Genomic DNA, 57,671 nt, shown 5'->3' on the forward strand with positions numbered 1-57,671 from the left:
CCACCATCACCTACGACCATGACCTGTGGGGCCGCGTCACCGCACAGACCCAGGCGGGCGCGAGCCTGCACCTGCGCTACGACGTGGCCGGGCGCTTGACCGAGCTCGTCAACGAGAACCATGCGGTCACCCGCTTCGCCTACGACAGCGGGGACCGCCTGGTCCGGGAGACAGGGTTCGATGGGCGCAGCCAAAGATACCGCTACGACGCAGCGGGCCAGCTGATCGAGAAGACCGATGCGCAGGACAGTGGCATGGGCGCACAAAGCCAGGGCACAACAGAAAGCCAGGGCACGGTGCGCAGCCGGTACCACTACGACAGCGCGGGGCGGTTGGTCTACCGTGTGACCGGTAAGCTCGGCAACGTTGGTGCAGCGCAGCCAGCTACACCCGACAAGGGCGCCGACCTGCAGATCCACCACTTCGGCTACAGCGACAGCGGCGAACTCCTGGACACGCAGGGCTGGGAGATGGACTGGTCTGATCAGCCCAATCAGGTTGATGCGCCAGCCGCCCTGATCGCTGCTTGGCTGGAGCTGAGCACTGCGCAGCTCACTGCCGCGCTCCACCAGCAGCGCGATGCCCAGGCGCAGACCAGCAACCCGTTGCTGCAAAGCCTGCAAGTCCACCGGCTGCACCAAACCAGCCGCGTGGACCTGCAGCGCGACGCCCTGAGGCGCCCCACTGGCGAGGTGCAAACGCTGTACGGCAACTCCAGCGGCGAGCCTGTCATTGAATTCGAGCACCGTATCCACCACCGCCTGGGCGCCCTCGGCCAACGCGAGACCAGCGAACTGCAGGGTATCGGCCAGCTCGACTGGCTCAGCTATGGCTCGGGCCACGTGCACGGCGTGCTGCTCAACCAGGTGCCCCTGGTGGCGCTGGAGCGCGACAAGCTGCACCGCGAAGTGGGCCGCACCCTGCACCTGCTGCCGGGTGAGATAGCCAGCACAGCGCTGACACAAACCCGCCAGCTCGATCCCCTGGGACGCCTGCTGCACCAGCGCTGGCAGGGCCTGCCCGGCCAAGGCAGCGCCCCCTCCAGCGCAGCGCCCCTCATCGGTGGCCTGCGGCAACGCCGCTACACCTACGACAGCCTGGGCCAGCTGGTGGGCATCCAGACCCCGACCCACGCAGACGCGTACCAGTACGACGCCCGCCAGCGCCTGACAGGCCAGCGCAGCGCCAGTGCCCAGGGTGAGCAGCAAGCGCGCTGGAGACTGGACCCGGCGGGCAACCGGCTGCCCGAGCAGGCAACCGGCCAGCGCTCACCAGCCAAGAACACAGGCAGCATGGACTGGACCGCCCAGGTCCAGCAGAACCTGCACGATCCACGCTTTAACCTGCTGCAGCCTCAACCCAGCGCGGACAGCCCTGCCGAACAGGACGTGGAGCGCTGGCGGGACAACCGCATCGGCTGGAGCCAGGGCGCAGATGATGAAGGCGCCACCCACTACCGCTACGACGACTGGGGCAACCGGATCGAAGCCCGCCATGGCGACGGCAGCACCACCGCTCTGCGCTACGACGCCCTGCACCAGCTCAGGCAAGTCACACAGATCGACCCGCAAGGACAGGTGCAAAGCAAAACCAGCTATCGCTACGACGCGTTCGGACGCAGAGTGAGCAAGACACACGAAGCGACCGGTCAAGAGAGTCAGGCCACCCACTACGGCTGGGATGGGGACCGGCTGGTGCACACCCAATCCCAAGGCCAGATCCACCACACGGTGTACGAGCCGGGCAGCTTCGTGCCATTGCTGCAGGTACAGCGCAGCCAACAAGGGCACACCAATCCCGTCAAAACACTGCTGGCCCTGGCCGGCAGCGGCGACCCACAAGCGCCAGAACCAGAGCTGCAGCAACGCGACCAGGAGATGCTGCACCAGGCATTGAAGGAGATTCTGCAGCCGGGCTTCCAGCTGTCGGCCTTGCTGCCGCAGGACATGCGAAGCCAAGTACAGGAATCACTGCAGCTCCTCAAGAAAGCACAAACTCAAACCGAGGATGCCCACCCACTGACCATCAGGCACTTCTTGACGGACCACCTGGGCACGCCCATTGCGCTGGTGGACGCGAACGGAGATCAAGCGGGAGACGTAAGCTGGGCCGCCAAGTACAGCGCCTGGGGCGAGATCGAGCAGGAGTACAACCCCCGCTGCATCCATCAACCCATCCGCTTGCAGGGGCAGCAGCTTGATCAGGAGACGGGGTTGCATTACAACCGGTTTAGGTACTACGACCCGGGCTTGGGGCAGTATGTGACTCAAGATCCTATTGGGTTCGGCGGTGGATCTAATGGGTATCTATATGTTGAAGCAACCCCGATGAGCACGGTTGATGCCATGGGGCTTGCTCCCGGTGATCCATATCCTTCGCAAGATGCAGCAGCAAAAGCTGCGATAAATGATGTCAATCCTGCATCAATTAGAAAAAACTCTGAGTTTGGCGGGATGATTTATCAAGACAGCAAAGGCAAATATTCATACACGCGGCCAAAAAGCGGTGGAAAATCTGCTGTAAATCCGGGCGGCCCAGGTTCGTGCCCGCCAAATACTAAAGCAACAGCTTACTACCATACTCATGGCGGCCCTGATCCAAAGTATGACAGCGAAAATTTTTCTACAGCAGATACACGTTATGCAGACAGATATGGCATTGACGGATATGTCGGAACACCGTCTGGAAATTTAAAGCGCTACGATTACAAAACGGGTAGAGACGGAACGATTGGAAAGGTCAAAACAAAATGAATTTAATATTTGGACTGATGCTCTCCACTTCATTGATATTATTTCCTCCATATACGGAAGGACGCGACATGCATAGTTTCAACCCAAAAGAAGGATTTTTGCCAGATGAGGAAACAGCAATCGCTGTGGCAGAAATAATTTTAATTAAAATTTATGGGATCAATCAAATAAAAAAACAAAGACCTCTTTCTGCAAACTTAAAGGGGGACATTTGGGATATTAAAGGATCGCTTAGCCCTCAGGAAGTTGGAGGAACTGCGCATATCAGGATTAAAAAAAATGGAGAAATCATCCAGCTTAGCCACTCGAGGTGAAATACAACCTCCCGAGTCATAAAAATCAATAGCCGTCATCGAAGAAACAGTCAACTCACTGCTTACGGAAACTTGGTACTTGGTCTGCTTACGTTAACGCTCAAGGCACTGCCTGCGCCAAAATTGACCCCGATCAACTCCGGCACCAAGGGCTTCCCCCGCGAGGCGGAGCCCATGCGGCAAAATCACCCCATGGCCGAACGAGTGATCCCCCTGGTGGACCAACGCATCGCCGCTCTGGCGGCGAAGGTGCCGTTGCACGCCTCGGCGCCCACCGGGCTGCTCACCGACACGCTCGGCCGGCCGCTGCGGGACCTGCGCATCAGCGTGACGGACCGCTGCAACTTCCGCTGCAACTACTGCATGCCCAAGGAAGTTTTCGACAAGGACTATCCCTACCTGCCGCACGGCGCCCTGCTCAGCTTTGAAGAGATCACGCGTCTGGCGCGGCTCTTCCTGGCGCATGGCGTGCGCAAGATCCGCCTGACCGGCGGCGAGCCGCTGCTGCGCAAGAACCTCGAAGCCCTGGTGGCGCAACTGGCCGAATTGCGCACCGTGGACGGCTTGCCGCCAGACCTGACGCTCACCACCAACGGGTCGCTGCTCGCGCGCAAGGCCCGGGCCCTGAAGGACGCGGGCCTGAACCGCGTGACCGTGAGCCTCGATGGGTTGGACGATGCGGTGTTCCGCCGCATGAACGATGTGGACTTTCCGGTGGCGGACGTGCTGGCCGGCATCGAGGCGGCGCACGCGGCGGGCCTCTCGCAAATCAAGGTGAATATGGTCGTCAAGCGTGGTACCAACGACCACGAGGTGCTGCCCATGGCGCGCCACTTCCGGGGCACGGGCACCACGCTGCGTTTCATCGAATACATGGACGTGGGAGCCACCAACGGCTGGCGCATGGACGAGGTGCTGCCATCGGCCGAACTGATCGAGCGCCTGCGCGCCGAGCTGCCGCTGGTGCCGCTCGACCACACGTCCCTGGGCGAAACCGCCGAGCGCTGGGGTTACGCCAACGCGGCGGGGGTGCACGATGCGAGCCTGGGCGAGGTCGGCGTGATCAGCAGTGTGACCCAGGCGTTTTGCCACGACTGCAACCGCGCGCGCCTGTCCACCGAAGGCAAGCTCTACCTGTGCCTCTTCGCCACCCAGGGCTACGACCTGCGCACCTTGCTGCGCGGTGGTGCCAGCGACGAGGCCATCGCATCGGCCATCGCCCCCATCTGGCAGCAGCGCACCGACCGCTATTCGGAGCTGCGCAGCAGCCTGCCTACGGACACGGGTGGCGGTGCTCGCCGGGTGGAGATGAGTTACATCGGTGGATGAAGTGAAGCGCCCCCTGAGCCACCTTCGGCGTCTGCCTGCGCTCTCGCTGCGTGCGGCAGGGGGGCGCACCCGGTGGCCTGGCGAAGTCGGTTGCACGGGTGCACTGGCCCGGCCGCGCCCGTTCCCAGATCACGCGAAGCACCCGTCTGAGTTTCTTTGAAGATCACGAATGATTGATACCCAAGACATCACGGGCCTCGTGCTGGCCGGCGGCCGGGGCTCCCGCATGGGCGGGGTCGACAAGGGCCTGCAGAACTTTCGCGGCCTGCCGCTGGCGCTGCACACGCTGATGCGGCTGCAGATGCAGACCGGGTCCACCATGGTCAATGCCAACCGCAACCTGGCCGCGTACGAGGCGTTCGGTGCGCCGGTGTGGCCCGATGTGCTGGCCGACTATGCGGGGCCGCTGGCGGGCTTTCTGACGGGCCTGGAGCGCTGCGAAACACCGTGGCTGCTGACCGTGCCGTGCGACACGCCCCTGTTTCCGCTGGACCTGGCAACCCGCCTGGCCGCTGCCGCCAGCGAGCAGGACGCCGAGATCGCCATGGCCTGCGCGCCCGAGGACGACGGTCAGGGGCGTATCACCGTGCGCCCGCAGCCGGTGTTCTGCCTGCTGCGCGTGGAGCTGCTGGAAAGCCTGGTGGCCTTCACGCAGGCCGGTGGCCGCAAGATCGACGCGTGGACCGGCCAGCACCGCTGTGCCTTGGTGCCGTTCGATCAGGCTGGGGATGACGCGCAAGCGTTCTTCAACGCCAACACCCTGGCCGAGTTGCATGCGCTGGAGGGCACGGCGGGGCGCTGAGTTGCCGCGCCTGCACGCACGGCCCTCCCCTGCTCCGGTTTGCACCCCAACCATCCCCCGCTTTTTGCCCCATGCCCACTCCCCACAGCGCAGGCACCGCAGCGACGTCGATTCCGGTGGCGACTACTGCCGCCCAGCCTGCGGCGGTACGCATCCGCGCACTCACAGCGGCCGACGCCGTGCCCTACAAGGCGGTGCGCGATGAAGCGCTGCGCACGGCACCCGACGCCTTCACCTCGGACTACGCGTCGTCCATCGGCCGCGCGGCCAAGGAATACGCCGGGCGCTTCGGGCCGGTGGCATCGGGCACGTTTTTTCTCGGTGCGTTCGATGCCACCGGCCGGTTGCTCGGCTGCGTGGGCTGCGAGCGCGAGCAGCGGACCCAGCAGCGCCACTGCGCCAGCGTGGTGGGCATGATGGTGGCTCCCGGTGCGCAGCGCCAGGGCATCGGGCGGCAGCTGATTGCAGCCTGCGTGTTGGCTGCGCGCCAGGTCCCCGGCCTCACGCAGTTGGTGCTCACGGTGACCGCGTCGAACACCCATGTGGTGCGGCTGTACGAGCAGGCGGGCTTTCATGCCTGGGGCCTGCTGCCGCGCGCCGTGATCGTCGACAACGTGGCGTACGACAAGCTGCACATGCTGCTTTTGCTGACCTCCGACCCCTTTGCCGCCTGCCGCTCCCGGTGACGCGACATCCTGTGACGATTGCCGCGCGGCATACCCGACTGATTGATTGATTGTTTGTTTGCTGCCCATGAAGACCATTGCCCAGATCGCTGCTGAACTTCAGGGCTACGACCCGCATGCGCTCAAAGCCTCCGATGTGAACGCGTTCCTGGAGCGCCTGGTCGAGCCCGTGCAGGACACCGAGGAGCTGCCGCTTTTCAACGCACTGGGCCGCGTACTGGCCCGCGATGTGGTGTCGCCCATCAGCGTGCCGCCGCACGACAACTCCGCCATGGACGGCTACGCCTTCGCAGGCGCGCAGCTGGTAGCGGGCCAGCCCCTGGCGCTGCGCGTGGTGGGCACGGCGTTGGCGGGCAAGGCGTGGACGGGCAACGTGGCAGCCGGTGAATGCGTGAAGATCATGACCGGCGCGATCATGCCCGCGGGTCTGGACACCGTGGTGCCGCAAGAGTTCACCACCGCGTCTTCCGACACGGCCGGCAGCACAGCGGATGGATGCCAGCGCATCAGCATTGCGGCCGACGTGCTGCGCACCGGCGACAACCGCCGCTTCAAGGGCGAAGACCTGATGCAAGGCGGCGTGGCGCTGGCGCGTGGCGAGCTGCTCACGCCCGCAGCGCTGGGCCTGGTGGCCAGCCTGGGCCTGCCCACGGTGACGGTGTTCCGGCGACTGCGCGTGGCGTACTTCTCCACCGGCGACGAGATCCTGAGCCTGGGCGAGCCGCCCCGCGAAGGCGCGGTGTACGACAGCAACCGCTACACCGTGTTCGGACTGCTCACCCGCCTGGGCGTGGAGGTGATCGACCTGGGCGTGGTGCGCGACGAGCCCGCGCTGCTCGAAGCCGCCTTCCGCCAGGCCGCGGGGCAGGCGGACGCCATCATCACCAGCGGCGGCGTGAGCGTGGGCGAGGCTGACCACACCCGCACCATGATGAAGAAGCTGGGCGACGTGGCCTTCTGGCGCATCGCCATGCGCCCGGGCCGCCCCATGGCGGTGGGCAGCATCAGCAATACGCCGCAGGGCACCCCATTTCAAGAAAAAACAGCCTCCACCGCGCATCCAGCAAGCGCTAACAGCTATAAAAACAATAGCAACGGCAATGCCAGCGCAGGCGCCGTGCTGTTTGGCCTGCCGGGCAACCCGGTGGCGGTGATGGTGACCTTCCTCGCGTTCGTGCGCCCTGCCTTGCTGCGCATGATGGGCAGCACCCGCGCCGCGCCGCCCCTGCTGCGCGCCGTGTGCACCGAGCCCCTGCGCAAGAAGCCCGGCCGCACCGAATACCAGCGCGGCACCGTCACCACCGCCGCCGACGGTACGCTGCAGGTGTGCACCACGGGCAACCAGGGCTCGGGTGTGCTCAGCTCCATGGTGCAGGCCAACGGCTTGATCGTGCTGCACCACGGCCAGGGCAACGTGGCGGTGGGCGACACGGTGGATGTGATGGTCTTTGAAGGCATGATCTGACACAGCCATGGGGACATCGCTGGTGCAGAGCGCGCTCCCTCACCATAACCTGTGTCCCAACTTTTCACTTCACTGGTCGAACCGCCATGCCATACACCGCCACACACCTTGCCCAGCCCCCTGCCCGCGAAGACATCGACAGCCTGACGGGCGCTGCCGTGCTGGAGTTCGGCACGCCCTGGTGCGGCCACTGCCAGCGCGCACAGCCGCTGATCGAGACTGCCTTGAAAGACCGCGCTGACGTCGCCCACGTGAAGGTCGAGGACGGCCCCGGCCAGCGCCTGGGCCGCAGCTTCAGCGTGAAGCTCTGGCCCACGCTGGTGTTCCTGAAGGACGGCAAGGAAGTGGAGCGGCTGGTGCGTCCGCAGGGCCAGCAGGACATTGCGGATGCCCTGCAGGCGGTTGCATCGCCGGCAGCATGATCCGACCTGAGGCGTTGAAAAATCAAGGAAAAACCGTTCACGCTGAGCCTGTCGAAGCGGTTCGCTGGGCTTCGACAAGTTCAGCCCGAACGGTACGGAAAGTTCAGCCCGAACGGTGCGGCATGATGGAATGCTCAGTCCGCACCCATGCACCACCGACCCTGCAACCCCCCCACAGTTCTCACGCCGCGCTGCCTATTCGACCAGGCCGCGGCCAAAAACAAAAGGCCCCGACGGGCCTTTTGTTTTTTCATTCTGATACGTCAGATCCCTGCGGCAAGGCGGCTACTTGCCGACGTAGTCGTGCATGTGCACTGCATGGGCGGGCTCTTCGGTCGCCACCGCCGTGTTGGCGCCCGGCACCGCGCGGCGTGCGAACAGCGTGTACATGGTGGGCACGACAAAGATGGTGAGCAGCGTGCCCAGCGACATGCCGCCCACGATCACCCAGCCGATCTGCATGCGTGTCTCGGCCCCCGCGCCGGTGGCCAGCGCCAGGGGGATGGCGCCCAGCACCATGGCGCCGGTGGTCATCAGGATGGGGCGCAGGCGCTGGGCGGAGGCCTTGACCAGCGCATCGACCATGTCCATGCCCTGCTCGCGCAGCTGGTTGGTGAACTCGACGATCAGGATCCCGTGCTTGGTGATCAGGCCCACCAGCGTGATCAGGCCGATCTGTGAATACACGTTGAGCGAGCCGCCGCTCCACTTGAGTGCCAGTAACGCGCCGATCATCGACAGCGGCACCGACACCATGATCACCAGCGGGTCGATGAAGCTCTCGAACTGCGCCGCCAGCACCAGGAAGATGAACACCAGCGCCAGCAAGAACACCACGCCGAGCGCGCCCTGCGAGCTCTTGAACTCGCGCGAGGTGCCGTTCAGGTCGGTCGTGTAGCCCGCGCGCAGCACCTTGGCGGCGGTGTCGTCCATGAACTTGAGCGCCTCGCCCAGCGAGTAGTCGGGCGACAGGTTGGCGGTGATGGTGGCCGAGCGGCGCTGGCCGAAGTGGTTGAGTTCGCGCGGGCTCACGCTCTCGCGCACCTTGACCAGGCTGGAGAGCGGGATCATCGAATCGTTGCGGCCGCGCACGTAGATGGTGTCGATGTTCTCGGGCGTGGTGCGGCCGCGTGCCTCCGTCTGCACGATCACGTCGTACTGCTCGGCATCGCGCTTGTAGCGCGTCACGGTGCGACCGCCCAGCATGGTCTCAATGGCCTTGGCCACCACGTCCACGCTCACGCCCAGGTCGGCCGCGCGCTCGCGGTTCACTTCGATGCGCAGCTCGGGCTTGTTCAGGCGCAGGTCGATGTCCGGGCCGACGATGCCGGGGTTCTGCGCGATCTCTGCCATGAAGGCGGTGGCCACCTGGTTGAGGTTTTCATAACTGTCGGACGTCTGGATCACATACGTGAGCGGCCGTGCGCGAAAACCCTGGCCCAGCGACGGTGGGGTGATGAGGAACGAGCTCACGCCCGGCAGCGTGCCCACCTTGGGCTGCAGCTCGCGGGCCAGCTCCAGCGTGGTGCGCTTGCGGTTTTCCCAGTCCACCGTGCGGTAGATGACGCTGCCCTGGGCCACCGTCGGATTGCCGATGTTGGCGAAGATGCGGTCGAACTCGGGGTATTGCTGCCCGAGCTTTTCCAGCTCCAGCGCGTAGCGATTGGTGTAGTCGAGCGTGGCGCCGTCCGGCGCAGTGACGTTGACCAGCACCGTGCCGCGGTCCTCCAGCGGCGACAGCTCCTGGCGCATGGTGGGGTACACCAGCACCAGGGCCACGCCGCTCAAGGCCATGATGGCGATCACGATCCAGCGCGCCTGGAAGATCGCGCCGCGAATGCGGCTGCCGCGCCCCGCGCCCTCCTGGCCCGCGCCGCCGCCCCAGCGGGCGGTCACGATCCAGCGCAGCAGGCGGCCGTAAGCGTCGGACAGCGCGGTGAGCCAGCGCTCCATGGAGCGGTCAAACCAGTTCGGCTTGGGGTTGTGCTTGAGCAGCAGCGAACACATCATGGGCGACAGCGTGAGCGCGACGAAGCCCGACACCACCACCGCCCCGGCCAGCGCCAGCGCAAACTCCACGAACAGCCGGCCCGTGCGGCCCGGCGTGAAGGCCAGCGGCGCATACACCGCCACCAGCGTGAGCGTCATGGCCACGATGGCAAAGCCGATCTCGCGCGCCCCCTTGATGGCGGCGGAGAACGGGTCGAGCCCTTCCTCGATGTGCCGGTAGATGTTCTCCAGCATCACGATGGCATCGTCCACCACCAGGCCGATGGCCAGCACCAGCGCCAGCAGCGTGAGGGTGTTGATCGAAAAGCCCGCCAGCGACATCAACGCAAAACTGCCCACCAGGCTCACCGGGATGGTGATGATGGGGATGATGGACGCGCGCAGCGTGCGCAGGAAGACGAAGATCACCAGCGCCACCAGCACCACGGCTTCGATGATGGTGGAGTACACGCTCTTGATGGACCGGTCGATGAAGAGCGAGTTGTCGTTGGCCACATCGATCACGATGTCCGGCGGCAGGTCGGTCTTGAGGACGGGCATCATCGAGCGCACACCCTGGGCCAGCTCCAGCGGGTTGGCCGTGGCCTGGCGGATCACGCCGACCGAGATGGCCTCGCGCCCGTTCAGGCGCACGCGGCTGCGGTCGCTGGCGGCGCCCTCTTCCACCCGTGCCACGTCGCGGATGCGCACCGGAAACCCGTTGACCGTGCGGATCACCACCTCGGCAAACTGCCCAGGCGTGGCCAGGTCGGTCTGCGAGGTGACGCTGAACTCGCGCTGCTGCGACTCGATGCGGCCCGCGGGTAGCTCCAGGTTGTTCTTGCGGATGGCGTCTTCCACATCCTGCGTGGTCAGGCGGTACCCCGCCATGCGTTCGGGGTCGAGCCACACGCGCATGGCGTACTTGCGCTCGCCGTAGATGGGCACGTCGGCCACGCCGGTCACCGTCTGCAGGCGCGGCTTGACGATGCGGTTGACCAGGTCGTTGATCTCCAGCGGGCTGCGCGTGTCGCTGCTGAAGGCCAGCCACATCACGGGCGAGGCGTCGGCCTCAACCTTGGCGATGACGGGTTCGTCCACCGCGTCGGGCAGGCGGTTGCGCACGCGGGCCGTGCGGTCGCGCACTTCGGCGGCGGCGTTGTCGGCATCCTTCTCCAGCCGAAAACGCACGCTGATCTGGCTTTGCTCGGGGCGGCTGATGGAGGTGATCACGTCCACCGCGTCGATGCCGGCGATGGAGTCCTCGAGCGGCTTGGTGACCTGCGACTCGATCACCTCGGCCGAGGCGCCCGCGTAGCGCACGCTGACCGTGACTACGGGCTCGTCGATCTTAGGGTATTCGCGCACCGACAGGCGCGTGAAGCTCACCGCGCCGATCAGCAGCACCAGCAGCGACAGAACGGTGGCAAAGACCGGCCGGCGTATCGATATTTCAGCGAGTTGCATGGCAGTGGGGGCTTCGGTCAGTCGGTCAGTCGGTCACTCGGTCAATCGATCCGGGGGGCGGGGGCGGGGCTCAGGCCGGTGCGCGCGCACCGGAGGGCGCCGCGCGCCCGCCGGGCCCGCCTGCGGCCAGGCAGGGGTTGGTGCCTGGCAGCGGTGCCACCAGCGCAGGGGCCGACGCAGCGGCCACCGGCGCTGCCGGCGCGGCCGCGGGCACGGGGGCCGCAGCCACGGGCGCGCCGCTGGGCGCCCCCGCCACGCCTGGGGCCGGCACATCGGCGGGCACCCCTGCGCTGGCCGCAGCGCCAGCGCCCGATGCCGCCCGTGCGGGCCCGGGCGCCGCGCCACCGGCCGGTTTGCCCAGCTCCACCACGCGCACGGGCGCGCCGTCCTTCTGGATGCGTTGCTGTCCTGCCGAAACGACCAGGTCGCCCGCGCTCAGGCCATCGACCACCTCGACGAAACCAGGCGTACGCGCGCCCAGCTTCACCGGCGTGCGGCGGGCCACGCGGCTGCCGGGCTCCTTGCCTTCGACGATCTTGAACACATAGGGGTTGGTGCCCTCAGGCACCACGGCCTCTTCGGGGATGACGCTCGCATTGGCGCGCTCGGCAAACACGGCGGTCACGCGGGCGAACATGCCGGGGCGCAGCTGCAGGCGGCGGTTGTCGATACAGCCACGCACCGCGATGGAGCGGCCGTCGGCGTCGATCTGGGGGTTGATGGCCTGCACCACGGCGCCGTAGCGCACGCCCGGCAGCGCATCGAAGGAGACCTGCGCGGTCTGGCCGGTGCGCACCTTGCTCTGCAGGCGCTCGGGCAGGCGGAAGTCCACGTACACGGCGTCGAGGTCTTCCACGTTGACGATGTCGGCACCGTCCTTGAGGTAGTCGCCCACGTTCACGCCGCGGATGCCGGCGATGCCGTCAAAGGGCGCCACGATCTTCAGGCGCGATGCGGTGGCCTGCGCCAGCGACAGCTTGGCCTGCGCCACTTCGAGGTTGGCCGCGCTCTCGTCCACCGAGCGCTGGCTGATGAAGCCCTGGGCCACGAGCTCCTGGTTGCGCTTGTGGTTGGCCTGGGCGATGGACATCTCCGCCTGGCTCTGCTGGATCTGGGCGCGGGGCAGCTGGTCGTCGAACTGCACCAGCACCTGGCCGCGCTTGACGCGCTGGCCGTCGCGAAAGTTCAGCTGGGTGATGCGGCCGCTGACCTCGGGGCGCAGCACCACGCTCTGGCGCGACCTGAGGCTCCCCACGGCCTCGGCGTCGTCGCGCAGCGCCATCTGGCGCACGGGCACGGCTTCCACCATGGCCACGCGGCCCGCACCGCCGCCCTGCGCTCCACCACGTGCAGAGCCGGCCGGGGCGCCACTGGCGGCGGCGGGCGCTGCGGGCGCTCCGTCAGTGCGCGGAGCCTGGGCAGGTTTTTGCAGCCACCATGCAGCACCCAGGGCAGCTGCGATGCCGACGACAGCGAAAACGATGGTTCTTTTCTTGGACGCCATGGATCAATGAAACCGGTGGAAGAGCGGAATGCAACCAAAGAATGTATCAGTCCGTGTCAGACACTGCAGTGACTGACGCCTTGACCGAAGGTCAATTCCCCAGTTTTACGCAGGCTTTACACAAAGCGACCACTCACCCCAGGCGCTGCGGCGCAGATCCCGAGGCGCTGTGTTGCTGGAATGCACACCGCGTGCCAGCTTCAATGCCCAAAGGCGCGCGTCAGCCCCTGCCGCGGGCCTGGTCCACGCCCTTGTTGGCCAGGGCATCGGCGCGTTCATTGCCGGGGTCGCCCGAGTGCCCCTTCACCCAGCGCCAGTCGATGCGGTGGCCGCCGGTGCTGACCAGCGCATCCAGGCGCTGCCACAGCTCCACGTTCTTGACGGGCTGCTTGGATGCGGTGCGCCAGCCCTTGGCCTTCCAGCCGTGGATCCACTCCGTGATGCCCTTGCGCACGTATTCGCTGTCCAGGAACAGCGTGACCGCGCAGGGCCGCTTGAGCGCCGTCAGCGCCTCGATCACCGCCATCAGCTCCATGCGGTTGTTGGTGGTGCCCAGCTCGCCACCGAACAGCTCCTTTTCGGTGTCGCCCGCGCGCAGCAGCACGCCCCATCCGCCGGGGCCGGGGTTGCCCTTGCAGGCGCCATCTGTGTATATCACTACCTGATTCAAACCGTATTCCTGTCTTTGTCGTGTTGCTTGAACGATGCCGGGCGCTTGCGGGCCACGGGCTGCGCTGCGGGTGCGGCCGGCGCCGTTGCCGTGTGGGCCCGGTTGGCAATGGGCACGGTGCCGGCGGACCGCTGGCGCTGCGTGCGCCAGGCGGGCTCCAGCAGCCGCATGCCGTGCACCCGCTTGACGGCCACCACGAAGTAAGCCGCCCCGAAGATGGGCCACCACTTCTCCCCCCAGGGGTCCATGAAGCCGAAGCGGTCCAGCCACTGGGTGCTGCGCACTGCAGGACGATAACAGCCAAACTGGGCCGACTCGACCTCGAAGCTGAGCAACCGCAGCCAGTCGCGCAGGCGGCGGTAGCCGATGAACTCGCCCACATCGGGCAGGTACAGGTGGCCCTTGCCCAGGCGCTGGTACAGCCGCGCCCGCCGCTGGCGCAGGCCCCACAGGCTGGCGGGGTTCAGGCCGCTGATGACCACCCGCCCCTCGGGCATCAGCACCCGCTCCACCTCGCGCAGCGTGGCGTGGGGGTCGATGCTCAGCTCCAGGGTGTGGGGCAGCACCAGCAGGTCGAGGCTGTTTTCTGCAAACGGCAGGGCCACGGACTCTGTCAGCAGGTCGATGGCGCGGCGCTCGGGCGGCACAGACCCTCCCGCAGACACCGCATCAGCATCAGCGGCGCCGGCCGAGGGGCCCGACATGGCGCCTGCCGCAAAACCTTCCTGCCCCAGCGCCAACCACTGGTGCGGCATGCGGTTCGCGCGCAGGCCGTCCAGCAGCGGCATGCCGAGCTGCAGGCTGTGGTAGCCGAAGATGTCGGCCACCGCGTCATCGAAGCGCGCCTGCTCCCACGCCAGCAGGTACCGGCCCGGCGGGGAGTCGAACCACCGGTGCAAACCTATAATTTGATCGCTCATGAACTTGCTGCCGCTGCCCGCCTTTACCGACAACTACATCTGGATGCTGCACGACGCGCACCAGGCCATCGTCGTCGACCCCGGGGATTGCGCGCCTGTGTTGCAGGCCCTGCAGCGCCTGGGCGTGCAGTTGCAGGCCATTCTAGTCACGCACCACCATGCCGATCATGTCGGCGGGGTCGATGCGCTGCGCGAGGCCACCGGCGCCGTGGTCTACGGCCCGGCCCGCGAGCGCATCCCCGAGCCGCTGGTGCGGCTGGCGCAGGGCGACACCGTGGATGCGCTGGGCCTGCACTTTGCGGTGATCGATGTGCCCGGCCACACGGCGGGCCACATCGCCTACTACTGCGCGGCGTTCGATGGGGCGCCGCTGCTGTTTTGCGGCGACACCTTGTTTTCGGGCGGATGCGGACGGCTGTTCGAGGGCACGCCGGCCCAGATGCTCGGCTCGCTCGACCAGCTCGCGGCGTTGCCCGGCGATACCCGCGTATGCTGCGCGCACGAATACACACTGTCCAACCTGAAATTTGCGCGCGCCGTGGAACCCGGCAACGCAGCATTGCTCCACTACACCACCCAGTGCGAAGCGCTGCGTGCCGGCCACCAGCCCACGCTGCCCTCGAACATGGCGCTGGAGCGAGACATCAACCCCTTCCTGCGCACACGGCAGCCTGGCGTGGCCCACGCGGCCCAGGCTTTCGATGCGCAGGTCCACCAAGACGACGCCGTAGCGGTACTGGCCGCGCTGCGCCAATGGAAGAACGAGTTCCGATGAAAATTTTGCACATTGCCTGCCTGGCAGCAGCCGTATGGCTCACCGGCTGCGCCACCACGGGCACCACGCAAGACCCCAACGCCACCACCGACGCCAAGGCCACCACCACCGCCAACACCCCGTCGGCCCGCGCCCCGCACACCCCCGTCATCCCCAACGGCCCGCTGCGCCCCATCACAGCAGCCCAGGCCGCCAGCGGCGAGGTCGCATCGCTCTCGGCCCCCGCCGACCTGTGGGACCGCATCCGCCGCGGCTTTGCGATGCCCGACCTGCAGCACGAACTGGTGCAGGACCGCGAGCAGTGGTACGCCACCCGGCCCGACTACATGCAGCGCATGACCGAGCGCTCGAGCAAGTACCTGTTCCACATTGTCGAAGAGCTGGAGCGCCGCGGCATGCCGACCGAACTGGCCCTGCTGCCGTACATCGAAAGCGCCTTCAACCCCCAGGCGGTGTCCAGCGCCAAGGCGGCCGGCATGTGGCAGTTCATGCCCGCCACCGGCAACTATTTCGACCTCAAGCAGAACGCATTCCGTGACGACCGCCGTGACGTGCTGGCCTCGACCCGCGCCGCGCTCGACTACCTGCAAAAGCTGTACGGCATGTTCGGCGACTGGCACCTGGCCCTGGCCGCCTACAACTGGGGCGAAGGCAGCGTGGGCCGCGCCATCGCGCGCAACCAGAAGCTAGGCCTGGGCACCAGCTACACCGACCTCAACATGCCGGCCGAGACCCGCATGTACGTGCCCAAGCTGCAGGCCGTGAAGAACATCGTGGCCCACCCCGAAGCCTTCCGCACCGAGCTGCCGCTCATCGAGAACCACCCGTACTTCCAGACCGTGGACATCACCCACGACATGGACGTGGCGCTCGTGGCGCAGCTGGCCGGCATCCGCGAAGAAGACTTCCGCGCGCTCAACCCCTCGTTCCACCGCCCGGTGATCCTTGCCGCGGGCACGCCGCAGATCCTGCTGCCCTGGGACAACGCCAAAGTCTTCCAGCGCAACCTCGAAGCGCGCCGCGAAGGCCAGTACGCCAGCTGGACCGTCTGGTCCGTACCGTCCAACATGACGGTGGCCGAGGCCGCCCAGCGTGCGGGCATGAGCGAAAACGACCTGCGCAGCCTGAACAGCATCCCGCCCCGCATGCTGATCAAGGCAGGCTCGGCGCTGATGGTGCCGCGCTCGGCGGCCATCCGCCAGGACGTGTCCTCCCACCTGGCCGACAACGGACAGCTGGCCTTTGCCCCTGAGGTGGTCACCCGCAAGACCACCGTGCGCGCCGGCAAGGGTGAAACGGTGGCCAGCATCGCACGCCGCTACAAGCTGGCGGCGTCCAGCGTGGCCGACTGGAACGACGTGCGCGCAAATGCGGCCTTCAAGCTCGGGCAGCAGGTGGTGGTGTATCTGCCCGTGCGGCAGGCGCAGGCCAGCGCACGCAGCAGCGGCAGCACGCGCGCTTCAGCGCACAGCAGTGGCGGCGGCAAGCGGTCGGTGTCGGCACCCTCGCGCAAGGGCGGCACGCCCTCGAAGGTCAAGCGCCGCTGAGCGGCATCGCCACAGCGAGACCGGCGCACAAAGCGGTTCACGCGCTGAAGGCGGCGCTGCGGAAAGCCACGGCAGCGCCGCCGCCGTCCTGCGCTATGCCCCCGTATGGGGCCGCGCTCAGAAGCGCAGGTTGTGCATGCCCAGCAGCCCCAGGATGCCCATGATGATGAGGTACAGCGCCACGATGGTGCTGAGCAGGCGGGGCATCACCAGAATCAGAATGCCGGCGATCAGGGAAACCAGGGGACCGATGCTGAGGCTGAACGTCATGGCGCAATCCTTGAGGAATAAGAGCGAAAGAAGGTGGGATGACACCGGTGCGGCGCTATGGGTTGCAGCACCGGAGAGCCCAGGACTGTAGTGCATCCGTTCGCTGATTTTTCCGTCGCAGGACGCGGTGCCAGGCGGCTGTAGGCATGGCCCGCCAGATGGTTTTGCGGCCCGCCTGGGCACGCCGTCTACACGTTGAATTTCTGGCGCGCCTTGCGCACGAAATCGTTGGTGTAGGTGCGTGACAGGTCGACCTTGAAATCCGCCATTTCGGGGTGGACGCGCGACAGCACGCGCAAGGCCGTGGCCGCCCCGTCGTCCGCCATGAGGCCGTTGGTGGAATAGGTTTCGCGCACCCGGCTGAAGGCCGCCAGATACAGCCCCCGGTCTCCCATGAGGTAGCCCTGCGGCACCGCCCGCACCAGGTCGGCCGGGCCCGCCGTCTGCAGCCACTTGAGCGCGTGCACGATGCCGTTGGCCAGGGCCTGCGCCTGGGGCGCATTCTTCTGGAGGAAGGCCTGCGGCGCATACAGGCAGCTGGCGGGCATGTTGCCGCCCAGCATCTCCTGCGCGGCCTTGAGCGAGCGCAGGTCGCCCGCGATGCGGGTGTCGGCCTTTTGCTCCAGCAAGGTCATGATCGGGTCGGCATGGCACAGGGCGTGCACCTGCCCGGAGCGCAGGGCATTGAGCGCCGCCGTGCCGGACCCCACGGCCACGAAAGACACGTCCTTGGGCGTGAGCCCCGCGCGGCCCAGCAGCAGGCTGGCGGCCAGGTGCGTGGACGAGCCCACCGACGACACGCCGATGCGCCGCCCCTGCAGGTCTCCCAGGTCCTTGAAAGCCGGCATCGACCGCTGCGACACGCCCAGGGCCAGTTGCGGTGCGCGCCCCTGCACCACGAGCGAGCGGTAGGCCTGGCCCCGCGCCTGCTGGCGCAGCGTGTGCTCGAACGCACCAGCGCAGACATCGGCTGCACCGTCCTGCACCGCCTGCACCGCCAGCGCACCGGCGGAAAAGTCCCGCACAGCCACGTCCAGGCCTTCCGCCCGGAAGTAGCCCAGCTGATCTGCCAGCGCCAAGGGCAGGTGGTACAGCACGCCCTGCCCGCCCACGGCGATGGTCACGCGGCCCAGCGGCGTGGCCTCCGCCTGCGCACGCACAGCCGCAGGTGCGAACACCGTGGCCGCCGAAACAGCGGACAGTGCACCGAAGGCGCGGCGGGTGAGCAAAGGACGGTTCATGGAATCAGCAAAAGGACGATTGTTGCACCGCAACAATCGTGCCGCAGAGTGGGCCATCCCGCATTAGGGGGATTCCCAGCGGGGTTTCTACGTAAGAACCTGCCCACCCCTGGGCCGCCTGCGGCGTGCTCCCTCTCTCGCTGCGCGGGAGGGGACTGCACGCAGCGCCTCTGGGGCCTACCGATCCAGGCTACCGATACCCCACGAAGAGAATCGCGATATTCACGATGAGGGCTGCAGCCCACACGGCGCTGCGCACGGTGGGCATGTCCGAGACATACATCAGGATGTAGAACACGCGCAGCATCACGTACAGGAAAGCCAGCATGTCGAGCAGCGTCTGCCCGGCACCCAGCAGGTGCGCGATGATCACCGCGCCGATGAAGAACGGCAGTGTCTCGAAGCTGTTGGCCTGCGCCGCGTTGGCACGGGCCCGCCAGTCGGTCTGGCGCGCCATCCAGGCGCGCGGGTCGTGGTTGTCGAAGCCGCCGTCCTTGCGCGGCTTGCCCCAGCTGCCGCTCTTGGCAAGCCATGAACAGGCCAGCGGCAGCAACGCCGCGATCAGCACGCACCAGTAGGCCACCGTAAACCGTGCGACATGCATGGTGGTATTCATCTTGTATGCCTTTTGGGCCGCTACCGCTTGGTACACAAGCGCTAGCAGCTATTAAATTGTGAGTATTCTACCGGTACGGCATGGGCCCGGCACAGCCGCTCTGCTCAGCGGCGGTCCGACAGCGCATGCGCGATGGTGCCCAGGTCCACATACTCCAGCTCGCTGCCCACGGGCACCCCGCGCGCAAGCCGCGTGACGTGCACGCCGCGGCCCTTGAGGGTCTCGCTGATCACATGCGCCGTGGCTTCGCCCTCGGCGTTGAAATTGGTGGCCAGGATCACCTCCTGTACGCCCTCTTCGGCGGCGCGCTGCAGCAGCTTGTGCAGGCCGATCTCCTTGGGTCCCACGCCATCGAGCGGGCTGAGCCGGCCCATGAGCACAAAGTACAGCCCCTTGAACGCGCCCGTGCGCTCCATCGCGGCCTGGTCCGCGGGCGTCTCCACCACACACAGCCGCGACGCATCGCGCGACGGGTCCAGGCAGGTACTGCAGACCTCCGCCTCGGTGAACGTATGGCAGCGCGCACAGTGGTGTACCGACCCCACGGCATGCTGCAGCGCCTGCGACAACACCTGCGCCCCCTCCCGGTCATGCTGCAGCAGATGGAAAGCCATGCGCTGCGCAGACTTGATCCCGACCCCCGGCAACCGGCGCAGCGCCTGGATCAAAACGTCGAGGGAATCGGTGGTGGACATGGGTTGGGATGAAATTCTGAAAAACTTGGAATGCGTGTGACGCCAAGGACGGCTTCGACAGGCTCAGCCCGAACGGTTGTGTGGAGAAGAGGCTTCACCCCACACAAGCCCGCCACCACAAACAAACAACAAAAAAGTCTCGCTAAAAAACCCGGTATTCACTCCCCGCCGTCACGGCGTAGCTAGCGGGATGAGCTGCCAGGCGGACGGAACGCAGGAACCGGAACGTACTTGAAGCACGTGAGGATTCCGAGCACCGCCCAACGACGCAGATCGCCCGCTCGGTAGCCATCCTCAGAACGGGAACTTCATGCCGGGCGGGAGGCCTGGCATGCCCTGCGTCAGCTTGCCCATCTTCTCCTGCGAAGTCTCTTCCGCCTTGCGCACGGCCGCGTTGAACGCTGCCGCCACCAGGTCTTCCAGCATGTCCTTGTCTTCGGCCAGCAGGCTGGGGTCGATGGTGATGCGCTTGACGTCGTGCTTGCAGGTCATCAGCACCTTCACCAGGCCGGCGCCGGACTCGCCCTCGACTTCGATGAACGCCAGCTCGTCCTGGGCCTTCTTCAGGTTGTCCTGCATCGCCTGGGCTTGCTTCATCAGGCCGGCGAGTTGTCCTTTGTTGAACATGGTGTGTTTCCTTTGCTTTCTTTCTGGTTGATCGATACCCCTGAAGGGGTCTGAATTCGGTATCTGAATTGCACAAACAACATTGTGCTTTGCAACGCCGCCAGCCTCAGTAACTGGCGCTCCAGAGGCCAGTGCACTCGTGGAACTGGCTCCGCCAGGCCACCGAGTGCGTCTCCCTCCCGCGCAGCGAGACAGTGGGAAGGCGCCGAAGGCGACTCAGGGGGAGCTTCATCCTCTACACCGGCTTGATGCTGCCCGGCACGATTTTCGCGCCGTAGTCGCGCACCAGCGACTGCACATAGGGGTCGTTCGCCACGATGTCCTCGGCGCGGCGCTGGCGCTCGGCCGCGGCAGCTGCATTGCGGCGGGCGGGGCTGTCGATGACCACGCCCACCTCCACGCTGATCTGGCTGGCGTGCCCGGCATTCTCCAGCGCGGCGCGCAGGCGCTCGCGGGCGGTGGCCTGGTTGAGCGACTCGCGCTCCACGCGCAGCAGCCAGTGGGCACCGTCGCGCGCCACCAGCTGGGACTGCAGGGCCAGTTCGCGCACCAGGGCACTGATGGCTTCTGCCGCCACCAGCTGCTGCACGGTGGTGTGCCACACGTCGCCCTCTTCGGTGGGTGTGTAGCGCGAGGACACGGGCACCGGGGCCGAATGCGGCGCAGGCTGCAGGCGCGCACCGGGCTCGGGCGCCACGCGCACCGGAATTGCTACGAATTCAGGAGCGCCTTGCGCTGATTCAGCTTGCGGCGGACGGGCCTGGCGATCAAAATTTTGGGCATCGCGCACGGGCAAGGCCATGGCCGTGCCGGAGGCTGCGGGCGCCACCGCGACTGCTGCGCCGCCCGCCTCTTCGTCGGAGCCTGGCCAGGGTGGCGGCTCGGACGACGCATCGTCATCCGACATCGCGGCAGCAGGCGCTGGCGGCACAACGCAAGGAGAAGGCGCGGCGACCACGGCGGCCGCAGCGGGAGGCTGCGCGGCCGATGGCTGGGGCGCGACGGCGGCGGTGTCTGGTGCCGCAGCAGGCACGGGCCGCACCACGGCCGGTGTGGCCTGCATCGCCGAAGCGGGTGCGCCCGCGGCGTGCGGTGCCGGCCCCGCAGAGGCCTGCGCCGGTGCGGGTTCAGCCCGCGTCAGAGTTTTTTTTTCAGCCGATTCGCCGCTGGGCTTGAAGGCCAGGAGGCGCAGCAGCACCATGGTCAACGCGGCGTATTCGTCCGGCGCCAGGCCCAGCTCGCCGCGCCCGTGCAGGCACAGGCTGTACAGCAGCTGGGTTTCGTCGGCGGGCATCAGGCCGGCCAGGCGGGCTGTCTCGACGGCTTCAGGGTCGTTGGCGTCCACGGCAGCGGCCATCTGCGGCACGGCCTGGAACACCGCCATGCGCTGCAGCACGGCGCTCATCTCTTCCAGGGTAGACGCGGCCGACAGGCCATTGAGGCGCAGCGTATCGGAGGTCTCCACCACCGCCCGGCCGTCGGCGTGCGCCAGCGCGTCGATGAGGCGGAACACGTACGAGCGGTCCACCGCGCCCAGCATCTGGCGCACGCCGGCCTCCTGCAACTGGCCGCTGCCGAAGGCGATGGCCTGGTCGGTGAGCGACAGCGCATCGCGCATGGAGCCACGCGCCGCACGCGCCAGCAGGCGCAGGGACTGCGGCTCGGCCGGCACGTTCTCCTGCGCCAGCACGCGGGTCAGGTGGTCCAGCACGGTCTCGGGCGCCATGGGCCGCAGGTTGAACTGCAGGCAGCGCGACAGCACGGTGACCGGCACCTTTTGCGGGTCGGTCGTGGCCAGCACGAACTTGAGGTATTCGGGCGGCTCTTCCAGCGTCTTGAGCATGGCGTTGAACGCCGTGTTCGTGAGCATGTGCACTTCGTCGATCATGAAGACCTTGAAGCGCCCCGCCACCGGCTTGTACACGGCCTGCTCCAGCAGGCTTTGCACCTCGTCCACGCCGCGGTTGGAGGCGGCGTCGAGCTCGGTGTAATCCACGAAGCGGCCGCTGTCGATGTCGGTACACGCCTGGCACACGCCGCAGGGCGTGGCGGTGATGCCGCCATGGCCATCCGTACCCTGGCAGTTGAGCGACTTGGCCAGGATGCGCGACACGGTGGTCTTGCCCACGCCCCGCGTGCCGGTGAACAGGTACGCATGGTGCAGCCGCTGCTGCGTGAGGGCGTTGGTCAACGCCTGCACCACGTGCTCCTGCCCCACCATTTCCGTGAAATTGCGGGGACGGTACTTGCGGGCGAGCACGAGATAGGACATTCGGTCGATTCTACGGGTTGAGCCGGCGGCTTTGCCGGTCCGGGGGCGATGGGATGCCGGGCCGTTCAGGATTGCGGCGGCGCCCCACGGGCCTAGAGTGCAGTGGCTCGCCCCCGGGCGCGTAGCGAAGCCTTGCGGCAGCCAAGGCCATGCACCGTGGACGGAAAGAGGCCGCCGCATCCAGCGTACAATCGTGGGTGACGGGCCTCCCCGCATGGTGAAGCGGCCAACCGGGTCAGGTGGGGAACCAAGCAGCCCTAACTGTGGAGTCAGTGCCGGGGGTAAGGCTCGTCAACTTCTTTTTTATCTTTGCGTGTGCTGCCATCTCGTGCTGCAGCCCATGCGCAAGGATCGCCAGTGCGCAGTACATGCCGCTCTGGCCGTACCCCCATCCACACCACCGCGCCCTCCATGGCTTGCGTATGCCGCTGGCGCCCCGCTGCCCGCTGCGCATAGCGGTGTCAGTGATTTCCCACGCCGTCTTGAGGCATTCGATGCTGAACCTGCACGGGCGATGACAGCACACTTTGTTGCATCGTTTCAGCCTTTCTTCTCATGGGTGCCGCCATGCCAAACCGCAACACAGCGCAGGTGTCTTCCACTCGCCGCCCGTTGGCGACAAAGCTGTTTCTGTTCCGCCCCACCCGTGCGTCGGCGCATGCCACGATGCGCAGTCCCCATACGCCCACCCAAGCGCCCGCCCCTGCGCCCCGAAGGCATGCCTCCCGCAAGGTGGCCGCCTGGGTCACCCCATGCCTGTCGGCCGCGCTGGCGCTGCCGGCGCTGGCCGTGGAGTCCTCAGGGTTCGGCGATGACGCCATGGCGTCGCTGCAAGAGCAGACACGCTCGGCCACCGCGGCGCCAGCGTATGAGGTCAACACCCTGGTCCTGCCCAATCTGGGTGATACCTCCTTCGGCAGCAACAACCCGTCGCAGCGCCCCGGCAGCGCCAGCGGCTTTGCCAACGCCACGCAGCACATCGACGTCACGCGCTGGCTCACGCCGGATGCGCCGCGCAGCGTGGGCTTCTCGCTGGGCCTCACATCGGCCGCGCCGTCGGCCCATTCGCTCGCCAATGCCGGCAACAGCCTCAACGGCGCCGCTGCAGCTCCCTCCAGCCTGGACCTGGGCGTGCGGTGGCGGTCGCGCCTGGCCAGCGGCCGTCACCTGGATGTATCGGCCTGGGCACAGACACCGCAACTGGCGCAGTCGCCCGATGCCATGGGCCTGATCTGGCAACAGCAGCAGCCGGTGTACGGCACGCGGGTGGAGATGCAGTGGGCTTCGTCTCGCACCCGCGGCCTGGTGCCGGAATTCGGCGCCATCGGGGTGCAGCTGCAGGGCGGCTCCCGCCTGGTGCTGCGGGCACGCAAGGGCGGGCCCATGCTGTACTACAGAGCTAAATTCTGACCCCCCTGAAGCTCTGACTCCCCCTGAGACGCTGCGCGTCTTCCCCCTGAGGGGGACGCGTCCAGTGGACCGGCGGAGCCGGATCCACGGTGGCGCGGGCGTTGGTGGAGCGCCAGTTGCGGACGGCAGTAATCTTTATGCGCCTTGCGCCAGCCAGCGCAGGGCGCCTTCGGCGGCCACGCGGCCGCTGGCCATGCTGGCGGTGAGCAGGTAGCCGCCAGTGGGGGCCTCCCAGTCGAGCATTTCGCCAGCGCAGAAGACGCCGGGCACGGCCGTGGCCATGAGGTGGGGGTCGAGCGCCTCGAAGGCCACGCCGCCGGCGGTGCTGATGGCTTCGTCCAGCGGGCGCGTGGCGACCACGGTGATGGGCAGGGCCTTGATGGCGTGGGCCAGGGCCACGGCGTCGTTCACGCCGTCCTTGCCCAGGTGTTCGTACAAGATGCCCGCCTTGATGCCGTCCAGCCCCAGGCGGCTCTTGAGGTGGCTGGACAGCGACCGCGATCCGCGCGGGTGGCGCACTTCGACCAGCACGCGCTCTGGGCTGTGGTCGGGCAGCAGGTCCAGGTGGAAGGTGGCGTGCCCCTGGGCCTGCACTTCGTCGCGCAGCAGGTGCGACACCGCATAGACCAGGCTGCCCTCCACGCCCGTGGCGGTGGCCACGAACTCGCCGCGGCGGCTGAAGGTGCGGCCCTGGCTGTCGGTGAAGTTCAGCTGCACGGTCTTGAAGGGCTGGCCCGCAAAGCGCTCGGCAAAGTGCGGCGTCCACCCCACCACCGGGGCGGGCGTGCGGCCCAGCAGCTCCTGCAGGAATTCGCGGCGGGTCTCGCCGGTGGGCGCGGCCGAGCGCATGACGTCGAAGCCGCAGTTGGACGGCCGCAGCGGCTCCACGGCCACGCCGCGCTCGGCGAGCAAGGGCACCCAGGCGCCGTCGGACCCCAGGCGCGCCCAACTGCCGCCGCCCAGGGCCAGCACCACGGCCCGCGCGCGCACCGTCGATTCAGCAGGCTCACCGCCCGCCGATGGGGCAGCAAAACGCAGCGCACCATCGCCTTTCCAGCCCAGCCAGCGGTGGCGCATGTGGAACTGCACGCCCTGCGCCCGCAGGCGCTGCAGCCAGGCCCGCAGCAGCGGGGCGGCCTTCATGTCGGCCGGAAACACGCGGCCCGAGGTGCCGACGAAAGTCTCCACCCCCAGGCTTTGCGCCCAGGCGCGCAGCGCGGGGCCGTCGAAGCCCTGCAGCAGCTGCGCGACCTGGGGCTGGCGCGCCCCATAGCGCGTAACAAAGGCGTCGTGCGGCTCCGAATGCGTGAGGTTGAGCCCGCCCTTGCCCGCCAGCAGGAACTTGCGGCCCACGGAGGGCATGGCGTCGAACAGATGCACGCCGACGCCGCCCTGCGCCAGCACCTCGGCGGCCATCAGCCCGGCGGGGCCGCCGCCGATCACGGCGACGTCGCAGTGCAGGTCAGCCACCGGGTCGGGCGAAGAAGGCGTGGTTGTTGTCATGAAGGAAACCTTGTGAAGGGGAGCGTGTGGCGGTAGCGGGTAGCGGCGTGACAGGTTCAGAACAGTGAACGCTGCGGCGAATCGGGGTCGGTGCCCGCAGGCGCAGCGGGCGTGGATGTGGGCGCGGGCGCTGCAGGCGGCGCAGCGGGGGCCGGAGTATGCCTGATGCCCTCGCCACTCCCCGCGGGGGCGGCCGGATGGCCTGGACCAGCGGGGGTTGACGGTGCCAACACTGGTGCTGGTGCTGGTGCTGGTGCTGGTGCTGGTGCTGGTGCTGGTGCTGGTGCTGGCGGTGGCGTTGCTGCCTGGGCCAGCCGGGCGGCTGGTGGTGCCTCCACTGCAGGCGCGGCAACCCTTGCAACCTCGGCATGGCCCTCCTGCACCATCACCATTCGCCCGTCGCCGGTGAGGAATGCGGCGCGCACGGGCTCGCCCGGCGTCTGGCGCTGCACCGCGTCGCGGTAGCGGCGCAGCTGGGCCATCAATGCGGGCTGGCGCTCGGGCTCGGCGGCGCTTTTGTAGTCGAGCACCCACCAGCCGGCACGCTCGGCCGGTTGCGTGCAGTGCACCAGGCGGTCCAGGCGCAGGCTCTGGCCGCCGTGGCGCAGCGGGGCCTCGTTGATGGCGGTGTCGACGGCCTCAGGGTCCCACGCCCATGCGCCCTCGCCCGCCAGAATGCGCTGGGCGGTCTGCGCGGCCACCCGGGCTGCGGCGGGGGCGATGTCGAAGTCCTGCGCCAGGCGGGCCACGCGCACGGCGGGCCAGCCGTGGGCACGCAGGTCGGCCAGCGGTGCACCGGCCACGCCCGCCTGCTCCAGCAGCTGGTGCATGGCCTCGCCCAGGCGCGATGCGGGGGTGGACGGTGTCGCCACGCCGTGCTCCAGGTCCACCGCACTGTTGGTGGGTGCATCTGCAGCAGCCACTGCGGGTCTGGCGGGGGGCATGCGCAGGTGCTCGGGCACGGTCGGCAGTTCGGCCAGCGTGAAGCGCGCGGGCGATGCGGCGCCCGGTGCAAGCTCTCCAGCGCCCTCCAGACCTTCGTGCGCACCGCCCGGAGGCACGCCGCCCGGGGCCATGTCCACATCCTCCATCAGGGGCGTGAGGCGGTTCCACCAGCTGCCCGGCGCCGACGCGCTGGGCTGCACCGACGAGATCGCCAGGCAGTGCTTGGCACGTGTCATGGCCACGTAGAGCATGTTCAGCTCTTCACGCTGGCGGGCCTGCTGCTCGGTGGCGAGCACGTCCACCGCACTGGGCGGCGGGCTCGATTCGCTGGCCAGAAAGACGAAGCCCGTGGGTGCCGTCTGCTCGCCCGGCCAGTCCACCAGCACGCCCATGGTCTCGGCCTTTTGCGAGCGCGTGTCGGTGTCCAGCAGCAGCACGCAGCGCGCCTCCAGGCCCTTGGCGCCGTGCACGGTCAGCAGGCGGATCGCCTGGGCATCGGCACGGCCCGGCGCGCGCACGCCGCCGCGCTTCATGGCCCGCACAAACGCATAGGGCGTGAGGTAGCGCCCGCCATCGTGCTGCAGCGCGGCCGACAGCAGCGCGCGCAGGTTGGCCTGCACCGCCAGGCGCTGGGTGGCAGGCGCTGCGGCGGCAAAGCGGGCCAGCACGTCGCCGTGCTGGTAGATGGCGTGCAGCGCGTCGTGCGGCGGCAGGCTGTCCACCCAGGCTTTGTATTGCATCAAAACAGGCCCTACCGCTTGATGGTCGGGCGCCAGCAGCTCTGTTTTTTGTAGCAAATCGAGCCAACTGGTGGCCGCATGCTCCGGCTGGCGGCGCAGCAGGGCCAGCGCCACCAGGGCGTCGTCAGGCAGGCTGAACAGCGGCGAGCGCAGCGCCCGCGCGAGCGACAGGTCGTGCCCGGTGGACACCAGCGCGTCCAGCAGCGCCACGATGTCCTGCACCTCGGGCGCGTCGAACAGGTCGGCTTTTTCGGGCTGCACGCACGGCAGGTGCAGCGCACGCAGGGCGTCCTGCATGGCGGCCAGGCGGTCGCGCTTGCGGGCCAGCACCAGCACTTCGTTCGGCGATGTTCCCTGCGCGATCTGGGCGGCCACCCAGGCGGCGGCCTGGGTGCATTCGCGCATGCGCTGGGTTTCTTCGGCCTCGTGGCGCGGCTCGGTCAGGCTGTCGCGCCAGGCCATGGGGTCGGTGCCGGGGCCATCGTCGGCATCCGCGGGCAGGATGGCCGGCAGGCGCAGCAAGGTGCCCGGGTCGGTCGACTCGGTGGTGTGGTCGCGAAAGCCCGTGGTCTCGTGCTGCGCCTGCGCCGTGCCCATCACGTGGTTGACGGCGGCGATCACGCCCGTGGCGTTGCGGCGGGTGTGGTCGCAGCTGAGCAGGTCGCCCGCCAGGCCGTTGCGCACAAAGGCCTGCGCCGCGATGAACACCTGCGGCTCGGCGCGGCGAAAGCGGTAGATGCTCTGCTTGGGGTCGCCCACGATGAACACGCTCGGGGCCGTGGCGCCGCCGCCCGAGCCCGCGTAGCCCGACAGCCACGCGTGCAGCGCCTGCCACTGCAGCGGGTTGGTGTCCTGGAATTCGTCGACCAGCAGGTGGCGCACGCGCGCGTCCAGCCGCTCCTGCACCCAGCCCGACAGGATGGGGTCGGACAGCATGACCAGCGCGGTGCGCTCCACGTCGTTCATGTCCACCCAGCCGTGCTGGTTCTTCACCGCGGCGAACTCCGCGATGAGCCGCCGCGCCAGGCGTGCCATGCGCTGCTGGTGCTGCCAGGCGGCGTGCTGGCGCCGTGCGACCAGCAGGCGCTGCAGTTCGGGCTCTGCCTCCTGCGCGGCCGGAAACTTCTCCAGGTTCTTGGACAGCCGGTCTTCCTTGGCCACGAACATTGCGCGGCGCAGCTGGTCGAGCCGCTGGTTCAGGTCAGCACACGCCAGCGCGTCGATGATGGCGTCGGCCGCTTTTTGCGGGGTCTTGTTGGCTTCGGCCCCCAGCGCCTTGGCGCGGGCCAGCCAGCGCTGGTGGCAGGCATCGCCCTGCAGCGCATCGGCCGGGTCGGCGCAGCCTGCGAGGTCGGGATACGCGGCCTGGAACGGCGGCACCGAGGCCTCCACCACGCCCACCGCATCGGCCAGGTCGAACTCCACCCGCTTGGACAGCGCGGCCGCCAGGGCCTTGTGCGTTTGCGAGCGGCCGTGCTGCGCCACCACGGCTTCGTAGTCGGCCCGCAGGCCGGGGCTGTCGGCCACGGCCTGCAAGAAGGGGCTCCAGACCTCGCGCACGGCTTCGGCGTCGTCCTCCAGCAGCTCGAAGTGGGCAGGCAGTCCCTGCGACTGCAGCAGCGCCAGCGGCGCCGTGCCCAGCAGCGCCGCGAACCAGCTGTGGAAGGTGCGGATCTGCACCGGCCGCCCGCTGGCCAGCATCTGGCGGTATAGATTTTGTAGCGCCTCGCGCTTGTCCAGTGCGCCTTCCGGGCTGATTCCGCGTGCGATCAGCTCGCGGGTCAGGTCGGGCAGCGGGACATGGGCAAAGGCTTCGAGCCACTCCTGCAGCCGCTGGCGCATCTCGCCCGCGGCCTTCTTGGTGAAGGTGATGGCCAGGATCTCGTGCGGCGCGCAGCCGTCGAGCAGCGCCCGCAGCATGCGGGACACCAGCATCCAGGTCTTGCCCGCGCCCGCGCAGGCTTCCACCGCCACGCTGCGCTGCGGGTCGCAGGCGATGGCGTAAAACGCCTCGCGCGAGACGGGCCGGCCGTTGTGTTCGTATGCGGCGTTCATTTAACGAGCCCCTTTGAAGAGGTTTTTTTGAACGGCGATGAGCAAGCGGACGTTGAAACTGGCGCGGCCAAGGCGTGGAGACACCGAGCAAGGGCCGCCCCGCAGCGAGGGTGTCGTCCCCCTGCCCGCGTAGCGCAGCGAAGCGAGAGCGGGGGGAAGGCGCGCAGCGCCTCAGGGGGGTGCACTCTACTCATTCCAGAAATCCTTGCGGCACAGCCCGCGCGCCGCACAGTATTCGCACACCATGCCCTCACCGAGCGCGGGCAAAGGGTCACCCGCGGCGATGCGCTCGAAGTCGTGCTGTATGCCCTCGACGAGCAGGTCGCGCAGGTGCACCACGTCCTCCTGCTCGTGCATCTGCGTCTCGCCGCGCTCGCCCACGTTCACATAGGCGGCGCGCAGCGTGTCGTGGCTGAGCAGCGCGGCGTAGAACGCGAGCTGGGTGTCCTCGGCGCCAGACTGGATGCGCTTTCGCGTCACGGTGTCGTTCTCGGTCTTGTAGTCGATGACCAGCGTGGCAGGCTCGCCCTGCGCAGCCACCGCAGGGACGGTGTCGACGGCATCGACGGCATCCACGCGGTCGAGCGTGCCGACGAGCTCCAGGCTGCCCAGCGGCTGCGTGGTGCGCAGCTCGGCCTGGCGAAAGCGGGCGCCGGTCTGCTCGTGCTGGGCCAGCCAGCGCAGGTAGCCGTCGCGCACCTGCGGCCAGCCAGCTGCAAAGGGCAGGAAGTCGCCCTCGCCCAGGCGCTGCTCGCGGGTCACTGCCTGGGCCGCCGCGTCCATGCGCGCCACCCGCTCGGGCGGGCTCTGCACCGGGTCGGCCAGCAGGGCTTCGTGAAAGTGCTGCAGCACCGCATGCAGCCAGTTGCCGAAGTCGCGCTTGTCCACGTCGGCGGCCAGTTCATCGGCCTCCTGCAAGCCCAGTTGGCGCAGCGCGAAAAATCGGTACGGGCAGTGCCGCAGGTCTGAATACGCGGTCGACGAGAGGCGCTGCACGGGCAGCCGGTCGCCCTGCGGCTGGGGCCGCTCGGTGGGGGCGGCGTCCACGGTGCGCTGCGTGCGGCTGTCTGCGCCGCCCTGCGCCGCGCCGTCCAGGTGCAGCGCCAGCACCAGCGGGCTGGCCAGCAGGGGCTCGCCACCCTCGTCGCCGGTGCGCCACAGCACGTCCACGGCGGGGGTCTGCAGCGCGTGTTGCCAGGCGGCGCGCTGGGCCATCTCTGCCGATGCCCGCGTGGGCAGGCCCCAGGCTTCGCGTTGCGCCTGCGTCCATTCGCCGGCTGGCTCGGGTGCGGCCTGCAGGCGCTTTTCATCGCAACCGGGCAGCACCAGCGCCGCAAACGGGCGCGCCAGCAGCTGGGGCATGGGCAGCACCACCACCGGCGCATCGCCCATCTGCGCGGGCACGTAGCGGTCGGCCTCCAGCACCTCGTTGGCCCAGCGCGTGAACTCGGCCAGCGTCATGCGGCGGCCCGCGCCGTCGCCCCAGCCGTCGAGCTCCGCCTCCTGCCCGGCCTGCAGGCGCAGGGCCGACAGCACGCGCGCGCCGGCGGCGTCTTCTTCGAGCACGGTCCATTGCCCGGTGTCGACCAGCAGCGTGCGCAGGGCCTGCAGCCACTGGGGCAAGGCACGCGCCGCCCGCAGGCTGTCACGCCAGTCCTGCACCTGCGCCACCACCAGCGCCACGTCGGGCACGCTCGCCCAGTCGTGCCGGGCCACGTGGCCCCACGATGCCATGGCGGATTTGCGCAGTGCGCGCTCCAGGCGGGCCAGCAGCGCGGCATCGGCACGGGGCACGTGCTTGAGCCAGTCCAGCACGGCGTCCGTGGTGGCGTCCCAGGCGCACCCGGTGAGCGCGGCCATCAGGCGCGCGGCAGCCCGCGTGGTCGACAGGGTCCAGCCGTTTTCATCGCGCACCGCCACACCGGCGCTGGCCAGGTGGGCGCCGATGCGGCGGGTGAGCGCGCGGTCGTTGGCGGCCAGCGCTACCGGAATGCGCCCTGCGGCCAGGTGGGCCAGCACACAGGCGGCTGCGCGCTGCGCCTCGTCTTCGGCGTCCTGCGCCGCATGCAGGGCCACGCGGCCGTGGCCGGCCGCGGGCTTGTCGGGCGATCCGGTCCACAGTGCCAGGGACGACGCCTTGCCGCCCCAATGCGCCTGCAGCGCCTGGGCCAGCGCATCGGGCTGAAAGCCGGGCAGCAGCACCAGCGCATCGATGGACCTGGCGACGCCGGGCTCGAACAGCACGTCGGTGGCGTGGCGCGATGCCAGTACCCATTCGAGCGCAATGCGCGCCACCACGGCCTCGAACCGCAGGGCCGAGCCTTCGTCCGCGGGCGGGAGCAGTGCGCGCGCCTGCTCGCCCCAGGCCTCGCGCTGCGACGGCGGCACGGCAGCCACTGCCGGTGCCAGCTGGGCCGCCGCCTCCTGCAGGGGCGTGGCCAGCACATCACGCTGCGCCGACAAACCGGCCTTGTCGAGCAACAGGCGGGCAGTGAGCGTATCGCGCGCCACGTCCCCCGCCAGGTCGTCCCCTTGCGGCACGAAAGCCGCCAGTTGGCGCGCCCAGTTGCGCGTGGTCTCGAAACGGGGCGCAAAGCCATCCGGGTGCGCCATGCCCCAATACCGCTGTGCCCAGGGCATCAGCTGCGCGTACGGCACCAGCACCACCGTGCGCGCCGGGTGGGCGGCGCACTGCTCGATGTGCAGGGCGACCTGGGCCAGAACACGCCGCCACAAGAGGGTGCACTGATCGGTTTTCGCTATGACTGTCATAGCGTCACAGGGCCCGGCCATACCGGTGTACGTGGGATTGGTTTCTGTCACAATGCCCAGACTTTATACGTACCCCGGTCGCAACCCGCCCAGACACAAGGAATACGCCATGGCCAGCGAACTCATCAAACATCTCTCCGACGCAAGCTTCGAAGCCGACGTGCTGAAGGCCGGCACCCCGGTGCTGGTGGACTACTGGGCCGAATGGTGCGGCCCCTGCAAGATGATCGCCCCCATCCTGGACGAAGTGGCCGGCACCTACCAGGGCAAGCTGCAGATCTCCAAGATGAACGTGGACGAGAACCGCGAGATCCCCGCCAAGTACGGCATCCGCGGCATCCCCACGCTGATGCTCTTCAAGGACGGCCAGCTGGCCGCCACCAAGGTCGGCGCCATGAGCAAGGCCCAGCTGACCGCCTTCATCGATCAGCAACTGGCCTGATCCCCCATGCCTCGCAGATCTGGCAGTCTGGCGGGGCATTTTTCTTTGGGCTTGCGCACCTTGGGCTGCACTGGCGATCGATCAAATCGCCAGCCCCTGAATATCCCGATTTTTTTCCTGTCATAATTCTTTCCGATCACCGGCCTGCACGCATTGGCAGCCGGAACAAGATCCCCGGCATGCCAGGCCTGCAAACAGCAGCTTTCCCGGCACCTGCCCTCTCCCCCAAGATTCACACCAGCTCCGCCAAGGAGTCACTCCATGCACTTAAACGAACTCAAGGCACTGCACGTGTCTGAAGTCCTGAAGCAGGCCGAAGAACTCGAAATCGAAAATACCGGCCGGATGCGCAAGCAGGAGCTGATGTTTGCCATCATCAAGAAGCGCGCCAAAGCGGGCGAGCAGGTGTTTGCCGATGGCGTTCTGGAAATCCTGCCCGACGGCTTCGGCTTTCTGCGCAGCCCCGACACCAGCTTCACAGCCAGCACGGACGACATCTACATCTCGCCCAGCCAGGTGCGCCGCTTCAACCTGCACACCGGCGACATGATCGAAGGCGAAGTGCGCACGCCGAAGGACGGCGAGCGCTACTTTGCCCTGACCAAGCTCGACAAGGTCAACGACGGCCCGCCGGAGCAGAACAAGCACAAGGTGATGTTCGAAAACCTGACGCCCCTGTTCCCCAAGGAGCAGATGCGCCTGGAGCGCGACGTCAAGAGCGAAGAGAACATCACCGGCCGCATCATCGACATCATCGCGCCCATCGGCCGCGGCCAGCGCGCACTGATCGTCGCCCCGCCCAAGAGCGGCAAGACGGTGATGATGCAGCACATCGCCCACGCCATCACGGCCAACAACCCCGACGTGCACCTGATGGTGCTGCTGGTGGACGAGCGCCCTGAAGAAGTGACCGAAATGCAGCGCACGGTGAAGGGCGAGATCATCGCCTCCACCTTCGACGAGCCCGCCGCCCGCCACGTGCACGTGGCCGAGATGGTGATCGAGCGCGCCAAGCGCCTGGTCGAGCTCAAGAAGGACGTGGTCATCCTGCTCGACTCCATCACCCGCCTGGCCCGCGCCTACAACAACGTCGTGCCCTCGTCCGGCAAGGTGCTGTCCGGCGGTGTGGACGCCGCCGCGCTGCAGCGCCCCAAGCGCTTCTTCGGCGCCGCGCGCAAGGTCGAGGAAGGTGGCTCGCTCACCATCATCGCCACCGCACTGGTCGACACCGGCAGCCGCATGGACGAAGTGATCTTCGAAGAGTTCAAGGGCACCGGCAACTGCGAAATCCACCTGAACCGCCGCCTGTACGAAAAGCGCGTGTTCCCCGCCATCGAACTCAACAAGAGCGGCACGCGCCGCGAAGAGCTGCTGCTGGCCCCCGAGATCCTGCAAAAGACCCGCATCCTGCGCCAGTTCATGTACAACATGGATGAGATCGAGTCGATGGAGCTCATGATCAAGAACATGAAGGCCACGAAGACCAACGTGGACTTCTTCGACATGATGAGAAGAGGCGGGTGACAACCCCCTGAGGCGCTGTCGCGCCTTCCCCCTTCTCTCGAATTGCTACGCAATTCGGGAAGGGGGACACCGCCAGCGCGGCGGGGCGGCCCTTGCGCGGCGGTTCGGGCCCAGGCCGCGCCAGTTTCAGCGGTCACGGGCCATCGCAAAAAGCCGTCCAACCGCCTGTGCCATAATAGAGGGCTTTTTCTGCGGAAAGTACGCTGGATGTTCCACGGCGCAAAGGTTGCACCGGGTTCAGCACGGCTCCCGCACTTGACAAGGATTGATCATGAAAGAAGGCATTCACCCCAACTACCGCGAAGTCCTGTTCTCGGACCTGTCCAACGGTTTCAAGTTCGTGACCCGTTCGTGCGTGAACACGAAGGAAACCGAAACCTTCGAAGGCAAGGAATACCCGCTGTTCAAGCTGGATACCTCTTCTGAGTCGCACCCCTTCTACACCGGCACGCAAAAGTCGGTGGACAACATGGGTGGCCGCGTCGAGCGCTTCCGCAACCGTTTCGGCAAGACCGCAGCGAAGTAATTCGCCTCCTGCGCGTTACCGCCACAAAAGGCAGCCCGGGCAACCGTGCTGCCTTTTTGCTTTGCAGCGGCTGGTCCGTGGTGGGCATCACCGCGCTGGCCGCGGGCCGGCGGGGACAAGAACGCGGGAGTTTTTGATCCCGACGCTGGCGGTCCCTGCATCCTGTATCGTTTTGGTGCGTTTTTGCGCTTATTCTCGACGGCTCCGCTTTTGCTGCCTTTCTGACGCGTGACTCCTCCCACCCCCGCCATCGTGACCCAAAGCGCCGTCCGCCCCCTGCCGCGGTGGGCGCTGCTGCTGCTGTGCATTGCCTATGTGGTGCCGGGCTTCGTGGGCCGTGATCCCTGGAAGAGTGCGGATGTCACCGCATTCGGCTACATGCTGGAGCTGGCGCAGCAGCGCACGCCGTGGCTGGCGCCCCTGCTGGGCGGCATGCCCCCCGAGACCGAGGGGCTGCTGCCCTACTGGCTGGGCGCCTGGGCCATCCAGATCACGCCAGCGTGGCTGCTGTCGCCCGAGATGGCGGTGCGCGTGCCCTTTGCCGCGTTGCTGGTGATCACCCTCATGGCCACTTGGTACGGCGTGTACTACCTGGCACGCAGCCCGGGCGCGCAGCCAGTGGCCTTTGCGTTTGGCGGCGAGGCCAACCCGCCCGACTATGCCCGCGCGATCGCCGACGGCGCGCTGCTGGCCCTGATCGCCTGCCTGGGGTTGGCCCAGCTGTCGCACGAGGTGACCAGCTACCTGGTGCAGCTCAGCTGCACCGCCCTGCTCTTCTTTGCCGTGGCGGCCATGCCCCACCGCACCGTGGCCCCTGCCATCGCGCTGGTGGTGGGCATGCTGGGCCTGACGCTCGCAGGCGCCCCGGCGCTGGCCACCTTGCTGGGCGTGGGCAGCGTGGTGCTGGTGGTGCTGGCCCCAGGCAGCAGCACCGACCGCCGCCTGCCCTGGACCCTGGCGCTGGCCGCCATCACCGTGGTGGCCGCGCTGGTCGCCTGGAAGCTCGACCTGTGGCGCTGGCGGATCGTGGGCGCAAATTCTGGCGGCAAGGAATGGCAGAGCCTGGCGCGGCTGCTGCTGTGGTTTGGCTGGCCCGCCTGGCCGCTGGCCCTGTGGACGCTGTGGCGCTGGCGCAAGCAGATCTTCAGCCGGCAAGGCCATCGGCATCTGCTGCTGCCCCTGTGGTTCTCTGCCGTCTCCATTGCCGCCACGATCACCACGCAGCCGGCCGACCGGGCGCTGCTGCTGGGCCTGCCGGCGCTGGCCGCGCTGGCGGCATTCGCCCTGCCCACCCTGCGGCGCAGCGTGGGCGCGCTGATCGACTGGTTCACGCTGCTGTTCTTCACCGTGTCGGCCCTGGCCATCTGGGTGATCTGGATCGCGATGCAGACAGGCTTTCCGGCCAAGCCGGCGGCCAACGTGGCCAAGCTGGCACCGGGCTTTGTGCCGCAGTTTTCTGCGCTGGCGCTGGTGGTGGCCCTGGCGGCGACCGCCGGCTGGTGCGTGCTGGTGTGGTGGCGCGCCTCGCGCGACCGCGCGCCGATCTGGAAGAGCCTCGTGCTGCCCGCGGGTGGTGCGGCGCTGGGCTGGGTCCTGCTGATGACACTGTGGTTGCCGCTGCTGGACTATGCCCGCAGCTACGGCCCCCAGGTGCGCGCCGTGCAGGCGGTGCTGGGCACGAACCCCGGGTGCGTGCAGACGGTGGGCCTGAGCCGCGCGCAGGTTGCCGCACTGCAGTACCACGGCCAGCTCAGGCTGGAGCGCGCGGGCCTGCAGGACGAATGCAACTGGTTGGTGGCGGACATGGAATCCTGGCCGGCGTCCGAGCGCATGGTCAACGCGGCGCTCTGGGAGCGCCTGGCGGTCGTTCCCCGCCCCACCGACAAGAACGATCACCTCCTGGTGCTGCGGCGCAGGGGGAGCTGACGCGCCAGCCCGTTCGGCGTCACGCCCTGGCCCTCACGGGGCGCGCGGCGTGGCTGCCAGCATGCCAGCACCAAAGGCTTTCACCCCCCCGCGCCGCTGGCCTGGCCACGCAGCGTGTCGACGTGAAGCCTTGCAGGGCGCATTTGAAAATCTCCACGGGCTGACCCGTCGCTGGCTGCATGGACGGCCGGCAGGCACAGCGCTACACACACCCTGACATGTCCGAGCTATCCACCATCTCCCGGCACGCCGCCACCGTTCTGACCGGGCAACTGGCCGTCATGGCATTCGGCGTGACGGACACCATCGTCGCGGGCCGCTATGGCGAGGCCTCGCTGGCCGCACTGTCGGTCGGCTCGGCCATCTTCATCAGCGTGTACGTGGCGCTCATCGGCGTGCTGCAGGCGCTGCTGCCGGTGTGGGCGGAACAGCGCGGCGCGCGGCAGACCGAGGCCATCGGCCGGTCACTGCGGCAGGCGATGTACCTGTGCGCGGCGGCATCGGTGGTGGGCATGGCCATCCTGCTGTCGCCCGGCCCCCTGCTGCGCTGGACGGAAGTGCCGCCCGCCCTGCGCACCGAGGTCGAGCGCTACCTGGCCGTGCTCGCGCTGGCGCTGCCACCGGCCCTGCTGTTTCGCATCTACAGCACCCTGAACCAGGCGCTGGGGCGCCCGCAGCTCGTCACCTGGCTGCAGGTGGGCTCGCTGTTCATCAAGCTGCCGCTGTCGATCTGGTTCACCTTCGGCGGCATGGGGCTGCCCGCACAAGGGGTGGTGGGCTGCGCCTGGGCCACGCTCATCGTCAACTGCAGCATGCTGGGCCTGGCCATCTGGCTGCTGCGCACGCGGGACATCTACGACCCGCTCGCCATCTGGCGCCGCATGGAGCGCCCCCACTGGCCCACCATCGCCGGGTTCGCGCGGCTGGGCGTGCCGGCCGGGCTGGCAGTCATGGTGGAGGTGACCTCGTTCACGCTCATGGCGCTGTTCATCGCGCGCCAGGGCACCATCGCATCGGCCGCGCACCAGATCGCGTCCAACCTGGCAGCGGTGCTCTACATGGTGCCGCTGTCGCTGTCGATCGCCACCAGCGCACGCACCAGCTACTGGCTGGGGGCGGGCGAGCCGGCGCGTGCCCGGCAGGTGGTTCTGCTGGGCTTGAGGCTTGCAGCGCTCGCTGCCATTGCGCTGGCAGCTATATTATTCATAGCAAGACACCACCTGGGCAGCATCTACTCCAGCAATGCTGCGGTGGTGGCGATGGCGGGCGGCGTGCTGGTCTGGGTGGCCGCCTACCACCTGGCGGATGCGATGCAGACCCTGTGCGTGTTCGTGCTGCGCTGCTACCGGATCACGGTGGCACCGCTGGTGGTGTACTGCGTGTTGCTGTGGGGCGCGGGCCTGGGCGGCGGCTATCTGTGGGCCTACCACGGCGCGGGCGTGTGGGCGGTAGCGCCCTCCCCCATGCCGTTCTGGGCCGCCAGCGCGGCGGCCCTGCTGGCCACGGCGCTGCTGTTCGTGGCCATGCTGTGGCGGGCCATTCACCGGCAGGGCTGAGGTGCGCCGCCTTCGGATGCAGGCATTGCCCTGCCTTGCCCCATCTTGCCCTGCGTGGTTCGTCTGACCGTCTGGCCTGTCAGGCGGCCACCGCAGGCAGCGTAAAGCCGCGCAACCGGTTGGCCGGGAAGGTCACCGCGAACACCGAGCCCTTGCCCAGCGTGCTGGAGATCTCGAGCGTGGCGCCGTGCCGCTGCAGCACGTGCTTGACGATGGCCAGCCCGAGGCCGGTGCCACCGGTCTCGCGCGAGCGGCTGCGGTCCACGCGGTAGAAGCGTTCGGTCAGGCGGGGGATGTGTTCGGGGGCGATACCGGGACCGGTGTCCTGCACCGAGAAGACGGCACTGCCGTCGTCCTTGCGCTGCCAGGCGATCGTGATGGAGCCACCTGCTGGCGTGTAACGCACGGCATTGTTGATCAGGTTGGACAGGGCACTTTGCAGCTCGGCAGGCACGCCGGCGATCTGGCCTTCCATGCGCAGGCTCTCAGCCCCCGGAAAGACCATCACATGCTGCCGCGGCAGGTTTTGCGTGAGCAGCGCAGACAGCGCGCGCCCTTCTTCCTCGCAGCGCTGCAGCAGCGCCTGCACCGGGGTCCATTCGGCCATGCCGGGCGGCGGGCTCCCCTCCAGCCGCGACAGGGTCAAGAGGTCCTGCACCACGCTCTGCATGCGCTGGGCCTGCTGCGCCATCATGCCCAGGTAGCGGGAGCGCTCGTCGGCGTTCAAGGGCAGGGTCTGCAGGGTTTCCACAAAGCCCGTCAGCACCGTGAGCGGCGTGCGGATCTCGTGCGACACGTTGGCCACGAAGTCGCGCCGCATGGCGTCCGCCTGCTCCAGGGCTGTCACGTCGCGCGACAGCAGCAGGGTGCGCCCGTCGCCGTAGGGGTGCAGGTGCACCGAGATGCGCACCGGCCGCGACGGCGTGCTGAAACGCCCTTCCAGCACCACGTCGTGCGCAAAGTCCTGCTCGGCAAAATACGCGGTGAACTCGGGGTCGCGCACCAGGTTGCCGATGGACTGCATCACATCGCGCTGCGCGTCGAAGCCGAACTGGTTGGCCGCCATCTGGTTGCACCATTCGATGCGCCCCTGCGCATCGAGCAGCACCACGCCGTTGGGCGTGGCCTGCAGGGCGGCGAGGATCTCCTGCAGCCGGTCCTGGCTGTCGCGGATCTGCGCTTCCTGCCGGCGCAGCAGGCGCCGCGCCCGGTCGGCCGCCTCGCCCCAGATGCCGCGCATGGACGGCACGTCGGTCAAATCGCCCGTGCGCAGCCAGCGCAGCACGCGCGCGCCGCGCAGCAGGTCCCACACAAACCAGGCCCACCCGGCCAGCGCGGCACCCAGTGCGGCGCCCCACGGCCCTCCCTGCCACCAGCCCAGGCTACCGCCCGCAATCTGCCAGAGCAGAAAATACGTAATTCGCCACAGCATCCGGTCCGCAACGCCTTTTCAAAAACACCAGGGGCGCAACGCGTGCGCCCCGTTCAAGACAGCAAGAAAAACAAGCTCATACGGATTTGCGTTCAATCATTCAATGCCGTTGGGGCTGAGCTTGTCGAAGCCTCGCGCGGCGCTTCGACAAGCTCAGCGTGAACGGGTTTTATATTTTTGAAGGCAAATGGATATCAGGCCTGCAACTGCACCTGCGGCTGCGCCGTGAGGCGATAGCCTGCGCCGCGCACGGTCTCGACCATGACGGACGCGGACCCGAGGGCTTCGCGCAGGCGCTTGACGTGCACGTCCACCGTGCGCTCCTCGATGAAGACGTGGTCGCCCCACACCTTGTCGAGCAGCTGCGAGCGGCTGTGCACGCGTTCGGCATGCTTCATCAAAAAGTGCAGCAGCTTGAACTCCGTGGGGCCCACCTTGAGCGGCTGGCCCTGGAAGGTCACGCGGTATGTGCCGGCATCGAGCACCAGCTCGCCGATGGTCACGCTGTCGCTGACCTGCTCCGGCGCGCGGCGGCGCAGCACGGCGCGGATGCGGGCCAGCAGCTCCTGCGTGGAGAACGGCTTGGTGATGTAGTCGTCGGCACCGGCATCGAGCCCCGCCACCTTGTCCGGCTCGTCGCCGCGTGCGGTGAGCATGAGGATGGGGATCGGCTTGGTGCGGCTGTCGGCACGCCACTTGCGGGCCAGCGACAGGCCGCTTTGGCCCGGCAGCATCCAGTCCAGCAGGATGACATCGGGCAGCACGGCATCGAGCTCGCGCTGGGCGGACTCGCCGTCTTCCGCCCAGAAGGGCTGGAATCCGTTGTGGCGCAGATTGACGGCAATCAGCTCGGCAATCGCGGGTTCGTCCTCGACGATGAGGACGCGTGGGAGTTTTCTCATCGCCGGGCCGCCCCCAGGTGAGAAAGCGCTGCGCTCAGAAAGCAGCGGCCCGTGTGGCGGCGGAGCGTGGGGGTGAGTTCTGTCATGGTGTTGCCAAAGCCCTTTCTTCTTACAGCACGGCCGACTCGATCTCGTCGAGGGCAGTGTGGCGCACATCCTTGCCCTTGACCAGATAGATGATCAGCTCGGCCACGTTCTTGGAATGGTCACCGATGCGCTCGATCGCCTTGGCCAGGAACAGCAGGTCCAGACTGGGGGAGATGGTGCGGGGGTCTTCCATCATGTAGGTGACGAGCTTGCGCACGAAGCCGTCGAACTCCTTGTCGATGAGGTCGTCCTCCTTGAGGATGGCCACGGCGGCCTTCACGTCCAGGCGCGCAAACGCGTCCAGCGTCTTGCGCAGCAGGCCCGAGGCCAGCTCGGCGGCGGTGCGCAGGTCGCTCGACGGCAGCGAGCGCGGGGCGCCGCTCTCGATGATGGAGCGCACCATGCGCGCCATCTTGTTGGCCTCGTCGCCCATGCGCTCCAGGTTGGCCGTGGCCTTGGAGAAGGCCAGCAGCAGGCGCAGGTCGCGCGCGGTGGGCTGGCGGCGGGCGATGATGGAGGACAGCTCCTGGTCGATCTCGACCTCCATCGCGTTGATGCGGGTCTCCATCGAGGCGACGGTTTCCACGGCCTCCAGGCTGAACTGGGACAGGGCATAGACCGCCTGGCGGATCTGCGACTCCACGAGGCCGCCCATCTCCATGACGCGGGCGGAGACGCTGTTGAGTTCGCTGTCGAACTGCGAGGAAAGATGTTTATCGGGCATCTCGTTGTCTCCTTAGCCGAAACGGCCGGTGATGTAGTCTTCGGTTTCCTTGCGCTCGGGCTTGAAGAAGATCTGTTCGGTGGCACCGAACTCGATCATTTCACCGAGGTACATGTAGGCGGTGTAGTCGCTGCAGCGTGCGGCCTGCTGCATGTTGTGCGTCACGATGGCAATGGTGTAGTCGTGCTTGAGCTCGTCGATCAGCTCCTCGATCTTGGCGGTGGACAGCGGGTCCAGCGCCGACGTAGGCTCATCGAGCAGCAGCACCGAAGGCTTCACCGCCACGCTGCGCGCAATGCACAGGCGCTGCTGCTGGCCGCCGGACAGCGACAGGCCGCTCTGGTGCAGCTTGTCCTTCACCTCGGTCCACAGCGCGGCCTTGGACAGCGCCCATTCCACGCGGTCGTCCATCTCGCTCTTGCTCAGGCTCTCGTACAGCTTCACGCCGAAGGCGATGTTGTCGTAGATGGACATGGGAAACGGCGTGGGCTTCTGGAACACCATGCCGATGCGGGCGCGCAGCAGGTTGATGTCCTGCTTGGGGTCCAGGATGTCCTGGCCGTAGAAGTTGATCTTGCCCTCGGCCCGCTGGCCGGGGTACAGGCTGTACATGCGGTTGAGCGTGCGCAGCAGGGTCGACTTGCCGCAGCCCGATGGGCCGATGAAAGCGGTGACCTTGTGTTCTGCGATGTTGAGGCTGACGTTGCGCAGCCCCTGGAATTTGCCGTAGAAGAAACTCAGGTTGCGCAGTTCCAGCGCGTTCTTGCTGGCAGTGGCGGTAGCAGTAGCGGTCATTGTCAAATCCTGAAAATGGGGACTGTCTGGGGGGTGTCTGCGTACGGGGGCAGGCAGGTCAGGCGCGGCTCTTCTCGCGCAGGAAAACCCGCGCCACGACGTTGAGGATCAGCACCGAGAGCGTGATGAGCAGTGCGCCGCCCCAGGCCAGGCGCACCCAGTTTTCGTAGGGGCTCAGCGCAAACTGGAAGATCACCACGGGCAGGTTCGCCATGGGCGCATTCATGTTGGTGCTGAAGAACTGGTTGTTCAGTGCGGTGAACAGCAGGGGCGCCGTCTCGCCGCTGATGCGGGCCACGGCCAGCAGCAGGCCGGTCATCACACCGCTGCGCGCTGCGCGCAGGGTGACCATGACGGAGACCTTCCAGCGCGGTGCGCCCAGGGCAAACGCCGCTTCCCGCAGGCTGCCCGGCACCAGGCGCAGCATGTTCTCGGTGGTGCGCACGACCACGGGCACCGCGATCAGCGACAGCGCCAGGCTGCCGGCCCAGCCGGAAAAGTTGCCCACGGTGGCCACGGCAATCGCGTAGACGAACAGCCCCAGCACGATGGAGGGCGCAGACAGCATGATGTCGGTCACGAAGCGGGTGAGCTCGGCGGTCTTGCTCTGGCCGCTGTACTCGGCCAGGTAGACGCCGGCCAGCACGCCGATGGGCGTGGACACCAGCACGGTGAAGCCCACCATCATCAGGCTGCCCACGATGGCGTTGGCCAGGCCACCGCCTTCCGAGCCGGGGGCTGGGGTGGACTGGGTGAACATGTTCCAGTCCAGCGCGGCGAAGCCGTTGGACAGCAGCACGCTCAGGATCCAGAGCAGCACGAACAGGCCCAGCACCATCGCGCCCAGGGACAGGGTCAGGCCGATGGCGTTGGAGCGCTGGCGCTTTTTGTACAGTTGTTGGTTGAATTCCATGGAGCTTGTCTCAATTGAGTGGGTTCATGGTCCAGATCACAGGCCCTTGGCCTTCTCGGCGCGCAGCAGCATGATCTTGGCGGCCGACAGCACCACGAAGGTGATGACGAAGAGCAGGAAGCCCAGGGCAAACAGCGTGGAGAGGTGGAAGTCCGCGGCCTCGCCGAACTCGTTGGCCAGCGTGGAGGCGATGGACGTGCCGGGCGAGAACAGCGACGTGGGCATGCGGTTGGCGTTGCCGATGACGAAGGTCACGGCCATGGTCTCGCCCAGAGCGCGGCCCAGGCCCAGCATCACGCCGCCGATCACGCCCTTCTGGGTGTAGGGCAGCACCACGCGGCGCACCACTTCCCATGTCGTGCAGCCCAGGCCATAGGCCGACTCGCGCAGGATGGGAGGGACGATCTCGAAGACGTCGCGCATCACGGCCGCCACGAAGGGCAGCACCATGAAAGCGAGCACGATGCCCGCCGCCAGGATGCCGAAGCCGTTGGTGCTGCCACCGAACAGGAAGCCCACCAGCGGCATGGAGCCGAGCAGCTTTTGCACCGGCATCTGGAAGTAGTCTGCGAACAGCGGCGCGAACACGAACAGGCCGAACATGCCGTAGATGATGGACGGCACGGCCGCCAGCAGCTCTACCGCCGTGCCCAGCGGACGGCGCAGCCACACCGGGCAGGTTTCGGTCAGGAACAGGGCGATGCCGAAAGCGAGCGGCACGGCGATCAGCAGCGCAATGCCTGCGCTGGCCAGGGTGCCGACGATGGCGATCGCGGCACCGAATTGTTCATTGATGATGTCCCATTCCACGCGCCAGATGAACTGGACGCCGAACTTGTGGAACGTGGGCCATGCGTAGACGAAAAGAGAAACGATGATGCCCAGCAGTGCAGCGAGCACGAGCAGCGACAGGCTCTGGGTCAGGCGATGGAAAAAAATGTCCTGCAGGCGTTGCCGCTTGGCAATCGAGACCATGGACTCTGTGGGGGCGCCCGTCACTTTGTTGACGGACACGGGTTGCGAACTCATGGTGGTTCCCACGCTCATGTTGACTCCCATCTGGCTTCTGGAGGCCCCACAAACCAGTACCCATCGGCCAGACCGGCCGGCCGATGGGTACTATTTTGGGGCAGACTGCTTTTATTGTTGGAGTTAATTACTTCTTGATTTGCGACCAGACCTTCGAGCGGATCTCGGCGGTCAGGCTGTCAGGCAGGGGCACGTAGTCCAGTTCGGTGGCCATGCCCTTGCCGTTCTTGAAGGCCCATTCGAAGAACTTGAGCACTTCGGCCGATTGCGCCTTGTCGGCCGGGTCCTTGTACATCAGGATGAAGGAGGCCGTGCTGACGGGCCAGCTGTCGGCACCCTTGGCGTTGACCATCGAGATGCCCATGCCGGGCACGCTGAACCAGTCTGCGCTGGCGGCAGCGGCGGCAAAGGTCTTGTCGTCGGGGCTCACGTACTTGCCGTCAGCGTTTTGCAGCTGTAGGAAGTTCATGTTGTTCTTCTTGACGTAGGCGTATTCGACGTAGCCGATGGAGCCCTTCACGCGGGAGACGTTGGCGGCGACGCCTTCGTTGCCCTTGCCGCCCACGGACGACGCTGCGGGCCACTTGACGGCAGCGCCCTTGCCCACGGAGTCAGCCCACTCCTTGCTCACGGACGACAGGTAGTCCGTCCAGTTGAAGGTAGTGCCGGAGCCGTCGGCGCGGTGCACGACGGTGATGTTCTGGTCAGGCAGGGTCTTGCCGGGGTTCAGGGCCGCCAGCTTGGCGTCGTTCCACTTGGCGATCTTGCCCAGGAACACGTCAGCCAGCACGGGGCCCGTGACGCGCAGTTCGCCGGGCTTGAAGCCATCCAGGTTGATCACGGGCACCGTGCCGCCGATGATGGCGGGGAACTGCACCATGCCGTCCTTGTCGAGGTCAGCACCGGGGACCGGGGCGTCGGTGGCGCCGAACACGACGGTCTTGGCGCGGATCTGGCGGATGCCGCCGGACGAGCCGATGGACTGGTAATTCAGGCCCGTGCCGGTTTCCTTCTTGTAGGCTTCTGCCCACTTGGCGTACATCGGGAAGGGAAAGGTAGCGCCAGCGCCGGTGATGTCCGCTGCAAAGGCACCACCGACCGCGAAGGTGGCCAGTGCGACTGCAACGGTTTTGAGAAATGTGCGTTTCATGAGGTTACCTTTGGACTAGGGTTAACAGGAACACCGTGAACTCTAGGGGGCCAAGATGACAATTCAGTGACAAAAAGCCACCCATTCGACCGTGCGCTACAGAGGTAAAACACCCAAAAGGCAATGTCACGAACCCGTCACACAACCACAACACACTGGCTTGACGCTGGCCATTCCCTCCTCTTCTCCTGCCGTGCGCGGGCAGCAGCTTCCATGCGCCGTGGCACGCGGTAGGATGCCGGTCGAAGCTCCTACCAGAACAATATGCACAACGGCACACGCCTCGCCGCGGTCGACCTCGGCTCCAACAGTTTTCGCCTTGAAATCGGGCGCTACGAGTTCGGACACATTCAGCGCGTCGAATACCTCAAGGAAACCGTCCGCCAGGGCAACGGCCTGGACGAAGACCGCAACCTGACACCGGAGGCCATGGAGCGCGGCTGGGCTTGTCTCGCGCGTTTCGGCGAACGCCTGGCCGGCTTCCCCCGCGCCCAGGTGCGTGCGGTGGCCACGCAGACCCTGCGCGAAGCGCGCAACCGCGAGGAGTTCCTGTCGCGCGGCAGCGAGATGCTGGGCTACCCGATCGACGTGGTGTCGGGCCCCGAAGAAGCGCGCCTCATCTACCAAGGCGTTGCACGCCTGCTGCCCCAGTCCGACGAACGCCGCCTGGTGGTCGATATCGGCGGGCGGTCTACCGAACTCATCCTGGGGCAGCAATTCACGCCCCACGCGGTGGCATCGTTTCGCGTGGGCAGCGTGGCCTGGTCGCAGCGCTACTTTCCACAAGGCGAGTTTACCGCCACGGCATTCCTCGCGGCCGAAATTGCGGCCAAGGCCGTGCTCGACGAGGCCTTGGGAACGTTCCGCCCGGATGCATGGGAAGTGGCCTATGGCTCGTCCGGCACCGCAGGCGCGGTGGGCGACATTCTGGCAGCGGCCGGGGGCACGCCCGGCACCATCACCCGCGAGGGGCTGGCTTGGCTGCACGAGCGGCTGCTGCGCGCGCAGACAGCCGACCGCCTGCGCATGGACGGTCTGAAGGAAGAGCGCCGCGCCGTGATCGGCGGTGGCGTCAGCGTGCTGCGGGCCGTGTTCGACCTGCTGGAGATCGACCAGATGCAGGTCGCGCAAGGCGCGCTGCGCCAGGGCGCGCTGTACGACCTGCTGGACCGCGAGCAGCCCGGCACCGACCTGCGCACCACCACCGTGAACGGGCTGATGCAGCGTTTTGGGGTGGATGCGGAACATGCCGAGCGGGTGGCGCGCACGGCATGCGCCTTGTTCGACCAGGCCGCCCCCGCCGGCAGCGAGCGCGCCGCACGCAAGCTGGACTGGGCAGCCCGCCTGCACGAGATCGGCTGCCTCGTCTCGCACAGCGACTACCACCGCCACGGTGCCTACATTCTGGACAACACCGATGCGGCCGGCTTTGCCGTGCCTGAACTGCACCGCCTGGGAATCCTGGTGCAGGGGCAGCGCGGCAAGGTCCGCAAGATCGAAGCGGACCTGCAAGACCCGATGTTCGCATTGCAGTTGCTGAGCCTGCGCTTGGCCGTGGCCCTGTGCCATGCGCGCCGCGACCCCGACACAGCGGGCCTGGCGCTGCGCCAGGACGGTGCGCGCTTTCATCTGGCAACACGCGGTGGCTGGGCCGCGGCATACCCGCAATCGGCCCACCTGTTGCGCGAGGAAGCGCTGGCATGGCTGAAAACCCCCTGGGAGCTGGCCGTCAGCCTGGCCTGAAGACGGGAGCGGGTGTGTTGAGCGCTGGCATAAAACGGTATAAACTGTTTATACCGTTTATTTCATCGATGCCATGACTACTACTTCCAGCGCTCCGCTTCCAGCCACTTCCGCAGTGCCCGCTGCCCCCGCCCCTGCCGCCAAGCCGGTGAAAACCACCGCTGCAGCAGCCCCCAAGCCAGCGGCCAAGGTCCCCGCACAAACCGCCGCCAAACCCAAGGCAGCCGCAGCCCAGCAGCCTGCTGCCAAGGCGACCAAGCCCGCCAAGCCTGCGAAAGCCGCCAAGGCAGCGCCCGCAGAGAGCGCGAAAGACAGCAAGGCGAAGAAGCCCAAGCTGGTGCGCGACAGCTTCACCATCCCCAAGGACGAGTACGCCGTCATCGAGACGCTCAAGCAGCGCTCGGCGGCACTGGCCCAGCCCGTCAAGAAAAGCGAGTTGCTGCGTGCCGGTCTCAAGGTGCTGGCAGCCCTGTCCGACACTGCCCTGCGCTCCGCCCTGCAAGCCGTGCCGTCCATCAAGACGGGCCGCCCCAAGGCCGAGGCCCCTGCCGCAAAGCCGGTGGCCGCGCCGGCAAGCTCCACGACCACCAAGCCCGCCGCCAAGCCGGCTGTGAAGGCGACTGCAAAGACGGCCTCGAAGACGGCCAAAGCCAGCCGCAAGTAACTCAAGGCACCTGCGATGCTTCTGCAGGGCACCGGCTGGTCCTGCTAGAGCCAGGCAGGCCAGGCAGGCCAGGCGGGCCCGGCAGGCAAGGCCCGCCAGCGGACCCCGCCACCCGGCGCGCCGCAGCGGCTACAGCAGGTCGGGCGACTGCACCGCCAGCAGCAGGGTCTGGCTCTCATCCAGGCGTTGCCGCTGGCGCAGCCACCACACCGCCCCCTTGCGCACGGCGCAGTCGGCCGCCTGCAGCCCCATCAGCTGCGCAATGGTTTGCCCCAGCACGGGCTGGTGCCCGATGACCAGCACAGCCCCCTTGGCACGCGGCCATTGCGCCAGCTCCAGCAGTTCCTGCGGGGTCCCGCCGGGCAGCAGCTCGGCCCGCATCTTGAACTTGCGGCCGAGCGCGCTGGCCGTCTGCTCGGTGCGCCGTGCGGGGCTGGCCAGCACGCGCAAGCCTTCCGGCAGTTGCCGGTCCAGCCAGGCGGCCATGCGCGCAGCCTGCTTTTCCCCCCGCGGCGTCAGCGCCCGCGCCAGGTCGTCATGGCCCTCTTGCGGCTCTTCCGCCTCTGCATGCCGCCACAGGATGAGGTCCATCATGCAGCCCCTTGCTCGACAGCCCCCGCGGGCGGCACAGGCCCGTAGCGAACCATCAGTGCGTCTTGCGCGCCCACGCCGTCGGTGGGGTGCTCCGCACGGTCATAACCGCCCTCGGCGTTCAGCGTCCAGGCATCCCGGTTGTCGTGCAGATACGCCACCAGGCACTCGTCCACGATCTGCTGGCGCAGCGATGGGTCGGTCACGGGCCAGGCCAGTTCCACACGCCGCATCATGTTGCGGTTCATCCAGTCGGCGCTGGAGAGGTACAGGTCCTCCTGCTCGCCCGCCAGGAAGTAGAAGACCCGCGTGTGCTCCAGGAAGCGCCCGATGACCGAGCGCACCCGGATGTTCTCCGTCGCGCCCGGCAGCCCTGCCGGCAGCATGCACGCGCCGCGCACGATGAGGTCGATGCGCGCACCGCGCTGCCCAGCCAGTATGAGGGCCCGCATGAGCGCCTCGTCGGTGAGGGAGTTCATCTTGGCGACGATGCGCGCGCCCTCGCCCCGGCTGGCGGCCAGGCCCACCTGCTCAATCTTCTCCAGCATGCGCCGGTGCAGATGGAACGGGGCCAGCATGAGCTTGCGCAACCGGGGTGGCCTGTTCTGGCTGGCCAGATGGTTGAAGACGCCGTCCATGTCGGCGGTCATGTCTTCGTCGGCGGTGAGGTAGCTCAGGTCGGTGTAGAGCCGGGCAGTCCGCATGTTGTAGTTGCCGGTGGACAGGTGTCCGTAGCGCTTGAGCTGCCGCCCTTCCCTGCGCGTGACGAGCAGCATCTTGGCGTGGGTCTTGAGCCCCACCACCCCGTACACTACCTGCGCGCCGATGGACTCCAGCGCCTCGGCCCAGTTGATGTTGGCTTCTTCGTCAAAGCGCGCCTTCAGCTCCACGACCGCCATCACCTCCTTGCCGCGGCGCACTGCCTCGGTCAGAAGATCCATGAGTTCGGAGTCGGAGCCCGTGCGGTAGATGGTTTGCTTGATGACCAGCACGTTGGGGTCGTTCACCGCTTCCCGCAGGAATGCCAGCAGGCCGTCGAAGCTCTCGAACGGTTGATGAATGAGCACATCGCGGCGCCGCATCTGGTCCATGATCGGCATGCCGGGCTGCAACTGGCGCGGCCAGGCCGAGTTCCACGGCGCAAACAGCAACAACGGGTCGTTCACCAGGTCCACCAACTGGGTCAGGCGCACCAGGTTCACGGGGCCTTGAACCCGGTACAGCGCAGCAGCAGGCAGGCCGAATTGCGCGAGCAGGAAGTCCGACAGGAACTGGGAGCAGCCGGACGACACTTCCAGCCGCACGGCCTGGCCGTAGTGGCGGTGCTGCAACCCCTGGCGCAAGGCGGTCCGCAGGTTGCGCACGTCTTCCTCGTCCAGTGCCAGGTCCGAGTGCCGGGTCACCCGGAACTGCGAGAACTCCGTGACCTCGCGGCCGGGGAAGAGGTCTTCCAGGTGCGACCGCACGATGCTGGAGAGGCTGACGAACTGATTGCGCTCGGAGGCAGCGCGCTCCGGAATGCGCACCAGCCGCGGGAGCGCCCGCGGCACCTTGACGATGGCGATTTCGTTTTCGCGCCCAAACGCATCGCGGCCTTTCAACCGCACGATGAAATTGAGCGACTTGTTGGCCACCTGCGGAAACGGGTGCGCAGGGTCGAGCCCCACCGGGATCAGCAGCGGCCGCACTTCGCTCGCAAAATACTCCTGCACCCAGCGCTTTTGCGCTGACGAGCGCTCGCCATGCCCCAGGATGCGGATGCCGTGCTCGGCAAAAGCGGGCACCAGCGCCTCGTTGTAGAGCGCGTACTGGCGCTCGACCAGGCCATGCACCTTGGCGGCCACAGCCTCGAACGACGCGGTGGAATAGCGGCCCTGCGTTTCGCCTTTTTGCGCTGCGGTGATGTGCGGCGCGGCGCGCACTTCAAAGAATTCGTCGAGGTTGGACGACACGATGCACAGGTAGCGCAGCCGCTCCAGCAGCGGCACATCGCTGCGCACGGCCCAGTCGAGCACGCGCTCGTTGAAGGCCAGGATGCTGTGGTCCCGGTCCAGGAAAGCCGGCCACTGCGCGGATTGCGCCAGTGCAGCCGGGGCACCGTCATGACGGTCATGTGACAAGGCAGCAGGAGGGTGTTCGGTCATGGCAGCGGTATCGAACCGCATGGCGGCAGCGTCATCAAAAGGCAAAGGCAGCATGGGTACGCAAGCGCGGCAAGTGCGGGATGGCCTCAGTATTTAACGCCCAGATGACAATGATGTGACAGATTTTGTGACAGCCGCCGGCACCGTCACAGCGCCGGAATGCACAGGCACCAGGTGCTGCTCGAACAGGCGCGCCGCGTGCGCCCAGGTGAAATCCAGCGCGCGGGCCCGCGCCTCGCACCGGGGAATGGCCAGCGCTTGCTGCGCGGCAATGAGCAGGCTGTCATGCAGCACCCCGCCCTGCGGTGCCTCGCCCGCATGGGCCCCGAGCACTTCCATGGGCCCGTCGACCGGAAACGCCGCCACCGGCGTACCGCAGGCCATGGCCTCCAGCATCACCAGGCCAAAGGTTTCCGAGCGGCTCGGAAACACGAACACATCGGCTGCCGCGTAGACCTGTGCCAGCGCCGACCGCTCCAGAATACCCAGCCAGCGGACCTGCGGATAACGTGCCTTGAGGCGCTCTTCCAGCGGACCGACGCCGCAGACCACCTTCGTGCCCGGCATGTCCAGCTGCAAGAAGGCCTCGATGTTCTTCTCGTAAGACACCCGCCCGACATACAGGGCCACGGGGTGGGCCAGCGTGCCGGTGAGCGGGCTGTGCGTCACCGCGCCATGGAAGGAGAACGCCTGCGTGTCGACACCGTGCGTCCACAGGCGCAAATTGCGAAAGCCCCGCTGGGCCAGCATCTGCAGCACGCCCTGCGTGGGCACCATGACACCTGAAGACGGCCGGTGGAAATGCCGGAACAAGGCATACCCCCACGACAGCGGCACGCGCAGCGCTGCCTGCAATATCTCCGGAAAGCGGGTATGAAAAGCCGTGGTGAACGCCAGGCCCTTGCGCAGGCAATGGCGCCGCCCGGCCCAGCCCAGCGGGCCCTCGGTGGCCAGGTGAATGGCGTCGGGCTGGATCTCGTCGAGCATGCGGGCCACCTGCTTTGCGGGGCGCACCGCGAGGTCGATGCCTGCGTAGCCGGGGCATGGACGCGTCTTGAACTGGCCGGGCTCGATCACCCGCACCTCGTGCCCCAGCGCCTCGAGCTCCTGCACCAGCTCCAGGAGGGTGGTGACCACACCGTTGACCTGGGGACGCCATGCGTCGGTGACCAGTGCGATTTTCATACCGTGGCCTCTGCTGTCACAGTGGATGTTGTGCGTTGCGGCGCAGGCGCATGCCATTGCACCAGTTCAAGCCGGCCGTCCATGTGCTCGACCAGCGCAGTGCGGCTTTCCACCCAGTCGCCGTCGTTGCAGTACAGCGTGCCATTGATCTCGCGCATCTCGGCGCGGTGTATGTGGCCACACACCACGCCGTCGTGCCCGCGGCGGCGGGCCTCTGCAGCCACGGCCACCTCGAAGTCAGTCACGTAGTTCAGGGCCTTCTTGACCTTGCCCTTGAGGTACGCCGATAGCGACCAGTACGGCAGCCCCATGCGCGCGCGCAGGGTGTTCAGGTAGCGGTTGAGCTTGAGGGTGAACTCATACAGGTTGTCGCCCACATAGGCCAGCCACTTGGCGCACTGGATCACGCCATCGAAGTAGTCGCCGTGCGTCACCCACAGGGTGCGGCCATCGGCCGTTGTGTGCACGGTGTCCTCGGCCACCTCGATGCCGCCGAATGAGTGGCCGACGAAGGCGCGGGCGAATTCGTCATGGTTGCCGGGCACGAAGACCACGCGGCAGCCCTTGCGCGCACGGCGCAGCAGCTTTTGCACCACGTCGTTGTGGGCCTGGGGCCAGAACCAGCGGCGGCGCAGTTGCCAGCCGTCCACGATGTCGCCCACCAGGTACAGATGGTCGCTGGGGTGGTGCTTCAGGAAGTCGAGCAGGGCCTCGGCCTGGCAGCCGGGGGTGCCCAGGTGCAGGTCGGAGATGAACACCGCCCGCAGGTGCCGGTGCCCTGGTGGATGCGCGTCGTCGGCGGCAGGGGCATGCCCACCTCCCACGTGTGCAGTCCAGTCGCCGAGCGCGTCGAACGCGGCGCGCATCAGGCCCCCAGAAAGTGCTTGCGGTAGCGCGGGTGCAGGTCTGCCAGCCGCATGAGCATGGGCAGGTCTGCCGTGTTGAAGTCCGGGTCCCACGCGGGGGCGCCCAGCACCCGCGCACCCAGGCGCAGGTACCCCTTGATCAGGGCCGGCGGCTCCACGAAGACCGAGCCGTCCAGTTGGTCGATGGGCAGCGGCAGGCGGGGCAGAACGTGGTATTCGATGGGGGCCAGGTGCGTCTGGCGCACCTGGTTCCAGATGCTGGCGGCGGCATCGCCGCTGATCACGCCGTTGTGCAGCATGGGAATGCTGGCGCAGCCGATCATGGTGTCGAGCTGGTTGCGCACCATGAAGTCGGCCAGCGCGCTCCACAGGGCCATGATCACGCCGCCGTGGCGATGGTCGGGGTGCACGCAGCTGCGGCCCAGCTCGACCATGCGGGGGCGCAGGGTGCGCAGGCGGGTCAGGTCGAACTCGGTGTCGCTGTAGGTGCTGCCCACGCGCCTGGCCTGCGCCGGCGTGAGCACGCGGTAAGTCCCAATGACTTGCTGGCTCTGCGCGTCGCGCACCAGGAGGTGCTCGCAATAATCGTCGAACAGGTCCACGTCGTGGCCGGGGATGGGGGTCGTCAATCGAGCGCCCATCTCCGCCGCGAACACATCGAACCGCAGCTTCTGCGCCTGGCGCACCTCGTCTTCATGCCGTGCCCAGGTGACCTGAATCGCACCGCGCTCGGGCGCTGCCCTGGCTGCGCCGGGCACCGCGCCGGGGGCTTGCAGGGCGCTGCGGGGCTGCGCATCTTGGGGCAGGATCGGCGTCAAGGCGGACAGCTCATTCATGGTGCAACATCTCCTGATGTAGGGCCGGCGCAGCGAACATTCCCGCAGCGGCCAGGGAACCGGGTCCCTGGGTCGCAGTGTGGGACTCGTCCATGACATCGCCATGTCCACGGCATGTCAGCGGCATGACAGGCAAGCGTTTTCCACGACGCGGGAGCCGGCCTGTGGGCCTGCATAATGGATTCAGGAAACCACGCTGTGCAGACATCTCCTCCCACCCGATCCCGCAGGTCCCTCACGGGCCCCCTGGTGGTTTTTGTTCTGTCGGCGTTGTGTGCGGCCGGGCTGATCTGGACGCTGGAGCAGCAGGAACGCGACCAGCAGCACACGCAGGTGGCCGATATCGCGGGCGACCATGTGCAGGCGCTGCAGCGGGCCATCGAGCTGGCGCTGTCGGCCAACAACACCCTGGTGGCCCTGGTGCGGCAGGGCCAGGGCACCGTGACCCAGTTCGAGGACATCGGCACCCAGATGCTGCCCTTCTACCCGGGCATTGCGGCCATGGGCCTTGCGCCGCAAGGCGTCGTCAGGCAGGTGGTGCCCCGGCAGGGCAACGAGAACATCATCGGATTCGACCAGCTCAACGACCCCCGCCAGGGTCCGGAGGCGGTGCTGGCCCGCGAATCCGGGCGACTCACGCTCGCGGGGCCGCTGGAGCTGGTCCAGGGCGGGCTGGGCGTGGTGGGCCGCCAGCCGGTGTACCTGGACAACGCCCAGGGCCAGCGCACGTTCTGGGGCTTCACCTACGTCACGATCCGCCTGCCGGACGTGCTGGAGGTGGCGCGGCTGCCGCAGCTGACCCAGCGGGGCTACCACTACCGGCTGTGGCGCGTGCGGCCCGGCACGTCCGAAGAGCAGACCATTGCGCAATCCACGCCTCCCCCTGCGGCAGACCAGGCCGTCGGGCGCGCGCTCAACCTGCCCAATGGGCAATGGACGCTGAGCCTGGCCCCTGACAAGGGCTGGGGCAACCCCGGCGTGCTGGCGGTGCGGTGCGCCCTGGGGCTGGGGTTCGCACTGATGATGGCGTACCTGGCCTGGCTGCTGTTCAGGCTCAAGGCCCACGAAAAAGGCCTGGAGCAGCAGGTCGCGCAGCGCACGGCCGAGATCCAGGCCACGCAGCAGCAGCTGCGCGCCACCATCGACGCCATTCCCGATCCTCTCTTCGAGATCGACCAGGAGGGCCTCTATTGCAGCGTGCACAGCCAGCGGCCCGAGCTGCTGATGGCACCCGCTGCCGATCTGATCGGGCGCAACGTGACGGACATGCTGCCGGCGCTTGCGGCCCTGGCGGTGATGGACGTGCTGCAGGAGGCGCAGCAGCAAGGCTGGTCCACGGGACGGCAGATCATGGTCGACCTGCCCGGGCTGGGCACGAGCTGGTTCGAGCTGTCCGCCGCGCGCAAGGCCACCGCCCCGGGCGATGTACCGCGGTACATCGTGCTGTCGCGCGACATCACCGACCGCAAGCGCACGCAGGAGCAATTGCAGCTCACCGCGCAGGTGTTCGACCAGAGCAGCGAGGCCATCGTCATCGCCGATGCGACGCACACGGTGGTGCGCATCAACAAGGCGTTCACCCGCATCACCGGCTACTCCGAGAGCGAGGCCATCGGGCAGTCTGTACGGCTGCTCACGGCCGCGGAATCCGTGCGCGACTTCGACACCGACACGGTGTACGCCCGTCTCACGCAGGACGGGCGCTGGGAGGGCGAGGTCCGCGGGCGCCGCAAGGACGGATCCACGTACCCGCAATGGCTGTCGGTGAGCAGCGTGCGCGACGGCAAAGGCGTGGTGACGCACTCGATCACGCTGTTTCGCGACATCACCCAGCAACGCGATGCGCAGGACCGCATCCAGCGCCTGGCGCACTTCGATCCGCTCACTGAGCTTCCCAACCGCGCGCTGCTGGCCGAGCGCGCGCAGCGGCATATCGACGAAGAGCGCTCCCGTGGCGGCACCCTGGCGCTGCTGTTTCTGGACCTGGACCACTTCAAGAACGTCAATGACTCGCTGGGCCACCGCATCGGCGACATCCTGCTGGTCGCCGTGGCGCGGAGGCTGCAGTCCCTGCTGCAGCCGCACGACACGGTGTCGCGCCTGGGCGGCGACGAATTCCTGCTGCTGCTGCCCGCCACTTCGGCAGCGGCAGCGGCAGAGGTGGCCAACCGGCTGCTGACGGCAGTGGCCGAGCCTTTTCAGCTGGACACGTACGAGCTCACGACCACGCTGTCGGTGGGCATTGCGATGTATCCGGCAGACGGTGAGTCGTTCGACACGCTGTACCAGCGGGCAGACGCGGCCATGTACCGCGCCAAGCAGAACGGCCGCAACAGATACGGCTTTTTCACCGCCGATCTGGAAGCCCGCACCGCACGGGCCCTGCAGATCGAGAACGCCCTGCGCCGCGCCCTGGAGCGCAACCAGTTCGAGCTGCACTACCAGCCCCAGGTGTCGCTGGACAGCCGCAAGCTGATGGGCGCGGAAGCCCTGCTGCGCTGGCGCCACCCTGAGCTGGGCATGGTGTCGCCGGCCGAGTTCGTGCCGGTGGCAGAAAGCAGCGGCATGATCGTCGCGATCGGCGAATGGGTGATCCGCACCGCGGTGAGCGACATCAAGCGCTGGCTGGACATGCAGCTGCCGCTGCGCGCGGTGTCGGTCAATGTGTCGGCCGTGCAGTTCCGCCACCCGCAGTTGCCGGAGATGGTCACGCGCTGCCTGGAGCAGGCCGGGCTGCCCGCCCGGCGGCTGGAGCTGGAACTGACCGAAGGCGCCGCGGTGGACGACCCCGCCGCCGCGCTGGCCATGATGGACCAGCTGCACGACCGTGGCGTGCGCCTGTCGATGGACGACTTCGGCACCGGGTATTCGTCGCTGAGCTACCTCAAGCGTTTCCAGATCTACAAGCTCAAGATCGACCAGTCGTTCGTGCGGGACCTGGAAGACGATGCCAACGACCGCGCCATCGTGAGCGCCATCATCCGCATGGCCCAGGCCCTGGGCATGCAGACCACGGCCGAGGGGGTGGAGACCGACGGGCAACTGGACTTTCTGCGGGCCCAGGGGTGCGACGAGGGCCAGGGCTATCTCTTCAGCCGCCCCCTGCCCGCCGCCGCGTTTGAGGCGTATCTGCGGGACCAGCTGCGCCTGCCTGCCTAGGCAGCCTCCGGGGCGCGGGGAAAGTGGGGCCGGTCCGCGCTGGCCGCCGCATCGCAAGGCACAGGCCGGCCTTCAGGCTGCGCGCCACACCCTGGCAGGAACGGTTGTAAGGCAGCACTGCTACACTTTGGTACAAATTTTCTGCCGCCCGGCTTTCCATTTTTCCCGGTTCCATGTCCGCGCCCTACGGCGCTCCAGAGTTGCAGCGTCCTGGAGCCGCCCCCCAAACGCCTCTGCAGCGCGCCTTGCGCGAACAGCAAACCTTGCTCGACAGTGCAGGCGTGGGCATTGTCTTTCTGCGCCAGCGCAGCGTGGTGCGCTGCAACCAGCGGTACGCCGAGATCTTCGGCTATGCCGCCCCCGAGCGTTTGGTCGGGCTGAACACCGAAGCCTTCTACCCCGACAGAGACTCCTTCCGCGAGCTGGGGCGCACCGCCTATCCCGTGCTGGCACAAGGGCTCTCCTTCCGCGTCGAACGCCCCTTGCGCCGGCGTGACGCCAGCCTGTTCTGGGCCAGCCTGACCGGGCGCCTGATCAACCCGCACGACACGGCCGAAGGCTCGATCTGGATCGTGGACGACATCGACGAGCAAAAGCGCGCCGCCGCCGCGCTGAACGCGGCCGTGACGGAAAAGCAGTTGCTGTTCGACAGCGCCATGGTGGGCATCGTCTTCCTGCGCGAGCGGCAGCTGACGCGCTGCAACCACCATTTCGAGCAGATGCTGGGCTACCAGCCCGGCGAGCTGGTCGGCAGCCCGTCGCGCCGCTGGTATGCCAGCGATGCGGCCTGGGACGAAGTGGGACGCCGGTGCTATCCCCCCATGGCAGCGGGCCTGACCTACGAGGGCGAGGTCGAGCTGCGCCGCAAGGACGGCACCCCGGTGATCTGCGAAGTGCGCAGCAAGTCGCTGGACGCGTCAGACCCGTCCCAGGGCACCATCTGGATCACCATGGACATCACCGAGCGCAAGCAGGCCCAGGCGGCCCTGGCGCGCGCACACGAGGACCTGGAGCAGCAGGTGCAGGACCGCACCCGCGAGCTGCGCGAGACGGTGGACGACCTCCACCGCGAGATCAACGACCGCAAGGCCGACCAGGAGCGCATCTACTGGCTGGCCCACTACGACGCCCTGACGGGCCTGCCCAACCGCACGCTGCTGTCCGAACGCGCGCAGCAGGCCATCCGCGTGGCGCAGGAAGGCAACACGCCCCTGGCCGTGATCTTCCTGGACCTGGACCACTTCAAGCACGTGAACGACTCGCTGGGTCACCGTGTGGGCGATTCGCTGCTGGTGGAGATCGCCAAGCGGCTGCGCGCCGTGGTGCGGGACAAGGACACGGTGTCGCGCCTGGGTGGCGATGAGTTCGTGCTGCTGCTGCCCGGGGCCAACGCCCACGGCGCGGCCCGAGTGGCGGGCAAGCTGCAGGAGGCCTCGCGCCAGCACTACCAGATCGATCACCACGAATTGACCATGGCGCCGTCCATGGGCATCGCGCTGTTTCCGCAGGACGGTGCGGACTTCGACACGCTGACCCAGTCGGCCGACGTGGCCATGTACCGCGCCAAGCTCGACGGGCGCAACACCTTCAAGTTCTTCACGCCGGAGATGCAGGCCCAGTCCGTGCGCGCGCTGCAGCTGGAGAACGCCCTGCGCCGGGCCCTGGAGCGCAACCAGCTCCAGCTGCAC

The 57,671-nt window shown here is 67.5% G+C and carries 44 protein-coding genes and 1 other RNA gene (1 of these 45 running past the window's edge); 20 read left to right on the forward strand and 25 right to left on the reverse strand.

Features of this window, described 5'->3' with window-relative positions; all coding sequences use genetic code 11:
• The 7 genes from ACIGHN_RS20370 to ACIGHN_RS20400 form a co-directional block, all read left to right on the forward strand.
• Positions 1–2,753 (forward strand): DUF4329 domain-containing protein (locus ACIGHN_RS20370; RefSeq protein ID WP_396505755.1); only part of this gene is annotated, 2,753 nt, incomplete at its 5' end.
• Positions 2,754–2,821: 68 nt separating this feature from the next.
• Entirely contained in the window at positions 2,822–3,067 is a 246-nt protein-coding gene (locus ACIGHN_RS20375; protein WP_396505756.1) for an NTF2 fold immunity protein, read from the forward strand.
• A 192-nt stretch (positions 3,068–3,259) separates the two neighbouring features.
• On the forward strand, positions 3,260–4,396 hold the full coding sequence (gene moaA / locus ACIGHN_RS20380; protein ID WP_396505757.1) for a GTP 3',8-cyclase MoaA: 1,137 nt from the start codon (positions 3,260–3,262) through the stop codon (positions 4,394–4,396).
• A gap of 169 nt (positions 4,397–4,565) precedes the next feature.
• Positions 4,566–5,198, forward strand: a complete 633-nt coding sequence (mobA, locus tag ACIGHN_RS20385) for a molybdenum cofactor guanylyltransferase MobA (RefSeq protein WP_396505758.1) — start codon at positions 4,566–4,568, stop codon at positions 5,196–5,198.
• Between the two features lie 71 nt (positions 5,199–5,269).
• On the forward strand, positions 5,270–5,884 hold the full coding sequence (locus ACIGHN_RS20390; RefSeq protein WP_396505759.1) for a GNAT family N-acetyltransferase: 615 nt from the start codon (positions 5,270–5,272) through the stop codon (positions 5,882–5,884).
• 67 nt (positions 5,885–5,951) lie between these two features.
• Complete coding sequence (gene glp / locus ACIGHN_RS20395; protein WP_396505760.1) at positions 5,952–7,349, forward strand: gephyrin-like molybdotransferase Glp; 1,398 nt, start codon at positions 5,952–5,954, stop codon at positions 7,347–7,349.
• An 86-nt stretch (positions 7,350–7,435) separates the two neighbouring features.
• Positions 7,436–7,771 carry a thioredoxin family protein gene (locus ACIGHN_RS20400; protein ID WP_396505761.1) on the forward strand — a complete coding sequence of 112 codons (336 nt, stop codon included), beginning with the start codon at positions 7,436–7,438 and terminating at the stop codon, positions 7,769–7,771.
• Between the two features lie 285 nt (positions 7,772–8,056).
• Here ACIGHN_RS20400 and ACIGHN_RS20405 read toward each other — a convergent pair whose 3' ends face one another.
• The 4 genes from ACIGHN_RS20405 to ACIGHN_RS20420 form a co-directional block, all read right to left on the reverse strand.
• Positions 8,057–11,227 carry an efflux RND transporter permease subunit gene (locus ACIGHN_RS20405; RefSeq protein ID WP_396505762.1) on the reverse strand — a complete coding sequence of 1,057 codons (3,171 nt, stop codon included), beginning with the start codon at positions 11,225–11,227 and terminating at the stop codon, positions 8,057–8,059.
• Between the two features lie 70 nt (positions 11,228–11,297).
• Positions 11,298–12,731 carry an efflux RND transporter periplasmic adaptor subunit gene (locus tag ACIGHN_RS20410; protein ID WP_396505763.1) on the reverse strand — a complete coding sequence of 478 codons (1,434 nt, stop codon included), beginning with the start codon at positions 12,729–12,731 and terminating at the stop codon, positions 11,298–11,300.
• Between the two features lie 220 nt (positions 12,732–12,951).
• Positions 12,952–13,401 carry a ribonuclease HI gene (gene rnhA / locus ACIGHN_RS20415; RefSeq protein WP_056413196.1) on the reverse strand — a complete coding sequence of 150 codons (450 nt, stop codon included), beginning with the start codon at positions 13,399–13,401 and terminating at the stop codon, positions 12,952–12,954.
• Positions 13,398–14,321: a class I SAM-dependent methyltransferase gene (locus ACIGHN_RS20420; protein WP_396505764.1), complete on the reverse strand. Its 924-nt coding sequence runs from the start codon at positions 14,319–14,321 to the stop codon at positions 13,398–13,400. The genes rnhA and ACIGHN_RS20420 overlap by 4 nt, the downstream gene beginning before the upstream one ends.
• Between ACIGHN_RS20420 and gloB the strand changes: the two genes are divergently transcribed.
• Positions 14,320–15,096, forward strand: coding sequence for a hydroxyacylglutathione hydrolase (gene gloB / locus ACIGHN_RS20425; protein WP_396505765.1), 777 nt, complete (start codon positions 14,320–14,322; stop codon positions 15,094–15,096). The genes ACIGHN_RS20420 and gloB overlap by 2 nt on opposite strands.
• Positions 15,093–16,643 (forward strand): transglycosylase SLT domain-containing protein, encoded by a 1,551-nt coding sequence (locus tag ACIGHN_RS20430; protein WP_396505766.1) that lies wholly within the window; start codon positions 15,093–15,095, stop codon positions 16,641–16,643. Before gloB ends, ACIGHN_RS20430 begins: the two co-directional genes overlap by 4 nt.
• Before the next feature lie 117 nt (positions 16,644–16,760).
• On the opposite strand, the gene ACIGHN_RS20435 is transcribed toward ACIGHN_RS20430, so the two are convergent.
• From ACIGHN_RS20435 to dnaX, 6 genes are all read right to left on the reverse strand, one after another.
• Positions 16,761–16,913 (reverse strand): DUF3096 domain-containing protein, encoded by a 153-nt coding sequence (locus ACIGHN_RS20435; RefSeq protein WP_082485775.1) that lies wholly within the window; start codon positions 16,911–16,913, stop codon positions 16,761–16,763.
• Between the two features lie 188 nt (positions 16,914–17,101).
• Positions 17,102–18,154, reverse strand: a complete 1,053-nt coding sequence (locus tag ACIGHN_RS20440) for an ABC transporter substrate-binding protein (RefSeq protein WP_396505767.1) — start codon at positions 18,152–18,154, stop codon at positions 17,102–17,104.
• Between the two features lie 190 nt (positions 18,155–18,344).
• A complete protein-coding gene (locus ACIGHN_RS20445) occupies positions 18,345–18,770 on the reverse strand; it encodes an MAPEG family protein (protein WP_056413492.1) in 426 nt (141 codons plus the stop codon).
• Between the two features lie 104 nt (positions 18,771–18,874).
• Positions 18,875–19,465, reverse strand: a complete 591-nt coding sequence (gene recR / locus ACIGHN_RS20450) for a recombination mediator RecR (RefSeq protein ID WP_396505768.1) — start codon at positions 19,463–19,465, stop codon at positions 18,875–18,877.
• A 294-nt stretch (positions 19,466–19,759) separates the two neighbouring features.
• Positions 19,760–20,092 carry a YbaB/EbfC family nucleoid-associated protein gene (locus ACIGHN_RS20455; protein ID WP_396505769.1) on the reverse strand — a complete coding sequence of 111 codons (333 nt, stop codon included), beginning with the start codon at positions 20,090–20,092 and terminating at the stop codon, positions 19,760–19,762.
• Between the two features lie 235 nt (positions 20,093–20,327).
• On the reverse strand, positions 20,328–22,364 hold the full coding sequence (gene dnaX, locus ACIGHN_RS20460; RefSeq protein WP_396505770.1) for a DNA polymerase III subunit gamma/tau: 2,037 nt from the start codon (positions 22,362–22,364) through the stop codon (positions 20,328–20,330).
• 199 nt (positions 22,365–22,563) lie between these two features.
• Between dnaX and ffs the strand changes: the two genes are divergently transcribed.
• Both ffs and ACIGHN_RS20470 read left to right on the forward strand, forming a co-directional pair.
• Positions 22,564–22,660, forward strand: an RNA gene (ffs, locus tag ACIGHN_RS20465) — signal recognition particle sRNA small type.
• Positions 22,661–22,976: 316 nt separating this feature from the next.
• Entirely contained in the window at positions 22,977–23,774 is a 798-nt protein-coding gene (locus ACIGHN_RS20470) for a hypothetical protein (protein ID WP_396505771.1), read from the forward strand.
• 135 nt (positions 23,775–23,909) lie between these two features.
• Here the strand turns inward: ACIGHN_RS20470 and ACIGHN_RS20475 are convergent, their stop codons facing one another.
• From ACIGHN_RS20475 to ACIGHN_RS20485, 3 genes are all read right to left on the reverse strand, one after another.
• Complete coding sequence (locus ACIGHN_RS20475; RefSeq protein WP_396505772.1) at positions 23,910–25,277, reverse strand: TIGR03862 family flavoprotein; 1,368 nt, start codon at positions 25,275–25,277, stop codon at positions 23,910–23,912.
• Between the two features lie 56 nt (positions 25,278–25,333).
• A complete protein-coding gene (locus ACIGHN_RS20480) occupies positions 25,334–29,017 on the reverse strand; it encodes a UvrD-helicase domain-containing protein (RefSeq protein WP_396505773.1) in 3,684 nt (1,227 codons plus the stop codon).
• 186 nt (positions 29,018–29,203) lie between these two features.
• Complete coding sequence (locus ACIGHN_RS20485; protein ID WP_396505774.1) at positions 29,204–31,789, reverse strand: PD-(D/E)XK nuclease family protein; 2,586 nt, start codon at positions 31,787–31,789, stop codon at positions 29,204–29,206.
• Between the two features lie 109 nt (positions 31,790–31,898).
• On the opposite strand from ACIGHN_RS20485, the gene trxA reads away from it, so the two are divergent.
• From trxA to ACIGHN_RS20510, 5 genes are all read left to right on the forward strand, one after another.
• Positions 31,899–32,231 (forward strand): thioredoxin TrxA, encoded by a 333-nt coding sequence (trxA, locus tag ACIGHN_RS20490; RefSeq protein ID WP_056413228.1) that lies wholly within the window; start codon positions 31,899–31,901, stop codon positions 32,229–32,231.
• 261 nt (positions 32,232–32,492) lie between these two features.
• Positions 32,493–33,755 (forward strand): transcription termination factor Rho, encoded by a 1,263-nt coding sequence (rho, locus tag ACIGHN_RS20495; protein ID WP_056067265.1) that lies wholly within the window; start codon positions 32,493–32,495, stop codon positions 33,753–33,755.
• Between the two features lie 271 nt (positions 33,756–34,026).
• Positions 34,027–34,281 (forward strand): type B 50S ribosomal protein L31, encoded by a 255-nt coding sequence (locus tag ACIGHN_RS20500; RefSeq protein ID WP_056163725.1) that lies wholly within the window; start codon positions 34,027–34,029, stop codon positions 34,279–34,281.
• A 228-nt stretch (positions 34,282–34,509) separates the two neighbouring features.
• Positions 34,510–36,207 (forward strand): hypothetical protein, encoded by a 1,698-nt coding sequence (locus ACIGHN_RS20505; protein ID WP_056413231.1) that lies wholly within the window; start codon positions 34,510–34,512, stop codon positions 36,205–36,207.
• Between the two features lie 218 nt (positions 36,208–36,425).
• Positions 36,426–37,763, forward strand: a complete 1,338-nt coding sequence (locus ACIGHN_RS20510; RefSeq protein ID WP_396505775.1) for an MATE family efflux transporter — start codon at positions 36,426–36,428, stop codon at positions 37,761–37,763.
• 79 nt (positions 37,764–37,842) lie between these two features.
• Here ACIGHN_RS20510 and phoR read toward each other — a convergent pair whose 3' ends face one another.
• The 7 genes from phoR to pstS all read right to left on the reverse strand — a co-directional run bounded on the left by phoR (position 37,843) and on the right by pstS (position 44,795).
• Complete coding sequence (gene phoR, locus ACIGHN_RS20515) at positions 37,843–39,195, reverse strand: phosphate regulon sensor histidine kinase PhoR (protein ID WP_056413239.1); 1,353 nt, start codon at positions 39,193–39,195, stop codon at positions 37,843–37,845.
• A 194-nt stretch (positions 39,196–39,389) separates the two neighbouring features.
• The gene (gene phoB / locus ACIGHN_RS20520) at positions 39,390–40,097 is read right to left on the reverse strand and encodes a phosphate regulon transcriptional regulator PhoB (protein WP_056163714.1); all 708 of its coding nucleotides are present in this window, start codon (positions 40,095–40,097) and stop codon (positions 39,390–39,392) included.
• Positions 40,098–40,206: 109 nt separating this feature from the next.
• Complete coding sequence (phoU, locus tag ACIGHN_RS20525; RefSeq protein WP_056163712.1) at positions 40,207–40,908, reverse strand: phosphate signaling complex protein PhoU; 702 nt, start codon at positions 40,906–40,908, stop codon at positions 40,207–40,209.
• Between the two features lie 12 nt (positions 40,909–40,920).
• Positions 40,921–41,703, reverse strand: a complete 783-nt coding sequence (gene pstB, locus ACIGHN_RS20530; protein WP_056413242.1) for a phosphate ABC transporter ATP-binding protein PstB — start codon at positions 41,701–41,703, stop codon at positions 40,921–40,923.
• Between the two features lie 58 nt (positions 41,704–41,761).
• Positions 41,762–42,616, reverse strand: coding sequence for a phosphate ABC transporter permease PstA (gene pstA / locus ACIGHN_RS20535; protein ID WP_396505776.1), 855 nt, complete (start codon positions 42,614–42,616; stop codon positions 41,762–41,764).
• 36 nt (positions 42,617–42,652) lie between these two features.
• A complete protein-coding gene (pstC, locus tag ACIGHN_RS20540; RefSeq protein WP_396505777.1) occupies positions 42,653–43,645 on the reverse strand; it encodes a phosphate ABC transporter permease subunit PstC in 993 nt (330 codons plus the stop codon).
• Between the two features lie 127 nt (positions 43,646–43,772).
• Positions 43,773–44,795 carry a phosphate ABC transporter substrate-binding protein PstS gene (gene pstS / locus ACIGHN_RS20545; protein WP_056413251.1) on the reverse strand — a complete coding sequence of 341 codons (1,023 nt, stop codon included), beginning with the start codon at positions 44,793–44,795 and terminating at the stop codon, positions 43,773–43,775.
• Positions 44,796–45,059: 264 nt separating this feature from the next.
• Here pstS and ACIGHN_RS20550 point away from each other — a divergent pair, with 264 nt between their 5' ends.
• Both ACIGHN_RS20550 and ACIGHN_RS20555 read left to right on the forward strand, forming a co-directional pair.
• Positions 45,060–46,538 (forward strand): Ppx/GppA phosphatase family protein, encoded by a 1,479-nt coding sequence (locus tag ACIGHN_RS20550; protein WP_056413254.1) that lies wholly within the window; start codon positions 45,060–45,062, stop codon positions 46,536–46,538.
• 115 nt (positions 46,539–46,653) lie between these two features.
• On the forward strand, positions 46,654–47,202 hold the full coding sequence (locus tag ACIGHN_RS20555; protein ID WP_396505778.1) for a hypothetical protein: 549 nt from the start codon (positions 46,654–46,656) through the stop codon (positions 47,200–47,202).
• Positions 47,203–47,331: 129 nt separating this feature from the next.
• Here the strand turns inward: ACIGHN_RS20555 and ACIGHN_RS20560 are convergent, their stop codons facing one another.
• The 5 genes from ACIGHN_RS20560 to ACIGHN_RS20580 all read right to left on the reverse strand — a co-directional run bounded on the left by ACIGHN_RS20560 (position 47,332) and on the right by ACIGHN_RS20580 (position 52,824).
• Positions 47,332–47,796, reverse strand: a complete 465-nt coding sequence (locus ACIGHN_RS20560; protein WP_056413260.1) for a histidine phosphatase family protein — start codon at positions 47,794–47,796, stop codon at positions 47,332–47,334.
• Positions 47,793–49,937: a polyphosphate kinase 1 gene (gene ppk1 / locus ACIGHN_RS20565; protein ID WP_396505779.1), complete on the reverse strand. Its 2,145-nt coding sequence runs from the start codon at positions 49,935–49,937 to the stop codon at positions 47,793–47,795. The genes ACIGHN_RS20560 and ppk1 overlap by 4 nt, the downstream gene beginning before the upstream one ends.
• A 93-nt stretch (positions 49,938–50,030) precedes the next feature.
• Complete coding sequence (locus ACIGHN_RS20570) at positions 50,031–51,122, reverse strand: glycosyltransferase family 4 protein (protein ID WP_396505780.1); 1,092 nt, start codon at positions 51,120–51,122, stop codon at positions 50,031–50,033.
• On the reverse strand, positions 51,119–51,988 hold the full coding sequence (locus tag ACIGHN_RS20575) for a UDP-2,3-diacylglucosamine diphosphatase (RefSeq protein WP_396505781.1): 870 nt from the start codon (positions 51,986–51,988) through the stop codon (positions 51,119–51,121). The genes ACIGHN_RS20570 and ACIGHN_RS20575 overlap by 4 nt, the downstream gene beginning before the upstream one ends.
• The gene (locus ACIGHN_RS20580) at positions 51,988–52,824 is read right to left on the reverse strand and encodes a GNAT family N-acetyltransferase (protein ID WP_396505782.1); all 837 of its coding nucleotides are present in this window, start codon (positions 52,822–52,824) and stop codon (positions 51,988–51,990) included. Before ACIGHN_RS20580 ends, ACIGHN_RS20575 begins: the two co-directional genes overlap by 1 nt.
• 177 nt (positions 52,825–53,001) lie before the next feature.
• Between ACIGHN_RS20580 and ACIGHN_RS20585 the strand changes: the two genes are divergently transcribed.
• Both ACIGHN_RS20585 and ACIGHN_RS20590 read left to right on the forward strand, forming a co-directional pair.
• Positions 53,002–55,983: an EAL domain-containing protein gene (locus ACIGHN_RS20585; RefSeq protein WP_396505783.1), complete on the forward strand. Its 2,982-nt coding sequence runs from the start codon at positions 53,002–53,004 to the stop codon at positions 55,981–55,983.
• A 173-nt stretch (positions 55,984–56,156) separates the two neighbouring features.
• Positions 56,157–57,671 carry the 5' portion of an EAL domain-containing protein gene (locus ACIGHN_RS20590; protein ID WP_396505784.1) on the forward strand. It continues 711 nt past the right edge of the window, so 1,515 of the gene's 2,226 nt are visible here — the first part of the coding sequence; its start codon is at positions 56,157–56,159; its stop codon lies beyond the right edge, outside the window.

The organism is Acidovorax sp. NPDC077693 (assembly GCF_044542805.1).
Taxonomy (GTDB): domain Bacteria; phylum Pseudomonadota; class Gammaproteobacteria; order Burkholderiales; family Burkholderiaceae_C; genus Acidovorax.

Coding starts and splice junctions, on each gene's coding strand:
- phoB (WP_056163714.1), bottom strand. CDS start 40,097: ATGAGAAAACTCCCACGCGTCCTCATCGTCGAGGACGAACCCGCGATT.
- pstB (WP_056413242.1), bottom strand. CDS start 41,703: ATGACCGCTACTGCTACCGCCACTGCCAGCAAGAACGCGCTGGAACTG.
- ACIGHN_RS20435 (WP_082485775.1), bottom strand. CDS start 16,913: ATGACGTTCAGCCTCAGCATCGGTCCCCTGGTTTCCCTGATCGCCGGC.
- dnaX (WP_396505770.1), bottom strand. CDS start 22,364: ATGTCCTATCTCGTGCTCGCCCGCAAGTACCGTCCCCGCAATTTCACG.
- ACIGHN_RS20485 (WP_396505774.1), bottom strand. CDS start 31,789: ATGACAGTCATAGCGAAAACCGATCAGTGCACCCTCTTGTGGCGGCGT.
- pstA (WP_396505776.1), bottom strand. CDS start 42,616: ATGGAATTCAACCAACAACTGTACAAAAAGCGCCAGCGCTCCAACGCC.
- ACIGHN_RS20430 (WP_396505766.1), top strand. CDS start 15,093: ATGAAAATTTTGCACATTGCCTGCCTGGCAGCAGCCGTATGGCTCACC.
- ACIGHN_RS20580 (WP_396505782.1), bottom strand. CDS start 52,824: ATGAATGAGCTGTCCGCCTTGACGCCGATCCTGCCCCAAGATGCGCAG.
- glp (WP_396505760.1), top strand. CDS start 5,952: ATGAAGACCATTGCCCAGATCGCTGCTGAACTTCAGGGCTACGACCCG.
- ACIGHN_RS20500 (WP_056163725.1), top strand. CDS start 34,027: ATGAAAGAAGGCATTCACCCCAACTACCGCGAAGTCCTGTTCTCGGAC.
- trxA (WP_056413228.1), top strand. CDS start 31,899: ATGGCCAGCGAACTCATCAAACATCTCTCCGACGCAAGCTTCGAAGCC.
- ACIGHN_RS20455 (WP_396505769.1), bottom strand. CDS start 20,092: ATGTTCAACAAAGGACAACTCGCCGGCCTGATGAAGCAAGCCCAGGCG.
- pstC (WP_396505777.1), bottom strand. CDS start 43,645: ATGAGTTCGCAACCCGTGTCCGTCAACAAAGTGACGGGCGCCCCCACA.
- mobA (WP_396505758.1), top strand. CDS start 4,566: ATGATTGATACCCAAGACATCACGGGCCTCGTGCTGGCCGGCGGCCGG.
- rho (WP_056067265.1), top strand. CDS start 32,493: ATGCACTTAAACGAACTCAAGGCACTGCACGTGTCTGAAGTCCTGAAG.
- ACIGHN_RS20400 (WP_396505761.1), top strand. CDS start 7,436: ATGCCATACACCGCCACACACCTTGCCCAGCCCCCTGCCCGCGAAGAC.
- ACIGHN_RS20405 (WP_396505762.1), bottom strand. CDS start 11,227: ATGCAACTCGCTGAAATATCGATACGCCGGCCGGTCTTTGCCACCGTT.
- ACIGHN_RS20585 (WP_396505783.1), top strand. CDS start 53,002: ATGGATTCAGGAAACCACGCTGTGCAGACATCTCCTCCCACCCGATCC.
- ACIGHN_RS20375 (WP_396505756.1), top strand. CDS start 2,822: ATGCATAGTTTCAACCCAAAAGAAGGATTTTTGCCAGATGAGGAAACA.
- ACIGHN_RS20445 (WP_056413492.1), bottom strand. CDS start 18,770: ATGAATACCACCATGCATGTCGCACGGTTTACGGTGGCCTACTGGTGC.
- ACIGHN_RS20575 (WP_396505781.1), bottom strand. CDS start 51,988: ATGCGCGCCGCGTTCGACGCGCTCGGCGACTGGACTGCACACGTGGGA.
- gloB (WP_396505765.1), top strand. CDS start 14,320: ATGAACTTGCTGCCGCTGCCCGCCTTTACCGACAACTACATCTGGATG.
- ppk1 (WP_396505779.1), bottom strand. CDS start 49,937: ATGACCGAACACCCTCCTGCTGCCTTGTCACATGACCGTCATGACGGT.
- ACIGHN_RS20440 (WP_396505767.1), bottom strand. CDS start 18,154: ATGAACCGTCCTTTGCTCACCCGCCGCGCCTTCGGTGCACTGTCCGCT.
- ACIGHN_RS20570 (WP_396505780.1), bottom strand. CDS start 51,122: ATGAAAATCGCACTGGTCACCGACGCATGGCGTCCCCAGGTCAACGGT.
- ACIGHN_RS20390 (WP_396505759.1), top strand. CDS start 5,270: ATGCCCACTCCCCACAGCGCAGGCACCGCAGCGACGTCGATTCCGGTG.
- ACIGHN_RS20420 (WP_396505764.1), bottom strand. CDS start 14,321: ATGAGCGATCAAATTATAGGTTTGCACCGGTGGTTCGACTCCCCGCCG.
- ACIGHN_RS20410 (WP_396505763.1), bottom strand. CDS start 12,731: ATGGCGTCCAAGAAAAGAACCATCGTTTTCGCTGTCGTCGGCATCGCA.
- phoR (WP_056413239.1), bottom strand. CDS start 39,195: ATGCTGTGGCGAATTACGTATTTTCTGCTCTGGCAGATTGCGGGCGGT.
- ACIGHN_RS20480 (WP_396505773.1), bottom strand. CDS start 29,017: ATGAACGCCGCATACGAACACAACGGCCGGCCCGTCTCGCGCGAGGCG.
- pstS (WP_056413251.1), bottom strand. CDS start 44,795: ATGAAACGCACATTTCTCAAAACCGTTGCAGTCGCACTGGCCACCTTC.
- moaA (WP_396505757.1), top strand. CDS start 3,260: ATGGCCGAACGAGTGATCCCCCTGGTGGACCAACGCATCGCCGCTCTG.
- ACIGHN_RS20510 (WP_396505775.1), top strand. CDS start 36,426: ATGTCCGAGCTATCCACCATCTCCCGGCACGCCGCCACCGTTCTGACC.
- recR (WP_396505768.1), bottom strand. CDS start 19,465: ATGTCCACCACCGATTCCCTCGACGTTTTGATCCAGGCGCTGCGCCGG.
- ACIGHN_RS20475 (WP_396505772.1), bottom strand. CDS start 25,277: ATGACAACAACCACGCCTTCTTCGCCCGACCCGGTGGCTGACCTGCAC.
- ACIGHN_RS20560 (WP_056413260.1), bottom strand. CDS start 47,796: ATGATGGACCTCATCCTGTGGCGGCATGCAGAGGCGGAAGAGCCGCAA.
- phoU (WP_056163712.1), bottom strand. CDS start 40,908: ATGCCCGATAAACATCTTTCCTCGCAGTTCGACAGCGAACTCAACAGC.
- ACIGHN_RS20550 (WP_056413254.1), top strand. CDS start 45,060: ATGCACAACGGCACACGCCTCGCCGCGGTCGACCTCGGCTCCAACAGT.